The organism is Mesorhizobium sp. M0140 (assembly GCF_040322475.1).
Taxonomy (GTDB): domain Bacteria; phylum Pseudomonadota; class Alphaproteobacteria; order Rhizobiales; family Rhizobiaceae; genus Mesorhizobium.
Window position 1 is genome coordinate 1 of the sequence record NZ_JAMYTM010000023.1, and the last position, 56431, is coordinate 56431.

General features: G+C 63.1%; 51 protein-coding genes (1 of these 51 cut by a window edge). 19 read left to right on the forward strand and 32 right to left on the reverse strand.

Annotation, left to right across the window (positions count from 1 at the left end; all coding sequences use genetic code 11):
* The first annotated feature begins 102 nt into the window (after positions 1 to 102).
* Positions 103 to 2292 (forward strand): response regulator, encoded by a 2190-nt coding sequence (locus NKJ37_RS21810; protein WP_352774952.1) that lies wholly within the window; start codon positions 103 to 105, stop codon positions 2290 to 2292.
* Positions 2293 to 2472: 180 nt separating this feature from the next.
* A complete protein-coding gene (olsB, locus tag NKJ37_RS21815) occupies positions 2473 to 3348 on the forward strand; it encodes a l-ornithine N(alpha)-acyltransferase (protein WP_023812526.1) in 876 nt (291 codons plus the stop codon).
* A gap of 114 nt (positions 3349 to 3462) precedes the next feature.
* On the opposite strand, the gene NKJ37_RS21820 is transcribed toward olsB, so the two are convergent.
* Positions 3463 to 4095, reverse strand: coding sequence for a trimeric intracellular cation channel family protein (locus NKJ37_RS21820; protein ID WP_352440853.1), 633 nt, complete (start codon positions 4093 to 4095; stop codon positions 3463 to 3465).
* 113 nt (positions 4096 to 4208) lie between these two features.
* Complete coding sequence (gene grpE, locus NKJ37_RS21825) at positions 4209 to 4844, reverse strand: nucleotide exchange factor GrpE (RefSeq protein WP_127296395.1); 636 nt, start codon at positions 4842 to 4844, stop codon at positions 4209 to 4211.
* Positions 4845 to 5083: 239 nt separating this feature from the next.
* On the opposite strand from grpE, the gene NKJ37_RS21830 reads away from it, so the two are divergent.
* From NKJ37_RS21830 to NKJ37_RS21840, 3 genes are all read left to right on the forward strand, one after another.
* Positions 5084 to 5284: a hypothetical protein gene (locus NKJ37_RS21830; protein ID WP_023812523.1), complete on the forward strand. Its 201-nt coding sequence runs from the start codon at positions 5084 to 5086 to the stop codon at positions 5282 to 5284.
* Between the two features lie 97 nt (positions 5285 to 5381).
* The gene (locus NKJ37_RS21835) at positions 5382 to 5759 is read left to right on the forward strand and encodes a hypothetical protein (RefSeq protein WP_023812522.1); all 378 of its coding nucleotides are present in this window, start codon (positions 5382 to 5384) and stop codon (positions 5757 to 5759) included.
* 128 nt (positions 5760 to 5887) lie between these two features.
* Entirely contained in the window at positions 5888 to 6910 is a 1023-nt protein-coding gene (locus NKJ37_RS21840; RefSeq protein WP_023812521.1) for a fatty acid desaturase, read from the forward strand.
* Between the two features lie 117 nt (positions 6911 to 7027).
* On the opposite strand, the gene NKJ37_RS21845 is transcribed toward NKJ37_RS21840, so the two are convergent.
* The 6 genes from NKJ37_RS21845 to cysG all read right to left on the reverse strand — a co-directional run bounded on the left by NKJ37_RS21845 (position 7028) and on the right by cysG (position 13568).
* Positions 7028 to 8632, reverse strand: coding sequence for a GMC family oxidoreductase (locus NKJ37_RS21845; RefSeq protein WP_128303220.1), 1605 nt, complete (start codon positions 8630 to 8632; stop codon positions 7028 to 7030).
* Between the two features lie 96 nt (positions 8633 to 8728).
* The gene (locus tag NKJ37_RS21850; protein ID WP_352610169.1) at positions 8729 to 9262 is read right to left on the reverse strand and encodes a DUF934 domain-containing protein; all 534 of its coding nucleotides are present in this window, start codon (positions 9260 to 9262) and stop codon (positions 8729 to 8731) included.
* Positions 9263 to 9373: 111 nt separating this feature from the next.
* Positions 9374 to 10138, reverse strand: coding sequence for a phosphoadenylyl-sulfate reductase (locus NKJ37_RS21855; RefSeq protein WP_127272509.1), 765 nt, complete (start codon positions 10136 to 10138; stop codon positions 9374 to 9376).
* On the reverse strand, positions 10113 to 11783 hold the full coding sequence (locus NKJ37_RS21860; protein WP_128303223.1) for a nitrite/sulfite reductase: 1671 nt from the start codon (positions 11781 to 11783) through the stop codon (positions 10113 to 10115). Before NKJ37_RS21860 ends, NKJ37_RS21855 begins: the two co-directional genes overlap by 26 nt.
* A 43-nt stretch (positions 11784 to 11826) precedes the next feature.
* Positions 11827 to 12120, reverse strand: a complete 294-nt coding sequence (locus NKJ37_RS21865) for a DUF2849 domain-containing protein (protein ID WP_027037731.1) — start codon at positions 12118 to 12120, stop codon at positions 11827 to 11829.
* Complete coding sequence (gene cysG / locus NKJ37_RS21870; protein WP_352610166.1) at positions 12117 to 13568, reverse strand: siroheme synthase CysG; 1452 nt, start codon at positions 13566 to 13568, stop codon at positions 12117 to 12119. The genes NKJ37_RS21865 and cysG overlap by 4 nt, the downstream gene beginning before the upstream one ends.
* A gap of 419 nt (positions 13569 to 13987) precedes the next feature.
* Between cysG and NKJ37_RS21875 the strand changes: the two genes are divergently transcribed.
* Complete coding sequence (locus tag NKJ37_RS21875) at positions 13988 to 14437, forward strand: baeRF12 domain-containing protein (protein ID WP_023812513.1); 450 nt, start codon at positions 13988 to 13990, stop codon at positions 14435 to 14437.
* A 223-nt stretch (positions 14438 to 14660) separates the two neighbouring features.
* Positions 14661 to 16457 carry a cation:proton antiporter domain-containing protein gene (locus NKJ37_RS21880; protein WP_352610164.1) on the forward strand — a complete coding sequence of 599 codons (1797 nt, stop codon included), beginning with the start codon at positions 14661 to 14663 and terminating at the stop codon, positions 16455 to 16457.
* A gap of 70 nt (positions 16458 to 16527) precedes the next feature.
* Here NKJ37_RS21880 and NKJ37_RS21885 read toward each other — a convergent pair whose 3' ends face one another.
* Complete coding sequence (locus NKJ37_RS21885) at positions 16528 to 17337, reverse strand: AraC family transcriptional regulator (protein WP_352610161.1); 810 nt, start codon at positions 17335 to 17337, stop codon at positions 16528 to 16530.
* Between the two features lie 117 nt (positions 17338 to 17454).
* Between NKJ37_RS21885 and NKJ37_RS21890 the strand changes: the two genes are divergently transcribed.
* Positions 17455 to 18375, forward strand: a complete 921-nt coding sequence (locus NKJ37_RS21890; RefSeq protein WP_352610160.1) for a zinc-binding dehydrogenase — start codon at positions 17455 to 17457, stop codon at positions 18373 to 18375.
* Between the two features lie 13 nt (positions 18376 to 18388).
* Here the strand turns inward: NKJ37_RS21890 and NKJ37_RS21895 are convergent, their stop codons facing one another.
* Positions 18389 to 19141: an SDR family NAD(P)-dependent oxidoreductase gene (locus NKJ37_RS21895; RefSeq protein ID WP_023812510.1), complete on the reverse strand. Its 753-nt coding sequence runs from the start codon at positions 19139 to 19141 to the stop codon at positions 18389 to 18391.
* A gap of 164 nt (positions 19142 to 19305) precedes the next feature.
* Here NKJ37_RS21895 and NKJ37_RS21900 point away from each other — a divergent pair, with 164 nt between their 5' ends.
* A complete protein-coding gene (locus NKJ37_RS21900; RefSeq protein ID WP_352610157.1) occupies positions 19306 to 19668 on the forward strand; it encodes a nuclear transport factor 2 family protein in 363 nt (120 codons plus the stop codon).
* 9 nt (positions 19669 to 19677) lie between these two features.
* Here NKJ37_RS21900 and NKJ37_RS21905 read toward each other — a convergent pair whose 3' ends face one another.
* The 7 genes from NKJ37_RS21905 to NKJ37_RS21935 all read right to left on the reverse strand — a co-directional run bounded on the left by NKJ37_RS21905 (position 19678) and on the right by NKJ37_RS21935 (position 26012).
* Positions 19678 to 21939, reverse strand: coding sequence for a transglycosylase domain-containing protein (locus NKJ37_RS21905; RefSeq protein WP_127296407.1), 2262 nt, complete (start codon positions 21937 to 21939; stop codon positions 19678 to 19680).
* A 168-nt stretch (positions 21940 to 22107) separates the two neighbouring features.
* Entirely contained in the window at positions 22108 to 23022 is a 915-nt protein-coding gene (locus NKJ37_RS21910) for a hypothetical protein (protein ID WP_352774954.1), read from the reverse strand.
* A gap of 18 nt (positions 23023 to 23040) precedes the next feature.
* Positions 23041 to 23187: a hypothetical protein gene (locus NKJ37_RS21915; protein ID WP_013529552.1), complete on the reverse strand. Its 147-nt coding sequence runs from the start codon at positions 23185 to 23187 to the stop codon at positions 23041 to 23043.
* 25 nt (positions 23188 to 23212) lie between these two features.
* Positions 23213 to 23467 (reverse strand): GlsB/YeaQ/YmgE family stress response membrane protein, encoded by a 255-nt coding sequence (locus NKJ37_RS21920; protein ID WP_013529551.1) that lies wholly within the window; start codon positions 23465 to 23467, stop codon positions 23213 to 23215.
* A 110-nt stretch (positions 23468 to 23577) separates the two neighbouring features.
* Positions 23578 to 23781, reverse strand: coding sequence for a hypothetical protein (locus NKJ37_RS21925; RefSeq protein WP_023812506.1), 204 nt, complete (start codon positions 23779 to 23781; stop codon positions 23578 to 23580).
* 100 nt (positions 23782 to 23881) lie between these two features.
* Positions 23882 to 24502, reverse strand: coding sequence for a ribonuclease D (locus NKJ37_RS21930; RefSeq protein WP_031213535.1), 621 nt, complete (start codon positions 24500 to 24502; stop codon positions 23882 to 23884).
* Positions 24503 to 24626: 124 nt separating this feature from the next.
* Positions 24627 to 26012, reverse strand: coding sequence for a M20/M25/M40 family metallo-hydrolase (locus NKJ37_RS21935; protein ID WP_352610150.1), 1386 nt, complete (start codon positions 26010 to 26012; stop codon positions 24627 to 24629).
* Positions 26013 to 26427: 415 nt separating this feature from the next.
* Here NKJ37_RS21935 and polA point away from each other — a divergent pair, with 415 nt between their 5' ends.
* Positions 26428 to 29379 carry a DNA polymerase I gene (polA, locus tag NKJ37_RS21940; RefSeq protein ID WP_023812503.1) on the forward strand — a complete coding sequence of 984 codons (2952 nt, stop codon included), beginning with the start codon at positions 26428 to 26430 and terminating at the stop codon, positions 29377 to 29379.
* An 82-nt stretch (positions 29380 to 29461) separates the two neighbouring features.
* On the opposite strand, the gene NKJ37_RS21945 is transcribed toward polA, so the two are convergent.
* Complete coding sequence (locus NKJ37_RS21945) at positions 29462 to 29866, reverse strand: Fur family transcriptional regulator (RefSeq protein WP_013529546.1); 405 nt, start codon at positions 29864 to 29866, stop codon at positions 29462 to 29464.
* A gap of 245 nt (positions 29867 to 30111) precedes the next feature.
* On the opposite strand from NKJ37_RS21945, the gene NKJ37_RS21950 reads away from it, so the two are divergent.
* The 3 genes from NKJ37_RS21950 (at position 30112) to NKJ37_RS21960 (ending at position 33502) form a co-directional block, all read left to right on the forward strand.
* Positions 30112 to 32307, forward strand: coding sequence for a caspase family protein (locus tag NKJ37_RS21950; protein ID WP_023812502.1), 2196 nt, complete (start codon positions 30112 to 30114; stop codon positions 32305 to 32307).
* Between the two features lie 110 nt (positions 32308 to 32417).
* Positions 32418 to 32798, forward strand: coding sequence for a hypothetical protein (locus NKJ37_RS21955; RefSeq protein ID WP_031213534.1), 381 nt, complete (start codon positions 32418 to 32420; stop codon positions 32796 to 32798).
* A complete protein-coding gene (locus tag NKJ37_RS21960) occupies positions 32795 to 33502 on the forward strand; it encodes a DUF4760 domain-containing protein (RefSeq protein ID WP_023812500.1) in 708 nt (235 codons plus the stop codon). Before NKJ37_RS21955 ends, NKJ37_RS21960 begins: the two co-directional genes overlap by 4 nt.
* Before the next feature lie 60 nt (positions 33503 to 33562).
* Here NKJ37_RS21960 and NKJ37_RS21965 read toward each other — a convergent pair whose 3' ends face one another.
* Positions 33563 to 34657, reverse strand: a complete 1095-nt coding sequence (locus tag NKJ37_RS21965) for a trypsin-like serine peptidase (protein ID WP_352761591.1) — start codon at positions 34655 to 34657, stop codon at positions 33563 to 33565.
* A gap of 397 nt (positions 34658 to 35054) precedes the next feature.
* Between NKJ37_RS21965 and NKJ37_RS21970 the strand changes: the two genes are divergently transcribed.
* On the forward strand, positions 35055 to 36152 hold the full coding sequence (locus NKJ37_RS21970; RefSeq protein ID WP_023812498.1) for a S1 family serine peptidase: 1098 nt from the start codon (positions 35055 to 35057) through the stop codon (positions 36150 to 36152).
* A gap of 72 nt (positions 36153 to 36224) precedes the next feature.
* Here the strand turns inward: NKJ37_RS21970 and mgrA are convergent, their stop codons facing one another.
* The 7 genes from mgrA to NKJ37_RS22005 form a co-directional block, all read right to left on the reverse strand.
* Positions 36225 to 37271: an L-glyceraldehyde 3-phosphate reductase gene (mgrA, locus tag NKJ37_RS21975; RefSeq protein WP_023812497.1), complete on the reverse strand. Its 1047-nt coding sequence runs from the start codon at positions 37269 to 37271 to the stop codon at positions 36225 to 36227.
* A gap of 120 nt (positions 37272 to 37391) precedes the next feature.
* On the reverse strand, positions 37392 to 38534 hold the full coding sequence (locus tag NKJ37_RS21980) for a Gfo/Idh/MocA family protein (RefSeq protein ID WP_352774957.1): 1143 nt from the start codon (positions 38532 to 38534) through the stop codon (positions 37392 to 37394).
* An 11-nt stretch (positions 38535 to 38545) separates the two neighbouring features.
* Positions 38546 to 39292 carry a sugar phosphate isomerase/epimerase family protein gene (locus NKJ37_RS21985; protein ID WP_128303236.1) on the reverse strand — a complete coding sequence of 249 codons (747 nt, stop codon included), beginning with the start codon at positions 39290 to 39292 and terminating at the stop codon, positions 38546 to 38548.
* 53 nt (positions 39293 to 39345) lie between these two features.
* A complete protein-coding gene (locus NKJ37_RS21990) occupies positions 39346 to 40443 on the reverse strand; it encodes an ABC transporter ATP-binding protein (RefSeq protein WP_023812494.1) in 1098 nt (365 codons plus the stop codon).
* A gap of 5 nt (positions 40444 to 40448) precedes the next feature.
* A complete protein-coding gene (locus NKJ37_RS21995; protein ID WP_023812493.1) occupies positions 40449 to 41387 on the reverse strand; it encodes a carbohydrate ABC transporter permease in 939 nt (312 codons plus the stop codon).
* Positions 41384 to 42271 (reverse strand): carbohydrate ABC transporter permease, encoded by an 888-nt coding sequence (locus NKJ37_RS22000; RefSeq protein WP_031213532.1) that lies wholly within the window; start codon positions 42269 to 42271, stop codon positions 41384 to 41386. Before NKJ37_RS22000 ends, NKJ37_RS21995 begins: the two co-directional genes overlap by 4 nt.
* A gap of 81 nt (positions 42272 to 42352) precedes the next feature.
* Positions 42353 to 43591: an ABC transporter substrate-binding protein gene (locus NKJ37_RS22005; protein WP_023812491.1), complete on the reverse strand. Its 1239-nt coding sequence runs from the start codon at positions 43589 to 43591 to the stop codon at positions 42353 to 42355.
* 402 nt (positions 43592 to 43993) lie between these two features.
* Between NKJ37_RS22005 and NKJ37_RS22010 the strand changes: the two genes are divergently transcribed.
* On the forward strand, positions 43994 to 45049 hold the full coding sequence (locus NKJ37_RS22010; RefSeq protein WP_023812490.1) for a LacI family DNA-binding transcriptional regulator: 1056 nt from the start codon (positions 43994 to 43996) through the stop codon (positions 45047 to 45049).
* Positions 45050 to 45058: 9 nt separating this feature from the next.
* On the opposite strand, the gene gnd is transcribed toward NKJ37_RS22010, so the two are convergent.
* From gnd to NKJ37_RS22040, 6 genes are all read right to left on the reverse strand, one after another.
* Positions 45059 to 46486, reverse strand: coding sequence for an NADP-dependent phosphogluconate dehydrogenase (gene gnd / locus NKJ37_RS22015; RefSeq protein ID WP_352774960.1), 1428 nt, complete (start codon positions 46484 to 46486; stop codon positions 45059 to 45061).
* Positions 46487 to 46720: 234 nt separating this feature from the next.
* Complete coding sequence (locus NKJ37_RS22020) at positions 46721 to 48361, reverse strand: copper resistance CopC/CopD family protein (RefSeq protein ID WP_023812488.1); 1641 nt, start codon at positions 48359 to 48361, stop codon at positions 46721 to 46723.
* A gap of 53 nt (positions 48362 to 48414) precedes the next feature.
* The gene (locus NKJ37_RS22025; protein WP_023812487.1) at positions 48415 to 48933 is read right to left on the reverse strand and encodes a YcnI family copper-binding membrane protein; all 519 of its coding nucleotides are present in this window, start codon (positions 48931 to 48933) and stop codon (positions 48415 to 48417) included.
* 30 nt (positions 48934 to 48963) lie between these two features.
* Positions 48964 to 49503, reverse strand: coding sequence for a copper chaperone PCu(A)C (locus NKJ37_RS22030; protein WP_023812486.1), 540 nt, complete (start codon positions 49501 to 49503; stop codon positions 48964 to 48966).
* 97 nt (positions 49504 to 49600) lie between these two features.
* The gene (locus NKJ37_RS22035; RefSeq protein WP_352774962.1) at positions 49601 to 49957 is read right to left on the reverse strand and encodes a DUF2946 family protein; all 357 of its coding nucleotides are present in this window, start codon (positions 49955 to 49957) and stop codon (positions 49601 to 49603) included.
* Positions 49958 to 50153: 196 nt separating this feature from the next.
* A complete protein-coding gene (locus NKJ37_RS22040) occupies positions 50154 to 51056 on the reverse strand; it encodes a GntR family transcriptional regulator (RefSeq protein ID WP_352774964.1) in 903 nt (300 codons plus the stop codon).
* Between the two features lie 229 nt (positions 51057 to 51285).
* Here NKJ37_RS22040 and NKJ37_RS22045 point away from each other — a divergent pair, with 229 nt between their 5' ends.
* The 4 genes from NKJ37_RS22045 to NKJ37_RS22060 form a co-directional block, all read left to right on the forward strand.
* The gene (locus NKJ37_RS22045; protein ID WP_352774966.1) at positions 51286 to 52791 is read left to right on the forward strand and encodes a UxaA family hydrolase; all 1506 of its coding nucleotides are present in this window, start codon (positions 51286 to 51288) and stop codon (positions 52789 to 52791) included.
* A gap of 61 nt (positions 52792 to 52852) precedes the next feature.
* The gene (locus NKJ37_RS22050) at positions 52853 to 53851 is read left to right on the forward strand and encodes an aldo/keto reductase (RefSeq protein ID WP_023812482.1); all 999 of its coding nucleotides are present in this window, start codon (positions 52853 to 52855) and stop codon (positions 53849 to 53851) included.
* Positions 53852 to 54150: 299 nt separating this feature from the next.
* Entirely contained in the window at positions 54151 to 55143 is a 993-nt protein-coding gene (locus tag NKJ37_RS22055) for an ABC transporter substrate-binding protein (RefSeq protein ID WP_023812481.1), read from the forward strand.
* A 183-nt stretch (positions 55144 to 55326) separates the two neighbouring features.
* Positions 55327 to 56431: the 5' portion of a sugar ABC transporter ATP-binding protein gene (locus NKJ37_RS22060; protein WP_352774968.1), read on the forward strand. It continues 449 nt past the right edge of the window; only the first 1105 of its 1554 coding nucleotides appear in the window; its start codon is at positions 55327 to 55329; its stop codon lies beyond the right edge, outside the window.

The following is a 56431-nucleotide window of genomic DNA, read 5'->3' on the forward strand; positions in this document are numbered from 1 at the left end:
GGTGGGCCCCCCTGCGCCTAATGCCCCCGCCCTGGCCCCCGGGGCGGGGGGCGGCCGCGCCGGGGGGGGGGGCGTCGCGGGTCCGGCCCCCCCCGGCCGCTGGTGCCCGAGCCGGAATTCTCCAGGCGCGAAAGCCTGCCCTTTCTGACATTCGTCGCCATCGTGGTGGTGGCCGGGCTGGCGCATCTGACCGGGGCACCAATCTTCATTAGCGTCGCATTGCTGGCAACCGGTCTTGCCGGTCTTGCCCTGCATCTGCGCGCCAGGCGGAGCGAACATCGCACCTCTGCCCTTCTTGACGAAACCACTGCCCGCAGCCGCGCCGAGATCGAGACGCTGGCCGACCGCATGTGGGAGATGCAGGAGAGCGATGAGCGCTTTCGCGGCCTGATCGACGCGCTTGGCGATCTCGTCATCCATCGCGACCGCGATGGCTACATCGTCTATGCCAACAAGGTCTTCGCCGATCTCGTCGAGATCGACCAGCGCGACCTTGCCGGCAAGACCCTGGCAGAACTGGGCATCGAGGTCGGCATGGTTCCCGATGCCGCCTTTTCCGACCATGAGTGCCTGAGTTCCACCGATGTCTCTATCAGCACGCCGAGCGGGCAGCGCTGGTTCTCCTGGATCGAACTGTCGGTGCGCGACAAGGACAGCGGCGCGGTTTCGCACCGCGCCATCGCCCGCGACATCACCGCCCGCAAACGCGCCGAATCCTCGCTGATCACCGCACGCGAACGGGCCGAATATGCCAGCCAGGCCAAATCGCGCTTCCTCGCCACCGTCAGCCATGAAATCCGCACCCCGATGAACGGCATCATGGGGATGGCCAGGTTGCTGGCCGACACCAGCCTGTCGCCGGAGCAGCAAACCTATGTCGGCGCCGTCTCGACCTCGGCCAGCGCATTGCTTGCCCTGATCGAGGATCTTCTCGACTATTCCAAGATCGAAGCCGGGCGTTTCGACCCCGAGCCGCAGCCGATGTCGGTGCGCGAGATCGCCGACAACATCATCGAATTGCTGGCAGCGCGGGCTTTCGCCAAGGATATCGGGCTGGGTTGCCATGTCGAACCCGACGTGCCGCAATTGATCACCGCCGATCCGGGCAAGGTGAGGCAGGTGCTTCTCAACCTCATCGGCAACGCCATCAAGTTCACCGACAGCGGCGGCGTGCTGGTGAGCATAGCACGCGCACGCACCGAAACCAGCGACCGCATATGCTTCACCATCGCCGATACCGGTCCGGGCCTGCGTGATGCCGACCTGGAGCGCATTTTCGAGGAGTTCGAGCAGGCCGACGGCACGTCGACACGCACACATGGCGGGGCCGGCCTCGGCCTTGCCATCTCCAGACGCCTGGTGGCCGCCATGGGCGGCACGATCTCGGTATCCAGCCGGCTCGGCCAGGGATCCGAGTTCGTCTTCGAAATCCCTGCGATAGCGGCCACCGAAGCGCCGCAGGGCCACCAGAATGCTCTCTCGGGCAGACGCGCGGTGATCCTGTCGAAGAACGCCGTCGAGGCCGACGCCATCGCCCGCACCATCCGCGCCAATGGCGGCGCGGTCGACATCGCCACCACTGCCGCACAGGCCGCGCCTTTCGCCGCCGGCTGCGATGCGATCCTGGTCGATGCAGCGATGGAAGAAGGCGACGGAAGGCTGCTCAAGCGCCTGCGCCAAAGCGGTTTCTCCGACTGTGAGGCGATCACGCTGATCGCGCCGACCGATCGCGGCATGCTTGGCGAGTTCCGAGCCAGCGGCTACGCAACCTTCCTGGCCAGACCGGTGCGTGGCGGAACACTTCTGCGTGTGCTGTTGAGCAGCCATGCTCCGAGCCTCGGCCCGCCGCAGCCGGAAAGGCGCGGCGCGCCGACGCTGCGCGCCATCGGCAACCGCCAGCGCGGCCTGTCGGTGCTGATCGCCGAGGACAATGACATCAACGCCATGCTGGCCCGCGCCACGCTGCTGAAGGCCGGGCATCGCGTCAAGGTGGTCGGCAACGGCAAGGCCGCCGTCGAGGCTGTCACCGGCGCCGCGCACAAGGACCGCTTCGACGTGGTCTTGATGGATCTCCACATGCCGGTCATGGACGGGCTGGACGCGATTGCCGCCATCCGCCGCCATGAGGAAGAAAGTGCAGTGCGGCCGGTGCCGATCATGGTGCTGTCGGCCGACAGCCAGGAAAAGACCCGTCATGCGGTGTTGGCCCATGGCGCCAGCGGCTTTGTCACCAAGCCGCTCGACCCCGAGGCGCTGGTCAATGCCGTCGAGGGGCAGGTCGTCGCGGCCTGAGCTTTCCACCGCCATTCGGCACGGGCGATCACTTAAACGTAGCCGGTTGATCGTATTCGCCAGCCGACGAAGTATTGCCCATGACGTCGTATCACGGTACTGTCACAATCCTGTTGCACCTACACCGTATCCCCGTGCCAAGAGGGATGGCTCGAAGGAGAATCACTCGTGCATACAGTTATGCCGGAATGTGACACTCGGCCGAACGCCAGCAGCGCTTTGCTTGCCGGACGTAACGTCGATTCCGTCATAAAGGGCGCTGCGCTGGGCCGTATAGGCAATCTTGAAGTGCGGCTCGCTCGCAACGAGGCCGAGATCGCGGCCGCGCAGGAAGTGCGCTACCGGGTGTTCTACGACGAACTTGGCGCCAGGAAGGACCTGTTCCAGGCCCATGACCGCCGGGACGCCGATCGGTTCGATCCGCTCTGCGACCATCTGCTGGTTTTGGACACCACGCTTTCCGGTCCCGAACATCGCCGCATCGTCGGCACATATCGGCTGCTGCGGCAAGAAATCGCGGCCACGGCCGGTGGCTTCTATTCCGAAGGTGAATTCGAGCTGACCAAGCTCATCGCCCGCCACCCCGGCCAGCGCTTCCTTGAACTCGGCCGCTCCTGCGTGTTGCCGGAATACCGCTCGAAGCGCACCATCGAGGCGTTGTGGCAAGGCATCTGGGCTTACATCAACCATTACGAAATCGGTGTGATGACCGGCTGCGCGTCCTTTCACGGCACCGTGCCGGCGGCGCATGCCGAGGCGCTCACCTACCTAGCCCACCACTGCCGGACGAACTCGGCCTGGGACGTGCGCGCGGTGTCCGGGCGCTATTGCTCGATGGATCTGATGCCGATCGAGGCCGTCAATGCCAAGGCGGCGATCGCCGCGATGCCGCCTTTGGTCAAGGGCTATCTGCGCGTCGGTGCCCGCATCGGCGATGGTTGCGTCATCGATCGCGAATTCTCGACGGTCGATGTGTTCGTCGTGATGCCGGTCAAGGAGATCGGCGCACGCTACGTCAACTATTATGGCGGCGAAGCCCAGCGCTTCGCGGCGTGAGATTGAGTAGGCAGTAGGCAGTAGGCAGTAGGCAGTAGTGATGACGCCACGATTAAGCTCCTGTGACTACTGATTATTCCCTATTCCCTATTCCCCATTCCCTATTCCCTCTCTTCACGGAATATCTTCCGGCCGCCTGCCGGGTCGGCTCTTGTAGGACGGAAACGACCAGCCGAATTTGAGCGCACCACCGCGCACGAGGAACGCCGCCGCAAAACCGGCGAGGTCCGAGGCGAGCGGCGGCAGTCCGGCAAGTTCGCCAAGCGTGTAAAGGCCGGCACCCGCAAGGGCCGCCGTAACGTAGATTTCGGGCCTGAGCAGCACCGATGGCTCGCCGGCGAGGAGATCACGCAGAATGCCGCCGAAAGTGGCGGTGAGCACGCCGGTGATGACGGAGACGACCGGCGAACCGGTAATCGCAAGCCCCTTGGCCGCGCCCATCACCGAAAAAGCGGCGAGCCCGACGGCGTCGAGCCAGAGCAGCCATTTCCAGCGCGATTCGACACGATGCGCGCTGAAGAAGACCAGCACCGCAACCGCGGCGCAGACCAGCACATAGCCGGAGTTGGCGACCCAGAAAACCGGCAGGTTGAGGATAACGTCGCGAAGCGTGCCACCGCCTATCCCGGTGACGCTGGCCAGGAACAGGAAGCCGATAATGTCGAGTTGCTTACGCGAAGCCGCCAGCGCCCCGGTCGCCGCGAAGACGGCGACACCGGCATAGTCAAGAAGCGCGATAGGGTTCATGAGGCCAAGGCAGTAGGGATTAGGGATTAGGGATTAGGCAGTATGAATAGCACGAAGCCGCGCGATTGATACGACTGCCCTAGTTTCCTACTGCCTACTGCCTATCCCCTGCCTCACGCATCTTTCTCAGCCTGTTCGTTCACCGGCCCCGGCTCAACCGGTGCTTCAGCGGCGACGAACTTTGGCCCGCCCTTGGCGACGCCCACCATGGCCGGGCGCAGCACGCGGTCGCCGATCGAATAGCCCGGCTGCACGACCTGGACCACGGTGTTGGCCGGGACATCCGGATTGGGCACTTCGAACATCGCCTGGTGGAAATTGGGATCGAACTTCTCGCCTTCAGGCGCGAGCTTCTTGACCCCATGCCGTTCCAGCGCCGACAGCATGGCGCGCTCGGTGAGGTCGACGCCTTCGATCAGCGCCTTGAAGCCGGCGTCACCCGATGCTTTGGCCTCGGCGGGAATCGCATCCAGCGCGCGGCGCAGATTGTCCGACACCGACAACATGTCGCGGGCGAAATTCGCGACCGCGTAGGTGCGCGCATCGTGCACATCGCGCGCCGTGCGGCGCCGCAGGTTTTCCATCTCGGCCGCCACGCGCAGCGCGCGGTCCTTCAGCTCTTCATTTTCCTTCAGCAGCCGCACAAGGGCTTCATAATCACCGTCGGTGCTGCCTTCCGTGCGCTCGGCTGTGGGCTCGGTCGCCTCGACTTCATCGGGCGCGCGTTCGTCTTTTGCCTGGTCGCTCATCGCCGTTTCCCGTCAATCTCGAATGATGTGGATTTTGTGCCCGATATCGATGTTTGGCGGCCAAAAATCAAGGGGTAAGCGACTATGGAAGCCGCCGGCCAAGGCGGGACAATGACAGGCAAGACATTTCGACTTTAATTCAAATTTTACCTTAACCGCCGGCTTTGCTTGCCACACAGGCATGATGGGGGAACCATTCTCTTGCTGCAGGAGTTTCGAAGCCGAGACAGGATTTTGAGATGATGACCCGCAACATGGGCGAAAAGGCAGAGGGGCTGGCCATCGAGATCAGGCGCCAGTTCGGCGCCGAGGCGGTGACCCGCTTTCTGCGCACCTTGCCGGCCTTCCGCACCGAAGCCGACATCCCCGACCGGCTCAGAGAACTGCTCGACCGCCTCGATGGGGCGGAGCGCGGTGACATCGGCTGGCGCCGGCCGTAACGCAACAATCGATCTTGGCAGCAAACCTCCTATCGGCAATAGCCGGGGAGAGCCGAACCATCTAAGGATAGATGGGTTGGTTCAAATGGAGGACGTAATGCGCAAGGTTTCGATTACCTCATCGCTGATGGCGCTTGTCGGCCTCGGCGCCATAACTTTGGCGGCCTTTCCGGCACAAGCAGACAATCTGCAGCTGCAATTGGGCAAACATGGCCCGCGGCTGAAGCTCATGGAAGATTGCGACCCCGCCTACGACGATTGCGAAGGTCCCCGTCGCGACGATCGGCGCGACCGGCGTCAACGAGGCTGCACGGAAGACCGGGCTCTCGACAAGGCAGAGCGAATGGGCATCCGCCGCGCAAGAATTGAGTCCATCGGCCGCCGGGAGATCACGGTCCGCGGCAGACAGGGTGGCGACCGCGTGCGCGTGACTTTTGGCACCGAGCGCGGCTGTCCTATCCTCGATCGCGAATAGCGGTCGACGTCATCAGCAGGTTGAGCTGGCGGTTGGCTGGCTCGACCGCCAAGCCACGCGACAATTACGCACAGTAATTTTGCGTGATGTTGCCTTGCGGCGGCGAGGCACCGCGCCTATGCTTCCTGATGAACATGATTTCCCCTGAGGCGGTGGCCAACAGCAAGCGCGCCTGGCTGAAGATTCTCGCCCGCTACAAGAAGCCCGACAGGCGGCGCAGCGCCGTCGAACTCGCCATCACCCTCATTCCATTCGCCATACTCTGGGGACTGTCCTCGGCGGCTTATGCCTATGGCCATTGGTGGGGACTGGTCCTCATCCTTCCCGCGGCCGGGTTTCTGGTGCGCATCTTCATGATCCAGCACGACTGCGGCCACGGCTCCTTCTTCGCCAATCGCTACGCCGACGACTGGATTGGCCGCGCGCTCGGCATCCTGACGCTGACGCCCTACGATTGCTGGCGGCGTGCCCACGCGACGCACCACGCCAGCGCCGGCAATCTTGACGAACGCGGCATGGGCGACATCCGGACGCTGACCGTTGCAGAATACCGGCAGATGTCGTGGCGAGGCCGCCTCGCCTACCGTCTCTATCGCCACCCGCTGGTGATGTTCGGGCTCGGTCCGATCTGGCTGTTCATCTTCGAGCAAAGGCTCCCCGTCGGCATGATGCGCGGCGGCCTGACCCCTTGGGTGTCGTCGATGACCACCAATCTTGGCATCGCGGTCGCAGCAGCCATCCTCATCTGGTTCGTCGGCCCGGGCGCTTTCCTGGTGGTCCACCTGCCGATCGTCATCCTCGCCGGTTCGGCCGGCATCTGGCTGTTCTACGTCCAGCACCAGTTTGAGGAAACGGAATGGGCGAAGGATGCCGACTGGGAATTCCAGCACGCTGCCCTGCACGGATCGTCCTATTACGATCTACCGCCGGTGCTGAACTGGCTCACCGGCAACATCGGTGTCCATCACGTCCATCATCTCTCCGCCAAGGTGCCGTGCTACCGGTTGCAGGAAGTGCTGCGGGATTATCCCGAGTTGCGCGACATCGGCCGTGTCACGCTGCTCGAAAGCTTGCGCTGCGTCAAACTGGCATTGTGGGACGAAAACCGCCGCAAGCTGGTGTCGTTCCGCGAGGCACGGGCGGCGGCTTAAGCAATTCCAGGAGAAGTTTGAACGGTTTTCCAGGGAAAGCGCGTAACGTTTTCCCTGGGCAATTGCGTCATAACAAAAGGACCGCCGCGCTATGGGCGCCGCGGCCTGGAGCTCCGATCAGGCAGCCCTGATCATGTCGGCGGCCTTTTCGGCGATCATGATGGTTGGGGCATTGGTGTTGCCACCAATCAGTGTCGGCATCACCGAGGCGTCGACGACACGCAAGGCTTCAAGCCCGCGCACCTTGAGTTGCGGATCGACCACCGCCATCTCGTCGACTCCCATCCGACAGGAGCCGACCGGGTGATAGACCGTGTCGGCGCGGGTACGGATATGGGTCATCAGATCGGCATCGCTCGGCTCGCCGGCGATGTGCATTTCCTTGTGCCGGTAGCGCGTCAGCGCCGGCGAAGCCAGCACCTGCCGGGTGATCCTCACGCCTTTCAGCAGCAGTTCCGCATCGCGCTGGTCGCCGAGAAAGCGCGGATCGATGCGTGGCGCGGCAAATGGATCGGCGCTGGCCAGCCCAACCTCGCCACGTGAGTGCGGCCGCAATATGCAGACATGACAGGAAAAACCGAAGCCGTAGTGCAGCGTGCGCGCATGGTTTTCGACCAGGCCGATGACGAATTGCAGCTGCAGGTCAGGGCGTTCAAGCGCCGGGTCGGATTTGACGAAAGCGCCGCTCTCGGCCGCCGGCGAGGCGATCAGCCCGGTTCCATCCCGGCGCCACTGCGCGATGTGCCTGAGGAAACTCAACGCGCCGCGCGGGCTCATGCCAAGCATATCGGTGTCCTTCGATCTCCAGCCGACGATGAAATCGAGGTGATCCTGCAGGTTCTTGCCGACGCCCGGCAATTCGTGGACGACGGGAATGCCATGCACGGCAAGTTCGGCCGCCGGGCCGATACCCGACAGCAACAGAAGCTGCGGCGAACCGAAGGCACCGCCACAGAGGATCACCTCGCGCGACGCCTGTGCCACTGTCTCGCCTTTGCGTGTCCGGTAGCGGATGCCGGTGGCGCGCTTGCCGTCAAGGACGATGCCTGTGGCGTGCGCCCGCGTGACCACGGTCAGATTGGTCCGCTGCATCACCGGATGGAGATAGGCGGCGGCAGTCGAACAGCGCTCGCCATTACGGGCGCCACCGGCAAACTGGGTCACCTGGAAATAGCCGGCGCCCTCTTGTTCCGGTCCGTTGAAATCGTCCGAGGCGCGAATCTGGTTTTCGGCACAAGCCTCTATGAAGGCCTTGGCGATCGGCCTCGGCGAGCGCTGGTTCGACACTTTCAGCGGGCCGTCCCCGCCATGCAACGCATCAGTGCCGCGCTCATTGCCCTCGGCGCGCCGGAAATAGGGCAGCACCTCATCCCACGACCAGCCCTCGCAGCCTAGATTTGCCCATTCGTCATAGTCGCTGCGATGGCCCCTGACATAGAGCATTGCATTGATTGCGCTGGAGCCGCCCAGCGCCTTGCCGCGCGGCTGGTAGCCCTTGCGGCCGCCAAGACCTTGCTGCGGCACGGTCTCGAAGGCCCAGTTGTTGATTCTGGGCCGGCCGGAAAGCATGCTGATAATGCCAGCAGGAGCGCGGATCAGCATATCCCTGCCCTCGCCGCCAGCTTCGATCAGGCAGACCGTTTTCGATGGATCTTCCGAAAGCCGCGCGGCAAGCGCACAGCCGGCGGACCCACCGCCGGCTATGACATAGTCGTAACGCATGAAGACCCCTCCCCGATCGTCCACGGATTTCCATCCGGATGATCAAGAAAAGGCCTGAACACGACTGATGTAAAGACGCGCGGAATTACCGCAACGTCAGCTGCTGCGAACGCGCCGCCAAGAGTATTTCGGGCCTTTTGGTTCCGGCACGGCGGCTGGCTGGTAGTAGAGCCCCAATCCGCCGGTACGGTCCTCCGCCAGGCGCTTCAACAGCACCGGATTGGAAATCTCGAACTCGTCGAAGCCCAGCCGCAGCATATGCGGCAGCTGGTCCACCAGCACTTGGCCCGTGGCGCGAACGGCACCTTCGAAATGGTAGCGGCCGCGCAGCAGTTCTCCCTTAGAGAAGGAGCGGCCGTCGCTGAAGGCCGGGAAGGCCAACGCCACCAGCGACAGCTGGTCGAGCAGGTCGGCAATCTTCTCGAGCTGATCACCCGGCTGCAGCAGGACGCCGAGCCGTTCCTTGGCCGAGCGGCGCACCTCCGGATCCAGATCGAGGAAGACTTGCAACGGCAGGATGAAGCGGCCGTTGCCGGACAGCGCATCGGCGCTTTCGGCATGCGTCCACTCATCCTCGTGAAAACCCGCAGGGGTCCAGAGCCGGGTCTCCGGTGTCGTCGGTCCAGTCATAAAGATTCCTAAAGCCCCAAGATCCAGGTCCGCTGAAAGTCCATCCCACGCAAAGCCGGCGGCCTCCGGATGAAGGTCGCCGTTCGCAGGCCGGCTGAATTTCAGCATACCCTATAGTGATGCGTCGGTCAGCGACTTCTCCAGCCCCGACAGGTGAATGCCGCACTCGGTCTTGGCGTGACCAGCCCAGCGGCCGCTGCGCGCGTCCTCGCCCGGCTGCACCGGCTGCGTGCACGGGAAGCAGCCGATCGACAGATAGCCATAGGCGACCAGTGGATTTTCGCGCAGCGCATGCGCGCGCATGTAGTCGGCCTGATCCGATGTCGTCCAGTGTGCCAGCGGATTGATGCGGATGCGCGGACCGACGGCCTCGAACACCGGCAGCGCTGCCCGTGTCGCGGCCTGAAAGCGCTTGCGGCCGGTTAACCAGGCGCGGAAGGGTGCAACGCCACGCGCCAACGGCTCGACCTTGCGTACATCGCAGCAGGCGTCGGTGTTGCTCTGATGCAGATTGCCCGTCGGATCGATCCGTTCGAGTGCTGCTTCCTCGGGTTTGATCACCCTTATGTTGGTCAGCCCGAAATCGGCGGCGAGCGCGTCGCGATAGCCGAGCGTCTCCTCGAAATGCTTGCCGGTGTCGAGGAAGATGACCGGCAGTGTCCGGTCGATCTTGGCGATCATGTGCAGCAGCACAGCCGAGTCCGCGCCGAACGACGACACCGCAGCGATCTCGTCGAGGAACAGTTCGCGGGCCGAGCGTTCGATGATCTCGATCGGCTTCAGATGACCGTAGAGCGCGTCGAGCCCCGCCGCTTTGGCGGCGATGCCGTCATCGACGTCTCCGATACGGTCAAGCGGCCTTGGCTTCGCCAGCATAGAGCGCCTCCTTGAACGGCGCGGGACCGACTCGGCGGTAGGCGTCGATGAATTTCTCTTGTGGGTCGAGCCGAAGGCCGAGATAGGTCTCGACGATCTGTTCGATGGCGTCGGTGATCTCTTCCGACGAGAAGCCGCGGCCGATGATCTCGCCGACCGAGGTGTTCTCGTCTGCCGAGCCGCCCAGCGTCACCTGATAGAGTTCGGAGCCCTTCTTCTCGACGCCGAGGATGCCGATGTGGCCGACATGGTGATGACCGCAGGCGTTGATGCAGCCGGAGATCTTCAGCTTCAGTTCGCCGATCTCGCGCTGCCGTTCCAGCGAGGCGAAGCGTTGCGAGATTTCCTGCGCGATCGGGATCGAGCGCGCCGTGGCCAGCGCGCAATAATCGAGGCCCGGGCAAGCGATGATGTCCGATATCAGGTTGGAGTTGGCTGTCGCCAGACCGATGCCGACCAGCGCATCATAGACCGCCTTGAGGTCGGCGCGGGCCACATGCGGCAGGATCAGGTTCTGCTCATGGCTGACACGCAGCTCGTCAAAGCCATATTTCTCGGCGATGTCGGCGATCGCTTCCATCTGGCTGTCCGAAGCGTCGCCGGGCACCTCGCCGATGCCCTTCAGCGAGATCGTCACCGCCGCATAGTCGGGATGGCGGTGCGTCACGACGTTCTGGTCGAGCCACTCCGAAAACCCCTTGGAATCGAGCCGCGCCAGCTTGACCGCCTGGTCGCCTTCCGGCCGCCCAGCGAGCACCGGTGGCGCGAAATAGGCCTCGATGGCGCGGATGTCGGCTTCCGGCAGCTTCAACTCGGCGTCCTTCAACTCCTGCCACTCGGCCTCGACCTGGCGGGTGATCTCCTCGACGCCGGTCTCATGGACGAGGATCTTGATGCGCGCCTTGTATTTGTTGTCGCGGCGGCCATAGAGGTTGTAAACGCGCAGGATCGCCGTGCAGTAAGACAAAAGATCGGCTTCCGGCAGGAAGTCGCGGATTTTCCGGGCAACCATTGGCGTGCGACCCTGGCCGCCGCCGATATAGACGGCAAAACCGAGTTCGCCGGCGGCGTTCTTCTTCAGGTGCAGGCCGATGTCGTGGGTCTGAATGGCGGCGCGGTCGCGCTCGGCACCCGTCACCGCGATCTTGAATTTGCGCGGCAGGAACGAGAATTCCGGATGCACCGACGACCACTGGCGCAGGATTTCCGCGTAGGGACGCGGATCGGCGACTTCGTCGGCGGCAGCGCCAGCGAAGTGGTCTGCGGTGACGTTGCGGATGCAATTGCCGCTGGTCTGGATGGCATGCATCTCAACGCTCGCGAGATCCGCCAGGATCGCCGGAATGTCCGACAGCGCCGGCCAGTTGAACTGGATGTTCTGGCGCGTGGTGAAATGGCCATAGCCCTTATCGTATTTGCGGGCGATGTGGCCAAGCATGCGCAACTGCTTGCCGTTCAGCGTGCCGTAAGGCACCGCGATGCGCAGCATGTAGGCGTGCAGTTGGAGATAGACGCCGTTCATCAGCCTCAATGGCCGGAACTGGTCCTCGGTGATCTCGCCGGCAAGACGACGCTGCACCTGGTCGCTGAACTCCGCGACGCGGGCCTGGACAAAATCGTGGTCGAACTCATCGTAACGGTACATGCTTGGTCTTTCAGGGCGCGTCCGCCCATGCCTGGTGTCTCGGTTATGCTGCCCGCGCAGCCTGCTTGCCGAGATCGTTGCGGATTGTCGGGCCGGCGGCGCGGATCTTCTCGCGCAGCCGCACCGGTTGGACGACGCCGTTGACGACTTCAGCGTCGATCAAATTGACGTCGACCACTTCGTTGGCGGCATAGGCCTTGGCGCCGATCGCCTCGAGCCTGTCCTCGGCTGCCTTGTCATGGGCGAGGTCGGCATGGTCCACCGTCTCGGCCCAGCCGCCATCGGCGTACCAGACGGCAATACCGTCGGTGAGGCGGTTGGCGGTCAGTATCTTCATTGCTGAACTCCTTCGGCGACCGAACTGGACGCGCCTTCATGCCTGTGTGCCGCCAGCGGCTCGGACCGTTCAAAGTTGGCGCCGGCGACCGCATCGCCGATGATGGTCATGACCGGGCCGGAAAGATCGGCGCGCGTTTCCAGCGACGGCAGGTCGGCAAGCGTGCCGTGGAAGCGACGCCGGTTGGCGAGGCTGGCATTCTCGACCACGGCCACCGCCGTATCTGGCGACAGACCGGCCTCGATCAGCCGTCCGGCAACCTCGGCGGCCACCGAGCGGCCCATATAAACGGCGACGGTGGCGCCGGAAATGGCGAGCTTGGCCCAGTCGGGCAGCGAATTGCCCTTGAGATCGTGGCCGGTGGTGAACACCATCGACGAGGAGACACCGCGCAAGGTCAGCGGCAGTTCGAAATCGGCGGCGGCAGCAAAGGCCGCGGTGACACCCGGAACCACCTCATAGGCGATGCCGGCATCGCGAAGTGCCGCCATCTCTTCGCCGGCCCGGCCGAACACCAGCGGATCGCCTGACTTCAGCCGCACGACACGCTTGCCTTCACGGCCAAGCTCGACCAGCAGCGCATTGATCTCAGCCTGGCTCTTGGTGTGGCAGCCCTTGCGCTTTCCGACCGGCAGGCGCTCGGCATCGCGGCGACCCATGGCAACGACCGCCTCCGGCACCAGCGCGTCATGGACGATGACATCGGCTTCCATCAGCAGACGATGGGCCCGCAAGGTCAGTAGATCCTCGGCGCCCGGACCGGCGCCAACCAGCGCGATGTGACCGCAAGCGGGCGTGTTCGACAGCAGAATATCGACGGCAGCATCATGCGCCTGCGAAAGCTGACCGATTTCAGCCGCGCGTGCAGGAGCACCAGTGAAGAAATCATTCCAGAAGCGGCGCCGGGCATTGCCTCTCGGCAGCAGCTTCTCGGCAGCCCCGCGAAACGAAGCGGCAAGCGTTGCCAGCGGCCCGAGCGACGGCGACAGCATACGGTCGATGCGGCCGCGCAGCATCTGCGCAAGCACCGGCCCGGCGCCTTCGGTGCCGATGGCGATGGCGACTGGCGCGCGGTTGACCAGCGCCGGGGTGAAGAAATCGCAAAGCTCAGGCCGATCGACGGCATTGACCGGAATGCTTAGGCGGCGCGCATCCGCAGCCACCCGACGGTCGAGTTCCTCGTCGCCGCTGGCGGCAAACACCATGATCGCGCCTTCGAGCTGCGATGCGTCGTAAGCGGCGGCAAAATGGCTCGCGCCGGCCTGGGCGACGAAGGCGAGCAGGTCGGGCTCGGCGTGTTCCGCGATAATCCGCAGGACCGCACTCGACTGTCCGATCAGCCGCGCCTTGGCCAGCGCCTCTTCGCCGCCGCCGACGATGGCCACGGCTTCGCCCTCGACCCGCATGAACACGGGGAAGGCGTTGAGCTTGGGAGCAGTGTGCGACATGGACGCGAGCGGAATCCTGAATGAGCTTGCAGTTCTACGCGCGGGCGCGAGAAACCAGAAGGAACGCACTCGCGCATCCCTTATCGGGATGCAATTGCTTTTCTGAAAGCATCCCGGCCAAGAGAAAAATATTTCTCGTTTACAGATGGAGCGGATTCAAGCTGCTGTCGCAGGCCTTGTTTTCCGGGTCTTTTAGCGCCTGGGGAGAAAAGCCGCAAAACCGTTTTTTCTAAATTCTACCAAATTAGTAGATTAAAGCCGCGAACTCTGGATAGCCAGAATGTCCAACGCCGACGCGGCTGCCGACTGGAACATTAGTGGCTCCGGGCGCGTTCTCAAAAGGCCTGTCATATCGGATCGAAACCCGGCTGCGGAACGCCACGAAAGGCCACCACGCGGCTGAAAAGGAGCCTGTCATCATGAACACAATCATACTCAAGCACGGTATCTGGGTCATGGTGGCCGATGGCGAGAAGGCGCTTTTCCTCAGGAACGCTGGCGACAATAAATATCCGAATCTCGAGGTGGTGCAGGAAATGCAGCAGGACAACCCGCCCACCCGCGAGCAAGGCAGTGACAGCCCGGGCCGATACAATGATGGTCCCTCCGTACACCGCAGCGCGGTCGAGGATACGGATTGGCACCGCATCGGCAAGGAGCGTTTCGCCGATGAAATCGCCGCCCGGCTCTACAAGCTCGCGCATGACGGCGAATTCAGCGAGATCGTGCTGGTCGCACCGCCGGTGGTGCTTGGGACAATGCGCAAAAAGCTGCACAAGGAGGTCGGGGACAAGGTGACCGCCGAAATTCCCAAGACATTGACCAACCATGCCATACCGGAAATCGAGGCCTTGCTGCAGGCAGCCTGATCATTGTCGATCGGCCCTGACCGATCGAGACGAATAGCACCGCACAAATTCCGATTTGACCGGCAGCTTTCTCAGCTGCCGGTCAAATATTTGCGGCAGCGCCGTCGATTTCATGGCTTTGCGGGTTGCATCGCCGACATACCATCCACCATATTGCAAACAGGCGGCGGCTTTGGGCGGCGCTCATCCAACATCGCTGTTTTTGAAAGGCGCTCCATAGACAATGCCGCATGACACGCCCCTTATCGCCACCATCGTCGCCGGTCTGGGGCTGGCTTTCGTCTTCGGGGCTCTCGCCAATCGCTTCCGCATTCCGCCGCTGGTCGGCTATCTCGTAGCCGGCGTGCTGGTCGGGCCGAACACGCCTGGCTTCGTCGCCGATGCCGGCCTTGCCAACGAACTGGCCGAAATCGGCGTCATCCTCCTGATGTTCGGCGTCGGGCTGCACTTCTCGCTGAAGGATCTGCTGTCGGTGCGTGCCATCGCCGTGCCGGGCGCCATCGTCCAGATCGGCTTCGCCACCGCACTTGGCGCCGGTCTTGCCTGGATGCTTGGCTGGTCGATGGGCGCGGGGCTGGTGTTCGGCCTGGCGCTGTCGGTGGCCTCGACCGTGGTGCTGCTGCGTGCCCTGCAGGAACGGCGGATGATCGAGACCGAGCGCGGCCGCATCGCCGTCGGCTGGCTGATCGTCGAGGATCTGGCCATGGTGCTGGCGCTGGTGCTGCTGCCGGCGCTCGCTGGCGTGCTCGGCGGTCAGGAGCAGGCTGACGCCCATGCGAGCGGCCTGCTGTCGCTGCCGGCCAGCTACGGCATCTGGGGCGTCGTCGGCATCACGCTGGCCAAGGTCGCCGCTTTCGTGATCGTCATGCTGGTGGTCGGCCGCCGGGTCATTCCCTGGATCCTGCATTACGTCGCCCATACCGGCTCGCGCGAACTGTTCCGGCTGGCGGTTTTGGCCATCGCGCTCGGCGTCGCCTTCGGTGCGGCAAAACTATTCGGTGTCTCGCTGGCGCTGGGCGCCTTCTTCGCCGGCATGATCATGAGCGAGTCCGAGCTCAGCCACCGCGCCGCCGAGGAATCGCTGCCGCTGCGCGATGCCTTCTCCGTGCTGTTCTTCGTCTCGGTCGGCATGCTGTTCGACCCGTTCAGCCTGATCAGCAATGGCTGGCCGATCCTGGCGACGCTGGCCATCATCGTCATTGGCAAATCACTGGCCGCATTCGCCATCGTTGTCGCCTTCGGCTATCCCATCGCCACGGCGCTGATAATTTCGGCAAGCCTTGCCCAGATCGGCGAATTCTCCTTCATTCTGGCTGAACTCGGCGTCGGGCTGAAGCTGCTGCCGGAACAGGGCCGCGACCTCATTCTGGCCGGTGCGATCCTGTCGATTGTCCTCAACCCGCTGATGTTCCTGGCCATCGACTGGATGAAGCCGTGGCTGGAACGGCGCGCCGCCAGGACGGCACCACCGGTCGAGGCAAAACCGGTTGGTCCGGCGACGGAGCCGGGCCAGGTAGCCTCTGTCGCGGCAACGACGAAAAAGGAGGACGGCCCGCCTCCAAAGACGGCACTCACCGGCCATGCTATCCTGATCGGCTACGGCCGTGTCGGTGGCCTGGTCGGCTCGGCGCTGAAAGACGCGGCAATGCCCTTCCTGGTCATCGAGGACGCCGACAAGACGCTGGCGAAATTGAAAGCGGACAGCATCGAGACCGTCGCCGGCAATGCGGCCAATGCCGAAGTGTTCGCCGCCGCCAATCCCGAAGGCGCCAGCCGGCTGATCCTTGCCATCCCCAATGCCTTCGAAGCCGGCCAGATCGTGCTCCGAGCCCGCACCGCCAACCCTGGCATCAACGTCATCGCTCGTGCCCATTCCGACGCCGAGGTCGAACATCTCAAGGGTTTGGGCGCCGATACGGTGATCATGGGTGAACGCGAGATTGCGCGCGGGATTGTGGAAGAAGTTCTCGGTCCCAAACCGGAGTTGAGGCGCGAAACCGCCGAGCCATCGGTGGCCTGAGTTCCAAAGCCCAGGCTGCACTCTCGCACGCTGGCACCGTGATCGGCTCGACCACCCTTTCAAGCGAGCATCACGCCACGAATGCAGAGCCGCCATTTTGCGCGATGCCACTGAGGTATTTGGCCGGCGGCTTCCCAAGCGCCTTCTTGAACATGGTGATGAAGGCCGTAACGGAACCATAGCCGAGATCGCCCGAGACCTGCTGGACACTTTTGCCGGAAGCCAGTTCCCGAATTGCAACGATCAAGTGCAATTGCTGGCGCCAGCGCCCGAAACTCAGCCCTGTCTCCTTTGCCACAAGGCGGGCGAGGCTGCTTTCGCTGAGCGCCACGCGATTGGCCCATTCCGCCAGTGTGCTGCGGTCGGCGGGATCCTGCGCCAACGCCTCGGCGATCCTGTTCAAGCGCGGCTCGGACGAGATCGGCAGGTGTAGCTGCTGGACAGCCATGCGTGGCAATTCGGTGAGCAGTATCTTGATCAAGAGTTCGCCCCTCGCCTCGTCGTCCTGCAGCCGATCGGAAAGCTCGATGATCAATTCGCGCAGCAGTGGCGAGATCGAAAGCGTGCAGCACCGCTCCGGCAGATCGGCGGCTCCCGGCTCTATGTAGACGAAAAAAATCCGGGCGTTGGCGGTTGCGACATTGCTGTGCTCCATGCCGCCGGGGATCCACACCCCGCAATGCGGCGGCACCATCCATAAACCGCTTGGGACGCGGCATGTGACGCCGCCTGCAAGCGCGAAAACGAGTTGGCCCTTGCGGTGCCAATGGGAGGGTACCTCCGCTCTGGTCTCTGGGATATCGACGCGCACGGCAATCGCAGGCGCGGAAAGGTCATCCACATCGAAATCGAGCCAGGGGTAGCTGAGGGGCTGTCTCATGATTGACAGTTTTTAGCGATCAATTGCTTTCATATCTAAATTATTCAAAGGCAAAAGTCGATAAGGTACACTTGCGAATGAGCGGTGCGACCGCCGCGCAGCCAGGAGGTATCAACCATGCTCGCCCTCGTCATCTCCTCCGACAGCGCGACCGGACTGAGGATCTCAGAGCTTGCCGAGCCTCAACCGGCCTCGAACGAGGCGCTTGTCTCGGTCCACGCGACCTCGTTGAATCGCGGCGAACTGCGCCTGCTCAGCATACGTCCGAACGGCTGGATACCCGGCCAGGACATCGGTGGGATCGTCGAACGGGCAGCAGCCGATGGCTCAGGACCGGCCGTTGGCGCCCGCGTCGCGGCTTTGGTCGATGAAGCCGGATGGGCGCAACGTGTCGCCGTTCCGACCGACCGTCTCGCCGTCCTGCCCGATGACGTCAGCTTTGCCGCCGCCGCCACGTTGCCAGTCGCGGGCACGACGGCGCTGAGGACTCTACGCCATGGCGGCGACCTGACCGGCCAGCAGGTGCTGATTACCGGTGCAAGCGGCGCGGTCGGCCGTTTCCAGGTCCAGCTTGCCCGCGAGCAGGGCGCCTCGGTGACGGCAATCGCCGCCGCCCGGCACGCCGAGGATCTCCGCGGCCTTGGAGCCGAGCAGGTTGTCGAAGCGATCGATCTGGCCGAGGGACCGTTCTCGCTGATCACGGAGTCGGTGGGCGGCAAAAGCCTCGCTCACGCGATCGAGCGCATCGCACCTGGCGGGACCATCGTCATGTTCGGTTCGAGCAGCGGCGAACTGACGCCCGTCGGATTCCGCCAGTTCGTTCCGGATCGTGAAGGAGCGAGGCTTCAGACTTTCGCGTACTACACGTCTGGTCCAGGCATTGGCGAGGACATCGCCTCGCTGCTCGCTCTGGTCGCAGCCGGCCGGCTCGAAACGCGCGTGGCCTTGACCGTGCCGTGGACAGACATCGCCCAAGTGCTGGACGCACTGCGACAGCGCAGCTTCAGCGGCAAGGCCGTTCTCACAATAACCGGATGAGCACCCTGATTTGTCACACATGCTGACCGCCATTGATGTGGATTTCCGAGCCGGTCACGTAGGACGCCTGCTGCGAACACAGGAAGAAGATGATGTCGGCGACTTCCGCCGTGGTGCCAAGGCGCCTGAGAGGGATGGTCTCGACGATCTTGTCAGTGCCCGGCGACAGGATCGCGGTGTCGATCTCGCCGGGCGCAATGGCATTGACGCGGATGCCGTGCGGGCCGAAATCATGTGCCATCTCGCGCGTCAGCGAGCCGAGTGCCGCTTTCGATGTGGCGTAGGCCGTGCCGGCGAAGGGATGCACGCGGGTTCCGGCGATCGAGGTTACGTTGACGATCGAGCCCTTGGCCGCCGCCAGTTCCTTGAACAGGCCGCGCGCCAGCATGATCGGCGCGAAGAAATTGACCTGGAACACGTCGCGCCAGACATGCATCGGCGTGTCGATCGAATCCATGCGGCTGTTGCCGTCCTTGAGCTTCGGCGAAATGCCGGCATTGTTGACCAGTGCATGCAGCTGGCCGCCATGCGCTTCCAGCCGGTGGCGGATTTCGGAGACGGCGATGCCGACATCCTCCTGATCGGCGAGATCGACCTTGATGTGGTCTTCCGGCCCGGCCGGCCACGGGCAATCCTCGGCGAAAGCCTGCCTGGAGCAGGTGATGACGCGCCAGCCCTCGCGCGAAAAACGCTTGACGGTGGCGTGGCCGATGCCGCGGCTGGCGCCGGTCAGCACGATGGTCTTTCTGGTGTCGAGTTCAGTCATTTCAAGGTCTCCGGCCGGCAGATGTAGCCGAACGCCGCCGAGGTGGCGAGAGGCCGAAATGTCACCATTCACGTCAAAGGAGGAACCGGGAAGCCAACTCGCCGTTGGTTCGGGAGTGCAGGACAAGGGTGCGGGGTTTCACATCAAATCAATCGGACAGAGCCATGACACAGACAGCACCCCTCGACATCGCCACGGCCTTCACCAAGGCGTGGACAGGCCACGACCTCGAAAAGCCAGCATCCTATGTCGCCGACGACGTCGTTTTTGATGGGCCGATGCAGCAATCGACCGGCAAGGCCCCCTACCTGAAGGGCCTGACCAAACTTTCACAGGATGTGACCGGTGTGCGCATGATCGCTGCTTTCGGCGACGATCACCAGGCGCTGCTGATGTATGACTTGATGACAAAGTCGTCCGGCGCGCTTTCCTGCGCCAAGCACCTTACCGTCCGCGATGGCAAGATTCACAGCGACAACCTGACCTTTGACAGCAAGAAATTGGGCAACGCCAAACCACGGAATTAGCGGATCGGATCAGCCGCCAAGGAGGTCGAGGATGGAGGTCTGCCGCTTTTTGCGCGGACCGCCGACGTCGCCTGGCGGCACCGGGTGCTTGATCGATGCGGTGGCGCCGTCATCCTCTGGCATGGAAAGGCCATCGGCATCTACGGTTTGGGCGGGACGGGCCGCGCGGGACGGCGCTTGGGCAACCGGCGCTGCTGGCCGCGCCGGAGCCTGCTGGCCGACCGACGTTGACGGAACCGGCGCCGTGTTGTTCGCCGAGGGTATCTCGTCGGGGACGAATGTGTCGGCCGGCGTCGATTTCCAGGTGCCGGGCAGTGGCCGCACCGGCACACCCTCGTGGGCCGCAACCATGAACTCGTGCCAGGCCTGCGCCGGCAGTGCGCCGCCGGTGACCTTCTTCATCGGGCTGCCATCGTCATTGCCGAACCACACACCGGTGGTGAGGTTGGCGGTGTAGCCCACGAACCAGGCGTCGCGCGAATTCTGACTGGTGCCGGTCTTGCCGGCCGATGGCCAGGCGAAAGCCGCTTTCCGGGCAGTGCCGATCTCAACCGTGCCCGTCATCATCGAGTTCATCATGCCCACGATCTCAGGCTTGACGACGCGCGGCGCGCTGCCGCCGCCGCTGTCGTAAAGCACCTTGCCCTCGGTGGTCGTCACGCGCCGGATGAAATGGATGTCGGGCTTGTAGCCGCCATTGGCAAAGGGGACATAGGCCGAGGTCAGCTCCAGCGGCGTCACTTCCGAAGTGCCGAGCGCGATCGAGGTGTTGGACTGCAGATCGGACTGGATGCCCATGCGGTGCGCCGCCTCGACGACCGCGTTCGGCCCGACCTCCATGGTCAGTTGCGCCGCCACCGAGTTCAGCGACTTGGCCAGCGCGGTGGCCAGCGTCACCTTGCCGAAATACTTGCCGCCGTAATTGTCGGGCGTCCAATTGCCGATCTTGATCGGCGCATCGTTGCGGATGCTGTCGGGCGTGCGACCGGCTTCGAGCGCGGCCATATAGACGAACGGCTTGAACGCCGAGCCCGGCTGGCGACGTGCCTCCGAAGCACGGTCGAACTGGCTCGTCGAATAGTCGTAGCCGCCGACCATGGCGCGCACCGCGCCGGAATCGTCGATCGACACCAGGGCGCCCTGGCTGACGTTGAGCTTCTTGCCGCTGTCGTCGATCAGCCTGCGGATCGATTGTTCGGCGAGCTTCTGCAGGTTCAGGTCGACGGTGCTGTCGATGACGATGTCGCCGCGTACGTCGCCGATCAGGTCGGGCAGTTCCTCCATGATGGTATCGGCGACGTAATTCTCCGAGCCGGTCCAGTAGGACGGCGCACGCGTTGCCGGCGCGCTCATTGCCGAGGTCAGTTCCTTGGCGCTGATCTTTCCCTCGTCGCGCATGGCGGCAAGCACCAGTTGCGAGCGTTCCTCGGCGGCCTTCGGATCGCGTGCCGGCGACAGCCGCGACGGCGCCTTCAACAGGCCGGCAAGCAATGCGGCTTCCGACAGGGTGACGTCACGCGCGCTCTTGCCGAAATAGCGGCGCGAGGCGGCCTCGACGCCATAGGCGCCGGAACCGAAATAAACCCGGTTGAGGTACATTTCGAGGATCTGGTCCTTGGTGTGCTTGTGCTCCAGCCACAGCGCCAGCAGCACTTCCTGCACCTTGCGCTCCAGCGTGCGGTCGGGTGTCAGGAACAGGTTCTTGGCCAATTGCTGGGTCAGCGTCGAACCGCCCTGCGAGAAATGCCCGCCAAGCACATTGGTGACCATGGCGCGAGAAAGCCCGATCGGGTCGATACCGAAATGCGAGTAGAAGCGCCGATCTTCAATAGCGATGACGGCTTCCGGGATATAGGGCGACATTTCATGCAGGCCGACGGCCTCGCCACCGCTCATGCCGCGATTGGCGAGCAATTGGCCATCTGCCGAAACGATCTTGATGTTGGGGGCGCGGTCGGGAATCGACCAGGTCGTCGCCGCCGGCATCTTGGCGCCATAGTAGACGACGATGCCGGCCACGCCGATGCCGCCCCAGATGGCCAGCACGAAGCACCAGTAGAACAGCCGGCCGAGCACACCGAACAGGCCGCGCCGGCTTCTGCCGCGCTTGGCCCGCGACGATTTCCCTTTGGCCGGCTTGCGTTTTGCGGAGGCTTTGCGATTGCTCGGCACGACGCGATCCTCCTCGTTCACCGAAAGACCCGCCGAGGACCGCGCCTGCGGCGGCCCCTCGAAACTGGGTTCGATGCGACTGTCCCTGCGGTTCGCCATGCGCTGTGCTTGATATCCCCGATGCCTATGGCGTTCGGGTTGAAGAGTAGATGCGGCGATTTAAGGGCGGGTTAAGTCGTGTCCGAATGCCGGCCTTGGCATTGGGCAGCGAAAAGGCCAGCGTCTGCTCTTTGCAGGCCACTGCCACCACGCTGTTCGATGTCTCGTTCAGATAGGCTCGAACTTCACATCCGGCTGGTCGGGACCGCCGGCTTGCCGCAACAGCGCGAGAATGTGTTCGCTCCTGTCAACCTGCTGTCGCCTCCAGTTCGAGGCGTTCGTTACATGCAGCCAGCCATCGACCACCATGAAAAAATCCTCGGATTGATCATGTCCAGCGCCGAAGCGAAGCGATTTGTTTTCAGCGAACCGAACCATCGCCGGGTCGATCGACCTGTAGAGCACCGGCCAGTTGCCGCCGCCGGAATCCATATGAAACTTGTAGCTCGGGGCGAAATCCAGCCGCCGTCGCAACAGGCTTCCATCGAAAAAACAGAAGCCGGGCCACAAAAACCAGCCGCCTGGTGTCGGCGTATCGCGCCGCACGCTGCCGTAGAGGCTCTTGCCCTCCATCCGGTCGCGGATCGAAAATGGTTCAGTTGGAAAGATGTCATGATCGATGAAGCCGAACAGCTTCGGCCCGAACCCAGGCAAGAAATTCCGCACGATCCAGTTGAGCGCTTGACCGTGCGATCTGCTGACGACCAGCCTGTTCTTCGGCAATGCCACATAGGGAACATGCTGGCGACGGCAGAGATCGCGGATCGCTTGCCTCGCCTCGTCCTTCTTGCTGTTGTCGAAGACGATGTAGCTCTCGTGCTCGGCAAGGTATCGGCGCACCAGGTGGATCTGCCATTCGATCATTTCGGGCCGGTTGAAGGCCACGGTGGCGACGACCGCACCGCGGAATACCTGCTCTTGCCCTTGCAATTCGCTGACCGGCGCGGATGTCCTCAGAAAGCGAAACACCCGCCAATGATAGCGCAACAGCGCCTCGCGCCTTGGCGGCCTGTTCAGCCTCTCCCATTCCGCGACGGTAATTCTGGGCGGATCGTCGTCTTCCGGCGCGTCAGAAGCAACCATGTCGCGCTCCCGCATGGCTTAGTTCTGCTGGATCGAAATGCCCTTGTCGTCGATCTTGAGTTCGACGCCTTTGGGTTTGGTCTGCTCGCGATAGACGTAGATGCCGAGCGCAATGACCACGACGACGAGCGCGCCAATGACGAGATAGAGCGTATTCTGTTTCATGGCGCGCTCTTTGCGTTGTCGAGCTTCAGGCTCGTTTCAGGACCTTGACCAGCACCAGCAGGATGATGGCGCCGATTGTGGCATGGATGATCGCGGCGAGAGTGCCGCCGCCGATGGAAAATCCGATCCTCGGGAACAGCCAGCCAGCGATGAACGCGCCGACGATACCGACAATGATGTTGCCGATCAGACCGAAGCCGAAGCCGGAAACGATAAGACCGGCGAGCCAGCCGGCGATGGCACCGATGATGATGAAGACGAGCAGGCTTTCGACACCCATAGAGAGTTCCTCCGAGCAAGAGGACGACGGCGGAACGGAAAGCTCCGAATCGGCCTCGATATCAACAGCTTCAGGCTATTCGAAAGCGGCCGGCCTCACCAGCGGCGCCATCATTGATCGTCATCGTCGCTTGCGGCAGGGCGCCAACTGGTCGGCTCGACCTTCTTTCGCGTGTGACTGTCGATATAGACCCACCAGCCGTCGTCGCGATATTGCGCGATGGATTCGTTGATGACGCCGTCGCTGTCCTTCCAGGTCACGGAGACCTTGGAGCCATCTGTCGGTGCGGTCGCAATCGGCTTTCTGTCCGCCATGTCATCATCCCCCAATTGCACCGACAAACTGAGCCGACAGAACGCGGCGGCCTGCATCCGGTTCCAAACGCTCACCGGCCGCGGAGCGCGCTGACGACCGTCAGCTATGGGCGAAGATATCCTCTTCGTCCCAGCCCATCAGGTCAAGCTTGGCACGCGTCGGCAGGAAGCGGAAGCAGGCATCGGCTTCCTTGATCCGCCCATCGCGCGCCAGCCGTCCGGCAAGCACATCGCGCAACCGGTGCAGATAGAGCACATCGGAAGCTGCATATTCGAGCTGTTCGGGCGACAGCGTCTCGGCCGCCCAGTCCGACGATTGCTGCGCCTTGGAGAGGCCGACGCCAAGAAGCTCGAAGCAGATGTCCTTCAGCCCGTGGCGGTCGGTGTAGGTGCGGGTCAGCCGCGAGGCGATCTTGGTGCAGAACACCGGCTCGGGCATGACGCCGAACGCATTGTAGAGCACGGCAAGGTCGAAGCGTCCGTAGTGGAACAGCTTGGTTACGCCGCGGTTCCGCAGCAGGCTGACGAGGTTCGGCGCCTTCTTCTGGCCGGGCGCGATCTGGATCACATCGGCCGTGCCGTCGCCAGGCGAAATCTGCACCACGCACAGCCGGTCGCGATGCGGATTGAGCCCCAGCGTTTCGGTGTCGATGGCCACTGCCCCGACATTGTAGTGCGAGAGGTCGGGCAGATCATGCTTGTGGAAACGGATATCGGCCATTGTCTTCTCCGGTCGAGCCTTGCGCGTCCCTTGACCCGCAAGGGACGCTGTAGCGCTTTGTCTTGTGGCCCGTCCTCGCCGCGTTCCGCTGAAAAATCAACTGAAAGTTGATTTTCACGCCGCGTCAGCGGGTCAGCGCATCGAGAATCCGCGCCCAGGAGCGCTGGCCCTTGTGGAAGGAGCTGAGCTCGTATTTCTCGTTGGGCGAGTGGATGCGGTCGTCGTCGAGGCCGAACCCGACCAGCAGCGATTCCATGCCGAGATAGGTCTGGAAGTCGCCGACCACCGGGATCGACCCGCCGCTGCCCGTCGTCACCGCCGGCTTCGGCCATTCGTCGGACAGCGCATCCTTGGCCTTGGCCAGGAAGGGCGAGTCGTAGGAAAGCTGGATTGCCGGCGAGCCGCCATGCGGATGGAATTCGACCGAGCAGTCGGCCGGAATCCGCTCCTTGACGAACTTCTGGAACGCGGCGCGGATTTTCTTGGGATCCTGCTTGTGGACGAGGCGAAACGACACCTTCGCCGAGGCTTCCGCCGCGATCACCGTTTTGAAGCCCTTGCCGGTGTAGCCGCCGATGATGCCGTTGAACTCGGCCGTCGGCCGCGCCCAGGTCAACTCCAGCACGGAGCGGCCCTTTTCGCCCGACGGGATCGACAGGCCGACCGGTCCCAGGAACGTCTCGGCGGTCTCGCCCAGCGTCTCCCAAGATTTCAGGATCTGCGACGGCGTTTCCTCGACGCCGTCATAGAAGCCGGGAATGGTGATGTGACCGTCCTTGTCGTGGATATCGGCCAGCACCTTGGCCAGGATGCGGATCGGGTTGGCGGCGGCACCCCCATAGAGGCCCGAATGCAGGTCGCGATCGGCCGCCTTCACCGTGATCTCCTCACCGACCAGCCCGCGCAGCCCGACGCAGATCGACGGCGTGTCGCGGTCCCACATGCCAGTATCGCAGACCAGCGCGAAATCGGCCTTGAGTTCGTCGGCATTGGCTTCGAGGAACGGCTTCAACGAGGGCGAGCCGGATTCCTCTTCGCCCTCGAACAGGATGGTGATGCGGCAAGGCAGATTGCCGTGCACCTGTTTCCAGGCGCGGCAAGCCTCGACGAAGGTCATCAACTGGCCCTTATCGTCGGCCGATCCCCGACCAGTGATCACCTTGTGGTCCGGCCCGACCTCCTTGACAGCAGGCGCGAACGGGTCGCTTTCCCACAATTCGATCGGATCGACCGGCTGCACGTCATAATGGCCGTAAAACAGCACATGCGGCGAACCGGCCGGGCCATCGTGATGGGCGACCACCATCGGGTGTCCGGGCGTGTCGCGCACACTGGCATCGAAGCCGATCAGCTTGAGCTCCGCCACGAGCCATTCCGCCGCCTTGCGGCAGTCGGCGGCATAGGCCGGATCGGTGGAGATCGACTTGATCCTGAGCAGGCCGAACAGGCGTTCGAGGCTCTGGTCGAGATTCTTGTCGAGACGGTCGAGGACGGGGGAAACTGCGGACATATGTGAAGCCTTTCGATTCAGAACCCGAACCGTAAAGGCAGGACAGCAAAACGAAAAGCCCGCGATCATTGGACCACGGGCTGCAAACGTCTGTCTGGGATAAAAAAGACCGCCGTGGTGGAGGGGGAACCACGGCGGCCTTCTACTCGAAACGATGCGGCAGCCCGGAGAGGGGGGATAGGCTGCCGCAGGTGTCCGGGATAGGCGGGGGACGGGCCTTGCTCCGGACTCGGCGAAAACTGCCGATGACGTGTATTTGGGTCTCTGAACGTGGCGATTCAAGGGCACGAAAATTACAGTTTTGTAACATAGGCGTGAGCGGGGTGACGGCGATCTGTCAGGGTGTTGCCGGAACCGATAGTCGAGGCTGCCTTTGGCATGGACCAAGCCGCCGCGCCGCGCTATCCCTGCCGACATGAAAAAAGGCGATCATCTCTTCCTTGTCGACGGCTCCGGCTACATCTTCCGTGCCTATCACGCGCTGCCGCCGCTGACCCGCAAATCCGACGGCCTGCCGGTGGGCGCCGTTTCCGGCTTCTGCAACATGCTGTGGAAGCTGATGCTCGACGCCCGCAACACCGATGTAGGCATTGTGCCAACGCATTTCGCCGTCATTTTCGACTATTCGTCGAAAACCTTCCGCAACGACCTCTACCCCGAATACAAGGCCAACCGCTCGGCACCGCCGGAAGATTTGATCCCGCAATTCGGCCTGATCCGCCAGGCGACCAGGGCGTTCAACCTGCCCTGCGTCGAGATCGAAGGCTACGAGGCCGACGATCTGATCGCCACCTATGCGAGGCTGGCCTGCGAAGCTGGCGGCGACACCACCATCATCTCCTCCGACAAGGATCTGATGCAGCTGGTCGGCGACACGGTCGCCATGTACGACCCGATGAAGGACCGCCAGATCGGCATTCCGGAAGTCATCGAAAAATGGGGCGTGCCGCCGGAGAAGATGGTCGATCTGCAGGCACTGACCGGCGATTCGGTCGACAATGTGCCTGGTGTGCCCGGCATAGGGCCGAAGACGGCGGCGCAACTGCTCGAACAGTTCGGTGACCTCGACACGCTGCTGGCCCGGGCCGGCGAGATCAAGCAGGACAAGAGGCGCGAATCGATCATCGCCAACGCCGACAAGGCGCGCATTTCGCGTCAGCTGGTGACGCTGATGAACGATGTGCCGGTCGCCGAGGGACTGGACGATTTCGTCCTGCACGCGCCGGACGGCCCGAAGCTGATCGGTTTCTTGAAGACCATGGAATTCACGTCACTGACCCGCCGTGTCGCGGAGGCGACCAGCACCGAGGCCGGCGATGTCCAGGCCGTCGCGGTCACCGTCGAACGCGCCGACCATGCCCATGGCCCGGATGTTGGGGCCGGTTTGCCGCCGGTTGCCCGAAACGCGTCCGGCACTGGATCGGACGAAGCCGGCGGGACGGCGGAGACGTCAAAACAAGGCGATACCCCTTCCCTGCTCGCGGCACTAAGGCTGGAGCGCGCGGCCACCGGCAAGATCGACACTTCGGCCTATCACTGCATCCGCGATATCTCGGCCCTGAAAGCCTGGGTCGCCGAGGCGCGAGAGGCCGGCATCACCGCCTTCGATGTCAGGGCAACATCGGCTGATCCGATGCAGGCCGAACTGATCGGCATGGCCATCGCCACGGCGCCCGGGCGCGCCGCCTATATCCCCTTTGCCCACATGAGCGGCAATGGCGACCTGCTCGGTGGTGGCGCGCTCGAAAACCAGATACCGCTTCGCGAGGCGCTGGCTGTGCTGAAACCGCTGCTCGAAGACAGATCGGTTCTCAAGATCGCGCAGAACCTGAAATACGATCTTGTCATCATGAGCCGCTACGGCATCGATGTCGCACCGTTCGACGACACCATGCTGATCTCCTACGTGCTCGATGCCGGCACGCCCCATGGTCACGGCCTGGACTCGCTAGCCGAGAAATGGCTGGGTCATACCCCTCTCCTGCTCAAGGACGTCACCGGCTCCGGCAAAAGCTCCGTCGGTTTCGATCAGGTCGACATCGACAAGGCGACCGCTCATGCCGCCGAAGACGCCGATATGACGCTGCGGCTCTGGCTGGTGCTGAAACCGCGGCTTGCCGCCAAAGGCCTAGTGTCGGTCTATGAGCGGCTGGAGCGGCCGCTGGTGCCGGTGCTGGCGCGCATGGAACAGCGCGGCATCTCGGTCGACCGGCAGATCCTGTCGCGGCTCTCGGGCGAACTGGCCCAGGGCGCCGCTCGCCTCGAAGAGGAAATCTACCAGCTCATCGGCGAGCGCATCAACATCGGCTCGCCAAAACAGCTTGGCGACATCCTGTTCGGACGCATGGGCCTGCCCGGCGGTTCCAAGACCAAGACCGGCCAGTGGTCGACCTCGGCGCAGCTTCTCGAAGATCTCGCCGCCGAAGGTCACGAACTGCCGCGCAAGATCGTCGACTGGCGCCAGCTGACCAAGCTGAAATCGACCTATACCGATGCGCTGCCGGGCTTCATCCACCCCGACACCAAGCGCGTTCACACCTCCTACGCGCTGGCCGCGACGACGACGGGACGCCTGTCGTCCTCCGATCCGAACCTGCAGAACATCCCGGTGCGCACCGCCGAAGGCCGCAAGATCAGGACCGCCTTCATCACCGACAAGAGCCATCGGCTGGTCTCGGCCGACTACAGCCAGATCGAACTGCGGGTGCTCGCCCATGTCGCCGAGATCCCGCAATTGCGGCAGGCTTTCGCCGACGGCGCCGATATCCACGCCATCACCGCGTCTGAGATGTTCAACGTGCCGGTCGAGGGCATGCCTTCGGAAGTCCGTCGCCGCGCCAAGGCGATCAATTTCGGCATCATCTACGGCATTTCGGCCTTTGGTCTCGCCAACCAGCTGTCGATCCCGCGCGAGGAGGCCGGCAACTACATCAAGAAATATTTCGAGCGCTTCCCCGGCATCCGCGATTACATCGAGGAGACCAAGGCCTATGCCCGCGAGCATGGCTTTGTCGAAACGATCTTCGGCCGTCGCATCCATTACCCCGACATAAGATCGTCCAACCCCTCGCTTCGCGCCTTCAACGAACGCGCCTCGATCAACGCCCGCCTGCAAGGCACCGCCGCCGATATCATCCGCCGTGCCATGATCCGCATGGAGGAGGCGCTGGAAAAAGCAGGGCTTTCCGCACGCATGCTGCTGCAGGTGCATGACGAACTGATTTTCGAGACCGTCGAGGCGGAAGTCGAGGCGACGATCCCGGTCGTGCGTCACGTCATGGAAAACGCGGCGATGCCAGCGGTATCGATGTCGGTGCCGCTGCATGTCGATGCGCGCGCCGCCAACAACTGGGACGAGGCGCATTGACGCTCCGCCTCTTCGTCATCCTAGGGCGAAGCAAGGAGCGAAGCGACGCGGCGTAGACCCTAGGATGACGAAGCGATGGGCCTCAAGCCGCTTCGGCCAGGCACTTGGCACACGTCCCGCGAAACTCGATCACCGCCTTCTTGGCGGCGAAGCCTGTCGAGCGCACCCATTCGTCCAAGCTGTGGCCGACATCGTGGTCGGACATTTCGGTCACCTGCCCACATGTGTCGCATATCGCGAAGGCGGTCATCGAATGGCTGTGGTCGTGCGGCTCGGCGCAGGCGACGAAAGAATTGATGCTTTCGAGCCGGTGCACGAAACCTGACTTCACCAGCGTGTCGAGCGCTCGATAGACCTGCAGAGGCGCGCGAAAACCGCGCTCGCGCAGTTGGTCGAGCAAGGTATAGGCACTGAGCGGTCCGCTGGCGGTCTCGAGTTTCTCGAGCACGCACAGCTGGTTCTTCGTCAGCACATCCCTTGCCGCCATGATCCTGTTTCCAACTCGCCTTCCGTCGCTTGCGCCGCGCACAAACTATCCATGTACCCATCCAGATAGCGACGAACAGGCATTTTTGCTACTGTTTCCAGCATTCTGCCCGCAAGGCGGTCGAGAACATCGATCGGAGCGGGGCAACAGGCAGGTTGCTCTGCGATGTAACGTTCAAAATACTGACAATATCTTCAGCGAGGATTGCCGCGCTTGGAATTTCGGTCGGGCTTGGGGAAGCAATCATGATCAAATTGACGCGGCGGACGCTGCTGGTCGGCACGTCCGCTTTGACCATGGCCGGCATGGTGTCGTTCCGGACCATGGCCGCATCGCGCACCTATCATGCGCTGCTGGTCGCCTGCACCGAATATCCCAACCTTCCGCAGAGGAATTGGCTGGTCGGGCCGAAGAACGACGCAGCCCTCGTCCGCGACTATCTCCTGAAGAATGTGCCCGACCCGGTGCGGTTCGCGCCGGAGAACGTCACGCTGCTCGCCAAGGATGTCCCCGGCGCCAGTGGCCTGCCGACCCATGCGGCCATCAAGGCCGCATTGGCCGACCTTGCCGCCAAGGTTCAGCGCGACGATTTCGTCTATCTGCATCTGTCCGGTCACGGCGCCCAGCAGCCGCAGATGGTCAAGGGCGACGAAACCGACGGGCTCGACGAGATCTTCCTGCCCGTCGATATCGGCAAATGGATCAACCGCGATGCCGGCGTGCCCAATGCGCTGATCGACAACGAGATCGGCGCGGCACTCGACGCCATTCGCGACAAGGGCGCTTTCGTCTGGGTCGTGTTCGACTGCTGCCATTCCGGCACCGCGACACGCGCCGTCGAGGTCGATGACGAGTTGGAGCGCAAGGTCGAGTTCGCCGACCTGGTCGGCGGCAACGAGGCCGAGCGGGCTGCCGCGATCAAGGCCTATGACGAGGTGATTTCGGTCGCCGGCTCGCGCGGCGTCGACGACAATGGCACGCGCAAGCCCGCCTTCACCCTGACGCCGACCGGTGGCGAACCGATCACCAAGGGCAAACTGGTCGCCTTCTATGCCGCGCAGACGGTGGAGACGACACCGGAAATGCCGCTGCCTAAGGGCATCGCGGATGCGCCGCGGTTCGGCCTGTTCACCTTCACCATCCTGTCGAAACTGGCCGAGAATCCCAACGTCACCTATCGCCAGCTCGGCCAGGCCGTGCTGCAGCAATATTCGGCCGACAGCCGCACCCGGCCGACACCGCTGTTCGAGGGCGAACTGGATGCGCGGGTGTTCGGCACCGACAAGACCGACGCGGTCATGCAGTGGCCTGTCGTCATCAAGGACGGCGAAGCGACGATCGGCGCCGGCCTGCTGCACCGCCTCACCCCCGGCAGCAAGCTCGCCATCCTGCCGTCGGCGCTATCGCCGCTGTCCGACGCTGTCGGATTTTTGGAAGTGCAGTCGGCAAAAAACCTGGAAAGCCGCGTCAAGCCGGTCGAGTTCGACAAGAAGCCGGCGCTCAAAGTCGTCGACATTCCCGCCAATTCCTATGCGCGGGTGGCGGAGATCGCCGTCGACTACAAGCTCGTCTTGGCGCGGCCGGCCGCGGCCAAGGGACTTGAGAAGGAAACCGCTCTGGTCAATGCGGTTCTCGACGAACTGGCCATAGCCAGGGAGACCGGCTTCAACATCGAGCTGGTCGAGCCCGGCAAGAGCGCCGACCTCCGCCTCGCGGTGATGCGCGAGAATGCCGTTCCCGGCGCCGCCAAGGATGCGACCGCTAAGCCGGCGCTGTGGTTCCTGCCGGCGTCGGGCGACGTGACCTTGAAGGAGGGCGGCAAACCGCCGCTGATCATCATTCACGACCGCCAGAAACTGGCCGATGCAACGACCAGGAACCTGCGCACCATCTTCCGTGCCACCGGGCTTTCGCGGCTGGCGGCGGCCTCAGACTACAAGCCCGAGGTCGACGTCCAGTTCCAGGTCAAACGCCGCGACAAGAATGGCCTCGAACCGCTGCAGGCCTCGGTGGTGCCGCGCGTCTCGCCGGGCGACGAAGTGCATGTGCTGGCCAAGAACGGTTCGGATCTGCTGGTCGACATCAATGTGCTCTATGTCGGCAGCGATTATTCGATCACCCATATCGTTGCCGAACGCCTCGCCCCGCAAGCCATGCTCGAAGAGGGGCTGCTGGCTTTCACCGACACCAGTTTCGGCATGGAGCGGATGATCGCGGTTTTGACCGAGGCGCCGCCGGAGAGCGAGAAGCAGGATCTGAGCTTCCTGGCACAGGACGGCGTCGCCTCGGCGACACGCGGAATGGACTCTGCCGGCTTCTCCGACATGCTGACCGATCTCGGCATGGCGCCGGCAACCCGCTCGGTGATGCGGCTTGCCGACAAGAGCGGCCCGAAGGGCGCGGTGATGATCTTCCCGATGGAGACGGTGCCGCGCGCCTGAGCGGATGCCGGCGCGCAGGGCTCTGCGGCGGCTCTTGCGCGATCGGCGCGATATGAGAACATTCCCGGCCGCTGACGCATGACGGCCGGATGAAACGGATAGGATCGATTGTGAAGAATTCTGTGTTTTCCTGGCGTGGAACGGTAGCCGGCCTTGCCGGCGGCCTGCTGCTGATCGCCAACGCTTCGGCGGACGATGCCTGCGGCCTGTGCGTCAAGCAGATCGTCACCAACTCGGAACTGGCGACGTGTTTTCTCGATCAGTACGACCAGTTCGCCAAAAGCGGCAGCGACGCGGTTGTCGTCGATCTCAGCAACTGCGCCTCGCGCGGCGTCGTCGAAGCCTTGCCGTCACCGAACAAGGGTGCGGCGGACCCTGATGTCCAGTTCATGATTTCGCGCCTGCAGCTGGAATGCCTGAAAAAGAAGCTGGAGGCGCCAGGCATCGTATTGGATCCCTCCGCCACCATCGAACTGGACACCTGCGGATGAAGAAGCCGGCGGGCAACACCAGGCAAACAGCGGCTGCCGCGCCTGCAAAGGCGCCAACGGCGAAACAGACCTTGCCGGAAACCACGGAAGGCTTTCCGTGGCCGAGCAGCCACGAGATCAAGAAGGAGGGCAACCCGTTCACCGACCGCGACTGGCGCATGCTGGTTTATGCCTGGTCGGGCATGGCCGTGCGCCTCGCCATCATCTTCACCCTGATGTTCTCGGTCTACCAGTTCCTGGCCAACCAGGAGCAGAAGCGCGTCGAGCAGACCATGTCGCTTGTCGAGCTCTGGGAAAACAAAGACTACCAGCAGGCGCAGCGTGCGCTGAAAGATCGTCTGACGGCGCTCAACGCCAAATATGACAATCTGCTCAGCGCCAACCCATCGCCGACCGAGGAGCAGGTGTTCCGGCAACGCATCGGCATCGAGGCGATGACTGCCTCCGGCGGCGACATGCCGCTCGCCGATTTCAGCGAGAATTTCGATCGCATCGTCTATTTCCTCAACCGGCTGTCCTTCTGCATCGACGGCGATTTGTGTTCGCGCAAAGTGACCGATGCTTATTTCCGTGACTATGCCGTCTCTTTCTGGAGCTATTTTGCCGGCTACATAGACAAGCAGCGCAAGGCGGGTTCTCCCACTTTCGCTTCGGCAATCGAGAACTATGTGCGCAACGGCCCGCCTGCATCCGCAGCCAAATAGCGGCGAAAAAGGCGGCGGGATTGCGCCGCCGCCTTTGTCTCCATCGCGAATGCGCAGCGATTACTTATACAGGCTGTTGATCCACTGGACGTTGGCAGCGTTCAGGCGCACGGCGGTGTTCGCGTCGGGGCTTTCCGCCACGTTGACACCGGTGACGATGCGCTGCTTGGCCTTGTTGTCGTAAGCATAGACCGAGCTCCCGCTCGACCCTGGGAACGTATCGCAGTCATACTGGAAATATTCCGGCGCGATGTTTTCGGCGTGCACTTCGCAGTTTGCCTTCCACATCGTGCCCATCGGCTTGTCGCCGGGATAGCCGACGAGATTGGCGGTGAAATCGCCGAGATCCTCATAGTTGGCATAGCCCAGCCAGCCGAGATTGGTGCCGACATCCTGCTTCAGCGTGACGATGCCGAGATCCCACAGCAGGACCGACCCGTAATAGCCCTGGTAGTTGTCGATGAAGCCTTGCAGCACATAGGCGCTTTCGAAGGCGAAGGCGCCGAACGGTGCGTCGTCGGCCGTGCTGCCGTTAAGGCCCGGCACGAACAGGTAGTCGGAGAGCCAATCCTTGTCCTCATGACTGTAGAGGCAGTGCGCGGCGGTGAGTACGGTTCGCGGACCGATCAGCGTTGCCGAACAGCTGCCGAAGCTGCCCGTCTTCGGCGATTTGGCTTCGAGATAGCCTATTGCCGAGAACGGATAGGTCTTGGTGTTCTTGACCTGCTCGCGATCGTCGGTGCCGAAAACCTGGCGGCCGGCTTCGCCTTCGCCGAGGTCCGGATCCTCGGTCTTGCGCTCAGCCCCGTCTTTTCCAGTGGCCGGAGCGTTCAGTTCCTTGATGATAAGCTCCCGCAGCGCTTCGCTCGGCTCGATCTTGATCTCCTTGCCATCGGCGGACCGTCCGACGATGCCGTAGGATTTGACAGCCGTTGCCTCGTCGGCAAGCGGCGCGGCGCGGCTGTCTTCGTCGGTCAGCTTCGGTGGCGCGATTGGCTTTGCCCGCCCGGGCTTGTAGTCGCCTGAAGTCGCGTCGCGCGCGCTTTCGCCATTGCCGGCACTGGCGGAGCCAGGATCGGCGGCGAAAGCTGGAACCGCCCACATTGCGGTGGAAAGCAATGTGGACGCAACAAGTGCGTTTGTCAGTTTTGTCATGGTGAGACTCTCCCAAAAGTCAGCAAGGACTGGATCAAGATACAGAAATATTGTCGAGATCGTGGTGAGGCCAAAAAAGGAGTTTTTGATTACCGGTGCCTGACCTGATCATTACCCCTACAGTCTGTCGAGGTCCCGCCAGAGGCACTCGCGCGGATATATTGCCTAAATTAATACAACATTGGAATGACAAATCGCTTCCACATAGCCCGTGGGGGGCTATAGGATTTTGAGCGAGGTCTGCACAGGAACGCGATCCGCGAAGCGGTGCCCGACTTGGTGTTCCTGCCGTGCCGCAACAACTGTGCTGCGCGGTCTGATCCCCAGGCTGAGGCTTGTTTCGTTGATCATGTGCCGGGGCTGGTCCGCTCGGGTACATGTCTCAGGAGGGCTTCAGGTGAACATCATCCATCGGTTCAGGCCGATCGCCGCCGCATCGCTGCTCGGCATCGCGGCCGTCCTTGCGGCAGCCAATTTCACCCAGGCCGACGAAGCGGTCGCCCGACCGGAGGCAGCGGTCTCGCCAATGAAGCGCGTGACGGAAGCCAGGGCGATTGCAGCGGCGGAGAACCCCGACGCGGCCGACCGCGTCTATGGCGGCAACCAGGCCGAAAAGGGAGTCTACCCGTTCCAGGTCGCGCTGCTCACCACCGACAGGCTGGACGAGAATCCGGCATCGCAGGCCAACGCCCAATTCTGCGGCGGCAGCCTGATCGCGCCGCAATGGGTGCTGACGGCAGCACACTGCCTCAACGACAAGGGCCAGCCGGTTTCGCCCGAGAGCGTCACCGTGCTGACCGGTGCAACCGATCTCAGCGAAGGCAAGCGCCACAAGGTGGTGGAGGTCATCGTCAACGAAGGCTACAGCGAGCAGACCCTCGACAACGACCTCGGGCTGCTTCGGCTTGCCGAACCGGCCGACGCGCCGACCATCAAGGTCGCCCATGAGGCAACGCCCGACACCGGCAAGACGACCGTCACCGGCTGGGGCAAGATGCAGGACGGCACCTTTCCGACCACGCTGATGGTCGCCGATCTCGACCTGCAGCCGAACCAGGCCTGCAACAGCGGCATCAAGGCCATCTATGCGCGTGATCTGAAGGCAGCACTTGGCGATCTGTCGCGCCGTATGCGCTATTCGGAAAAAGGCATCGACGCGGCCGCCAATGCGATCGCCGCCGACATGACCGACCCGCTGACCGGCAACATGATCTGCGCCGGCACCACCAGCGGCGTGCGCGATGCCTGCAACGGCGACAGTGGCGGCCCGCTGTTCATGACCGGTGCCGAAGGCCCGGTCCAAATCGGCGTCGTCAGCTGGGGCGAAGGCCCGGCTGACGGCAGTGCGGCCTGCGGCCACAAGGACGCCTACGGCATCTACACGCGGCTGGCCAACTACACCGGCTGGATCGAGGCGAAGATGAAAAGCTCTGCTCCGGCGCCTGCCAAACCCAAGGCGGGACTCGGCACGGCGCAGAAACCGAAAACGCCCTGAACCGCGGCCATTTGGCTTCCCATGAAAAACGGCGGGAGTGCCCGCCGCTCTTATTTTGCCGGCTTGAGTGGTTTATTTTCGCGGCGGGCCTTTGCGCTCGGCCGAAGCTGCCCACAGATTGATATCGGACTCCCGGGCGTAGGTATCGATCTCGGCGAGTTCGGCATCGCTGAAGTCGAGCACCTTGAGCGCGCCGACGCAGTCCTCGACCTGCTCCGGCCGGCTGGCGCCGATCAGCGCCGAGGTCACCCTGCCCTTGCGCAGCACCCAGGCCAGCGCCATCTGCGCCAGCGTCTGCCCACGCTTGCTGGCGATGGCGTCGAGCGCCTTGATGTTGGCGATGGTCTTGTCGTTGATGAAGGCTGTCTTCAGCGACTTGCCCTGGGAAGCACGGCTGCCGTCCGGAATGCCGCCGAGATACTTGTTGGTCAGCATGCCTTGCGCCAGCGGCGAGAACACGATGGAGCCGACGCCGAGCCCTTCGAGCGTGTCGAGCAGGCCGTCTTCCTCCACCCAGCGGTTCAGCATCGAATAGCTCGGCTGGTGGATGACGCAAGGCGTGCCAAGCTGCTTCAATATATCGGCGGCCTCGCGCGTGCGCTGCGAATTGTAGGACGAGATGCCGGCATAGAGCGCCTTGCCCGAGCGCACCGCATGGTCGAGCGCACCCATCGTTTCTTCCAGCGGCGTGTCGGGGTCGAAACGGTGCGAATAGAAGATATCGACATAGTCGAGCCCCATGCGCTTCAGGCTCTGGTCGAGGCTGGCCAGAATGTATTTGCGCCCGCCCCATTCGCCGTAGGGGCCGGCCCACATTTCGTAGCCGGCCTTCGTCGAGATGATCAGTTCGTCGCGGTAGGCGGCGAAGTCGGTGCGCAGGATTTCGCCGAAAGCGGTCTCGGCAGAACCGGGCGGCGGACCGTAATTGTTGGCGAGGTCGAAATGCGTGATGCCGAGGTCGAAGGCCTTGCGCGCGATCGCCTGCTTGGTCTTGTGCGGCGTGTCGTTGCCGAAATTATGCCACAACCCCAGCGAGATTGCCGGCAGCTTCAGGCCGGAGCGGCCACAGCGGTTGTAGATCATCTTTTCATAGCGGTTTTCGGCAGGCGTGTAGGGCATCGGAAAATCCTCAAATGGAAACGAGCCGGTCGGCTGCATCGCGACAACGCGGCGAGTTGGCTCTGCCCCTCACCCTTACCCTCTCTCCGTCGAAACGGGGAGAGGGTTGAGGTGTGCTGCCTATTTCTTCTTCGCCAAAAGCGCCTTGGCTTCCTTGACGCCAAGTGCCGCCGGCCGTTCGCAGGTGGTCTGCATGGCGACGAACTTGCCGGTTTCGCCGGAACGCAACAGCCCGGTCATCACGTCGACGGCGTGCAGCGCCAGCTCCATCGAACAGCGGTGCGGCCGGCCTTCCGCGATTGCCACCGCCATATCGGCGAGGCCTGATGTGCGGTAGTTGGCCATCATGCCTTGCGAATGCATCTCGTTGGGCACGCCGAACGGATGCGGCCAGTTCGGCAGCTTCTTGACCGGCTTGGCCGCGTCGGTGAAGCGAACGTCACCGCCGAAGAAATTCGGATCCGGCACGAACACCGTGCCTGTCTCGCCATAGAGTTCCATCGGCGCGTGGCCGTGAGCCCAGACGTCCCAGCTGGTGTTGAGCGTGATAACGGCGCCGTTCTCGAACTCCAGCAGCCCATGGATGGTCGTCGGCGTGTTGACCGGTATCTTTTCACCCGCGCGCGGCTTTGAACTGATCGTCCGCTCCTTGGCCGGCGTCGTCGCGAAGGCCGCGACCTGCTTCACCGGCCCGATCAGCTGGATCAGATTGGTGATGTAATACGGTCCGATATCGAGCACGGGACCGGCGCCCGGCTGGAAGAAGAAATCCGGATTGGGGTGCCAATGCTCCATGCCGTGGCCCATGACATGACAGGTACCACTCGTGACCTTGCCAAGCTTGCCGGTGTCGATCAGCTTGCGCACCAGCTGGTGCGCGCCGCCGAGGAAAGTGTCTGGCGCCGAGCCGATCCGAAGACCCTTTTTCTGCGCCCGCTTCTTAAGGTCGAGCCCTTCCTTGACCGACAGCACGAACGGTTTTTCCGAATAAACGTGCTTGCCGGCGTCGAGTATCTGCTTCGACACCTCATAATGCACCGCCGGGATGGTCAGGTTGACGATGATGTCGATGTCGTCGGCCCTGAGCAGGTCTTCGACGGTCTCGGCGCGCAGCTTGAACTCCTTCGCCCGAGCCCTGGCCGCCTCCATGTTGATGTCGGCGCAGGCACGCATCTCGATGCCGCGAAACAGCGGCGCCAGCGAAAAATACGCTTTCGAGATGTTGCCGCAGCCGATGACGCCGATGCCAAGTTTCTTTGCCATGCTGATTGCTCCTAATAGGTTTTGGCGGCTGCGATGGAGCGGCGGGCGAAACGCTCGATGTCGTTGGGGTTGTCCTGTTCCATGACGTAGTATTGGGCAGCACTCTTGGCACGCAGCACCTTGATCAGACCGGCCCAGTCGATGGTGCCATGGCCGACATCCGACCAGCCATCCTCATCCAGCCCCTCGCCCGGCTTGGCCATGTCCTTGACGTGGACGGCACTGATGCGCTTGCCGTGTTTCTCGATCCACGGCAACGGATCATCGCCGCCGCGCACCACCCAGGCCACGTCCATCTCCCAGCTGACATCGGGCGCGGATGACAGGATGTGGTCCTGCGGCACCGATCCGTCGGCAAGTTTCTTGAACTCGAAATCATGGTTGTGCCAGGCAAAGCCGTAGCCGGCCTTTTTCGCGGCGTCGCCGACCTTTGCCAGACGCTCACCAAAGCCGCTCCAGCCGGCGGCGTCGGATGGCCGCTGGTCGGGCATCAGGAAAGGGCAGATGAGCAGCGTGATACCGAGTGCGTCGGCGGTTCTGCGCACGCCGTCGAAATCGTTCTCGAGAGCGTCGATCGAGAAATGCCCAGTCGGCATGGCAAGCCCGTTCTTGTCGAGCTCGGCACGGAATGCCTCGGGATCATCATAGACGCCGCCAAAACCTTCGACCTGAGCGTAGCCGAGCTTGCCGAGCGTGGCGAGCACACCGTCCCAGGGTTGGAAATTGCGGGCGCTGTAAAGTTGGAATGACCAATTCATCGTCTCTGTCCGTTTCGCTTGGGGATTGTCGTTGGAAGGTTGGTTCTCGGAAGCTAGATGCGTGTGCCGGTTGCCGTGTCGAAAAGCGAGGCGCGCATCGGATCGAAGCCAAGCGTCACCGCCTCGTCGTTCTTGGGCGTGCGTTCCGAGGTCACCCGGACGCTGAAATTCTGCTGGGCAAGCTTCAGCCAGACCAGCGTGTCGGAGCCCATGGGCTCGACCACCTCGACATTGGCGGCTATCGAGAACGGCCAGCCGGTGCCACTGTTCAGGCTGACATGCTCGGGCCTGATACCGAATGTGACGGGGCCTGGAGCCGGAGGCTTGGCAAAGTCGTAAGTGCCGAGCGGGATCTTGATATCCTCGGCCGCGAACCGCCAGCCGCCGTCCGCGTCTTCCAGACGGCCATCGACGAAGTTCATTGCGGGCGAGCCGAGGAAGCCGGCGACGAAGCGGTTGACCGGACGGTTGTAGATGGTCTGCGGCGCATCGAGCTGCTGGATGACGCCGCCCTTCATCACCGCGATACGGTCGGCCAGCGTCATCGCCTCGATCTGGTCGTGGGTGACGTAGATCATGGTGTTCTGCAGCTTGCGATGCAGCAGCTTGATCTCGACGCGCAGTTCGGCGCGCAGCTTGGCATCGAGATTGGACAGCGGCTCGTCGAACAGGAACACGTCGACATCGCGCACCAGCGCCCGTCCGATGGCGACGCGCTGGCGCTGGCCGCCGGAAAGTGCGGCCGGCTTACGCTGCAGCAGCGGCTCGATCTGCAGGATTTCAGCCGCCCGCGCGATCCGCTTGGCGATCTCTTCTCTTGGCGTGCCGGCGACACGCAGCCCGAAGGACAGGTTCTTCTCCACCGTCATTTGCGGATAGAGCGCATAGGACTGGAACACCATGCCGATGCCGCGGTCCTTGGGCTCTTCCCAGGTGACGTTCTTGCCCTTGATGAAGATGCGGCCTTCGGAGACATCGAGCAGGCCGGCAATGCAGTTGAGCAAGGTCGACTTGCCGCAGCCGGACGGCCCGAGCAGCACGATGAACTCGCCATCGGCGACATCGAGATTGAGCGTCTCCAGGACGGTCACCGCGCCGAAATTCAGCGACAGGTCCTGGATCGAAACGCTGGTATCGTTGGCTGCCGTCATCGCCATCACCCCTTCACCGCGCCGGCGGCGATGCCGCGTACGAAAAGCTTGCCGGAAATGAAGTAGACGATCAGCGGCACAAGCCCGGTCAGGATGGTTGCGGCCATGTTGACGTTGTACTCCTTCACGCCTTGCACCGAATTGACGATGTTGTTGAGCTGCACCGTCATCGGATAGGTGTCGGGGCGGGTGTAGACGACGCCGAACAGGAAGTCGTTCCAGATGCCGGTCACCTGCAGGATGATGGCGACGACGAAGATCGGCAGCGACATCGGCAGCATGATGCGCAGGAAGATGCCCCAGAAGCCGGCGCCGTCGACGCGTGCCGCCCGGAACAGCTCTTCCGGCATCGATGCGAAATAATTGCGGAACAGCAGCGTCAGGATCGGCATGCCGAAAATGGAATGGACGATCACCAGCCCGCTGAGGCTGCCGTAGAGGCCGATTTCGCGCAGGATGATGACGATCGGATAGATCATCACCTGGTAGGGAATGAAGGCGCCGACGATCAGGATGATGAAGAACGTGTCGGCGCCCTTGAAGCGCCAATTGGCCAGTGCATAACCATTCACCGAGGCGATGGCGATCGACAGCAGCACCGACGGCACGGTGATCCGCACCGAATTCCAGAAACCGCGCGAGAGCCCGTCGCAGTTAAGGCCGGTGCAGGCCGTTGACCACGCCTTGACCCACGGCTCGAAGGTGATCTCGAGCGGCGGTGAGAAGATGTTGCCGAGCCGGATCTCCGGCATGCCCTTGAGTGAGGTGACGACCATGACATAGAGCGGCAAGAGGTAGTAGACCGCCATGACGAACAATGTGCCGTAGAGGAAGACGTTGCGGCGCGAAATCACGCGGCGCGGCTTTGGACCGTAGGGCCCGGCGATGTCCTGGCGCGCGCCGGCGGCAGTGCTTGCTTGAGCGGTGATGTCTGCAATGCTCATTTGCGTCGCCCGAACTCGAGATAGGCCCAAGGCACGATGACGGTCACCACCGAGAGCAGCATCATGGTCGAGGCGGCAAAACCCTGGCCGAGGTTCTGGGCGAAGAACATATAGTCGTAGACGTATTTGGCCGGCACTTCGGATGCGATGCCCGGGCCGCCGCTGGTCTGGGCCACGACCAGGTCATAGACCTTGACGATGCCGGAAGCGATGATGACGAGCGTGGTGATGAAGACCGGCCGCATCATCGGGATGACGATGAACAGATAGGTCTTCCACATCGGGATCCCATCCACGCGCGCCGCCTTCCAGATGTCTTCGTCGATACCGCGCAGGCCGGCCAGCATCAGGCACATGATGAGCCCGGTGCCTTGCCACAGCGCAGCGATCGATATGCCGTAGATGACGATGCTGGAATTGTAGAGCGGGTCGAAGCTGAAGCTCGTCCAGCCCAAGTCCCGCACGACATGCTGGATGCCGAAATCCGGATTGAGCAACCACTGCCAGACCAGGCCGGTGACGATGAAGGAGAGCGCGAAAGGATAGAGGAAGATCGTGCGGAACGTGTCCTCGAAGCGGATCTTCTGATCGAGCAGCGCGGCAAGCAGAAAACCGATGACCAGCGAGAACACCAGGGAGATCGCGCCGTAGATCAACAGGTTCTCGATCGAGATCAGCCAGCGCGGCGCCGCCCACAGGCGGTAATACTGGTCGAGCCCGACGAAATTCAGGCGCGGCAGGAGCTTCGAATTGGTGAAGGAATAGAGCACCGTCCAAACGGTGCCGCCGACGAAAACCACCATGGCGGTGAGGATCATCGGGATCGAGGCGACCTTCGCATTGAGGTTGCGGAACAGAAGGTTGGGGCGTTCGCTCTTGCTCATCTCGTCAGCCGGCTGGGTAAGGGCGGTGCATTCCCGGCCCTGCATTCGCAAGGCCGGGAATGAGGCGGGTTGCCTCCAGCGTCAGTCCGCCGAAGCGATGAGGTCGGCGAAGCGCTTCTGCGCGTCTTCGATGGTCAGTTCCGGCTTGGCGAAGAATTCGGCGAAAAGGTCTTCCTTCTGTTTCTGGGTGTCCTGTGAAAGCAGTTGGTCCGTCCACGGCATGACGGCGCCCTTGGCAAGAATGGCGAGGCCCTTCTTCATGCAGTCGTTGGCCGCATTGAGATCGACGTCGCCGCGCACCGGCAGGGATCCCTTCTTTAGATTGAAGGCAACCTGCGTCTTGGGATCGAGCAGCGTCTCGGCCAGCACCTCCTGCGCCTTGCTCTTGTCGGCATCCTTGAGCAGCGGGAAATAGAAGGCGTCACCGCCCGTGGCTATGACCTCGTTCAGCCCAAGGCCCGGCAGGCAGGTATAATCCTTGCCGGCGGTCTTGCCGGCAACCTGGAACTCGCCCTGCGCCCAGTCGCCCATGATCTGGCCAGCGGCCTTGCCGGTGATGACCAGGTTGGTCGCCTGGTTCCAGTCCTGCACATTGGTGTTCTTCGCCATCTTGCGGGCATCGTCCGCGGCCTTGAAGACCTTGGCGACTTCGGGCCCGGCGGCGAACTTGGCATCCTTGTCCTTGTAGACCTTGAGGAATGTGTCCGTACCGCCCACAGCCGCAAGCAGGACGTCGAAGGCACCGGAGGATTGCCAGGCCTGACCGCCGACGGCGAGCGGGATGATGCCGGCCTTTTCCAGCGCCGGCGCTGCCGCCACGAATTCATTCCAGTCCTTCGGCAACGGCACGCCGGCCTTCGCGAAGGCTTCGTTGGACAGCCACAGCCACTGCCAGGAATGGATGTTGACGGGCACGCAGTAGATCTTGCCGTCGATGGTGCAGCCGTCGAGCAGGCTCTTCGGCCGGACGACATCAGTCCACTTGCCCTTGGTGGCGACGTCGGTGAGGTCGCGCATCAGGCCGGCCTGCACCAGTTCCTCCGCCTGCCGGCCATGGTTGAACTGCGTGGCGCCCATCGGATCGCCACCGGTGATGCGGCTGATCATGATTGGCCGCGCCGTGCCGCCGGAGCCGGCAATGGCGCCATCCACCCAGTGGTTGCCGGTTGCATCGAATGCCTTGGCAAGTTCCGCAACCGCCGCCGCCTCGCCGCCCGACGTCCACCAATGGGTGACTTCCAGGTCCGTCGCGGCCGCCTGGCCGGCAAACTGCAACGCGGCCGTCGCTGCCAGCGCAGCGGTCAAAAGTTTGTATCGCATTTCGGCTCCTCCCAGAATCTGAAACGTTACAGATTTTCGATACGGCAATTGCGCGGGCTGTGCAACCCATCAACGAAGCGCCCTCGATATTTTTTCGGACCGCGAACAAATTCGCATGAATGATCGCGCTTCCCATGCACTGCAGCATGGTTTGCTGCGGCGCAAACACCGAAATGCCGCCTGATACGGACAAAAGGCGGCGGCAGAGGCGATTTCTCCTGGAATCCCAATGCGTTTCGCAAAAGAACCATCCACCTCGTGGCGATGGACATGTAACTCGATATGGCAATCTGTAACGTTTCAGTATATTGAGCTTTGCCGGGGCTGGAACGCATATCGTACCGCTATGGCGGCGATTGCCGACATGGCTCGCGGCTGCTATGCGCCTGACGGGCGGGACGAATGGACAGACAGCGTACGGACAAGAACGGGGAGACCTCGGCACAGGGACGGCCGACGTTGAAGACGCTTGCCTTCATGACCGGGCTCGGCGTCACCACTGTGTCACGCGCCTTGAAGGATGCCCCGGAAATCGGCGCCGAAACCAGGCGTCGCGTCCAGCTCGTCGCCAAGCAGATCGGCTACCGGCCGAACCGCGCCGGCGTGCGTCTGCGCACCGGCAGGACCAATGTCATCAGCCTCGTGCTCAACACCGACCGCGAGATCATGAGCTTCGTCTCGGACATCATCTACGGCGTTTCGGAAGTGCTCGCCGAAACGCCCTATCACCTGATCGTCACGCCCTATTCCCGCTCGCAGGATCCGATGGAGCCGATCCGCTATCTCGTCGAGACCGGCTCGGCCGACGGAGTCATCATTTCGCGCACCCAACCGAACGATCCGCGCGCCCGCTACATGCTCGAGCACGGCATGCCCTTTGCCACGCATGGGCGCACCGACATGGGCCTCGTCCATCCCTACCATGACTTCGACAACCATGTTTTCGCGATGGAAGCCGTGCGCCGCCTGGCGAGCATGGGCAGGCACAAGCTGGCGCTTCTGTCGCCGCCGCCCGGGCTGACCTATTATGGCCACACGCTGAACGGCTTTGCCGATGCGCTAAGCGAGGTCGGAGCCAGCGAAATTCCGTTCAACACCGTTTCCATCGATCACACGATCGAGCAGATCAGGACCAGAACCGCGCAGGTGATGCGCCGCGAGAACAGGCCGGACGGCTTCGTCAGCAGCGCTGCCGCCGCGACACTGGCGATCGTCGCCGGCATCGAGGATGCCGGCCTCAAGCTTGGCCGCGACGTCGATGTCGTGTCCAAGCAGTCGTCGGACCTGTTGCACCTGTTCCGGCCGGAATTGCTCGTCGTCAACGAGAACTTCCGCCTGGCCGGCTCCGATCTCGCCCGCTCCGTGCTCGGCTGGATCGGCGGCGCCGCACCCGGCTCGTTGCAGCGCCTGGTCGCCACCAGCGAGGTTCGGGCGTTCAGCCCGCCGGTTTCCGTTTAGGCCCTTGGGCTAACCAGCCGCACCGCTTCCCCACGGCCCATGGAACGCGCCTTTGTCGTCGATACGCTCGAAGCCGTGCGCGCCGAAAAAGTCGCGCTGCGCCTGGATCAGGTTCGACGTGCCGCGGCCCTGGCGGTAGCTGTCGAAATAGGCAAGTGCGGAAGACAGCGCCGGAACCGGCGAGCCGGCCTCCGAAGCCCTCGCCACGATGCGCCGCAGCGACGGATGCGCTTCCTGCATCAGCGCAATGAAGGCCGGGGCCATCAGCAGGTTGGTCGAGGCGCCGCCCTTGCTGAAGGCCTCCGCCATGGTGTCGAGCATCTGCGAGCGGATGATGCAGCCGGCGCGCCAGATCCTGGCGATGGTCGGCATTGGCAGGTTCCAGTTGAATTCCTTGGAGGCGCCGCTCATCACCGCAAAACCTTGGGCGTAGGCGGCGATCTTGCCGGCGAACAGCGCCAGTTCCAGATCTTTCAGCAAGGCGTCCTTGTCACCGGAAATCTTCGTCACGCCGATGTTGCCATAGGCCTTTTCCGCCGCCAGCCGCTCGTCCTTGATCGACGATAGAACGCGCGCCGCCACCGCCGCCTCGATCGCGGTGGCCGGGATGCCGAGCTGCTGCGCCTCGATGACAGACCATTTGCCGGTGCCCTTCTGGCCGGCGCGATCAAGGATGATGTCGACCACCGGCTTGCCGGTCTTCGGATCGTCTGATGCCAGCACCTTGGCGGTGATCTCGATCAGGTAGGAATTGAGCCGGCCCTTGTTCCAGTTGGCGAACACCGTGCCGATCTCCTTCGGGTGCATGCCCAGGCCGTCGCGCAGGATGCCGTAGATCTCCGCGATCATCTGCATGTCGGCATATTCGATGCCGTTATGGATGGTCTTGACGAAATGTCCGGCGCCGTCGGTGCCGAGCCATGCCGCGCAGGGTTCGTCCTTGAACTTGGCGGAGATCGCCGTCAGCACCTTCTCGACGCGTTTCCATGAGTCCTCCGTGCCGCCGACCATGATCGACGGTCCGTGGCGCGCACCCTCCTCGCCGCCGGACACGCCCATGCCGATGAAGGTGAGACCCGAGCCGGAAAGCTCGGAGAAGCGCCGCATCGTGTCGCGGAAATTGGCGTTGCCGGCGTCGATGACGATGTCGTTGGCCGACAGCACGCCGCGCAGAGCCGCGATCTGTTCGTCGACCGGCTTGCCGGCCAGCACCATGATGATGATCGGGCGCGGCGGCCGGATCGCGGCGGCAAGCTCTTCCAGGCTGTAGCAGGGCACGACCATGTCCCTGAGCGCGCCGGCATTCTCGATGAAAGCGTCCGTGCGCGCCCTGGTGCGGTTGAAGACGGCGATGCGATGCCCGTGCTCGGCGATGTTGAGCGCCAGGTTGGAGCCCATCGTGCCAAGGCCGATCAGGCCGATTTCGGCTTTTTCCATCGTTTTTTTCCTGCCTTCGGATTTTGTTGAGATCGCGTTTTGCCGCGATGATTGACGGGCCTTTCGGGCTGCGTCAACCGCCCCGCCGAATTGTGTTGATGCCGCGGCGTGTGAGATTCAGGTCAGGCCGAGTCGAGAATGGTGGTTTCCGAGAACCGGAGCGGAGCGTACTTAAAGTACGTGAGCACCGGAAGCGCAGGAAGCCGCCGTTCGCAGGCCGGCATCACCTGAATATCACTCGGCGCGGATGTCGACGGGCGCCTCGATCTTCACCATCTCGAAGTCCGAGACCAGTATGTCGATGCGCACCGTCCACCGGCCGGCCACCGGGATGACGAGGTTGTCGACACGCCAACTGCCGTCGCCGGGCTTGGCCGCCGCGCGCTTCAAGGGCTCGATGCCCGAATCGGGTTTCGACAGCACAAGCGTCACCTCCTTGGCGTCGAGCGGGCCGAAATCGCCGCTCATGATGATCATCGAGGCGACGACCGGTCCGGCATGGCCCGGCGTGATGCTGAGATCGGCCATCGCTTTCAGCGCGTGGATATGGACCGACACCGGTTGCGCTGCCGCAATCGCGAGGGCTCGTGGCGGCGGCGTGAAGCGCCAGCCCGCGGCAACGCCGAAAATCGCCAACACGATCAACATCTCGACGCCGATCGAGCGGACCAGCCTGCGTTGAACTTCCGTCGATCCCGCCTCGGCCGATGCCGTGAGTTTCCAGCGGTTGACGGCGGCGAGCGTGAACAGAAAGACCAACAGCCCGAGTTTGATCAGCAGCAGCCTTCCATAGGCGGTGTCGACCAATGCCGCGGGTGTTTGCACCTGGATGACGGCAAGCACGATGCCGGCAGAGGCAAGCACGGCCACCACCGGCAGGATCGCCCAAGAAAACCGCCGCAGGAATGGCGTGGCCCCCGCCGATTGCCCCTTCAGCGCCAGCCCGAGTGGGACCAATGCGCCGGCCCACAACGCGATGCCTACGCCGTGCAGGAACACCATCGGCCGCGTCAGCCATTGCGGTTCGGCGGCACTGGCATGGCCGCTGGCGGCAAGGGCAACCCCCACCCCGGCCAGACCTGCCAGCGCAAGTGGTTTGGCGGTGGCGCGGGGGCCGGCCAGCGACAGCAGGCCAAGCCCCAGCGCAATCAGCGCGACCAGCACCGTCCAGCCGAAACTGGTGCCGAGTCCGGTCCGCCAGATAACCGCCTGTGCCAGATGGGAGAGCGGTGCCCCGAGCGCATCAAGCCCCTGCAAGCCGAGCGACAAGGGCGCCGCGACAAGTCCGCCCAGGATTGCGGCTGCAACGAAGCGCTGTCCGGCGCGGCCACCTTGGGACAGCCAGGCGAGGGCGAAAGCGCCGCCGACGCCGAGAAAAAGGCCGAGGTAGAGAAAAACCTTGCCGAGCCAGATCGCCGACCGCAACGGCCAGTCGACGGCTTCGGACACGGCGGGCGGCTCGCTGGGCGCGCCGATGGAAAACAGCAGCGATCCGCCGACGGGATGACCGTCTGCGGAGATGACGCGCCAGCTCAAGACATGCGTACCGGATTTGAGCGGTTGCGGATTGTCGATCTCGAGCGTCTGGTCGCTGAGCCGGAATGACGTCAGAGCAACCGGCGTGCCGTCGGGCTTCACCAAGGTCAGCACCAGCGGCGAGACCGGCTCACTGAAGGTCAGCGAGAACTGTGCCGGCCCCTGTTCCAGCACCGCGCCGTCGGCCGGATCGGTCTTGATCAGCGCGGCATGGGCAAAGGCCTGATCTGACACGGCAAGGCTGGCAAGAAACACGATCACGGCCAACAGGCCGGCGGCAAGCCGGCCGGCAGGTTTGCAGGCCATGGAAGCCGTTTGCAGGAGGGGGGTCGTGCTCATGTCACCGCCACGAAAAAGAGCGGCGCGCTCGAATGAGCGCGCCGCCTTGGAGATCATTTCTTCGGCAACAGCTTGATGCCGGGTGCCGGGTTTTCCAGCGCGTCCTCATCCTGGCCGGCTGCCGGGATTTCGATCCAGCGGTCGGCGGCCCCATCGCATTCCTGCACAACCGGGAAGTAAAGCTTCTGGCCGACAGGGAGATCCGCCGTCAGCGTCGCGCGGAAGACGAACTCGTCGTAGAATTCATCTGGCAGGCTGCCGCCGCTCCAGTCGACCTCCTTGACCCCGTCGGCAACCGCCTGACCATAGAGCTGGTAGGATTTGTCGTACTTGCCCTTCTTGGTCTGCAGCGTCCAGCCAGGCTTCGGCATCGGCTTCACCGCGATCACCCCTTCCGGAATCTGCACGCGCACGGCGATCGTCGCCTTGCCCTCGCAACCATGCGGCACGCGCAAAACGGCCTTGTAGGTCGACCCAACGGCCGCTTCCTGCGTTTCGAACGTGATATGCGCGAAGGCGGCACTGGTTCCGAGCACGAGAAGTACTGCGGCCGACAAAAGATACTTGTTCATGATGGTCCCTCAAATTTCAAACTGGCCGGGTCAATTGGCGTGATCGTCCATGGCGCCACCGCCCATGCCTTCGACAGCGAAATCGACGCTGACGGCGCCGGCCTTTTCGAAGGTCAGGACGGCTGAGAACTTTTCACCCTGTTTGGGTTGTCGCTTCAGGCCGATGAACATCAAATGATAGCCGCCAGGCGCAAGGGCTACCTTGCCGCCGGCCGGAATTTCCAGGCCACCGGCAACCGGACGCATGGTCATGACGCCGTCCTTGACGCCCATCTCATGCAGCTCGGCCTTTTCAGAGACATCGGAGGAAATCGACACCAGCCGGTCCGGCGCACTGCCGTTGTTGGTGATGGTGAAATAGCCGCCGGCGACCTTGGCGCCGGCCGGCGTGGCGCGCGACCAGGGGTGGCCGATCTCGAGATCGCCAACCTTGAACTCATGCGCGAGGACGGACTGGGCGCCTGTGAACAGCAGCGCAAGAGCCAGCACGGCAATGCCGACACGCTCTTCGATGCCGCGTAGAATGCCGCCGGGCATAAGACGCGCCGCGTCGGGGAAAAAATAGGACATGGTTGCTCCATGAAGTGAAGGTCGCGCCGTTGCCGGTCGCGAGCAGTTTGATCTTTGGATGGGTACGCCCACGAAAGGTTCCGCCGGGCAAACAGGCTCAGGCCGTCAGCGGCGGCGCGCGCGGGTTCGACGGCGAGCGCTCACGCGCAAAGTCGAGATGGATGGCCGCCGGAAAAACAAAGGCGACCGTTTTGAAGGAAAGGCTGCCCAGCGCCAGGCCAGCACCGGGCGGCGGCGCAAAGGCCGCCGAAACCATGCTGCAGCCGAGCACGCAGCATGCCGGAAGATGGGACGGCGGCTGGTTGTCGCCGGGAAGCTGGGTTTCGCCCTCATGGGTGCAGATGACGTTGCCGAAGGCGTCGAGCTGCGATGCATTGGGACCGGCGCCGAAGGCGAATGCACCAAGCGTCGACTGGAGCAACAGCAGATAGGCCGCGACAAGCGCGACCGGCATGCTCCATCGTCTCCTCGATACGCCCAAAGCCCTGCCTCTCGCAGCAACGAACCATATCTAGCACGGGGCTGGCGGGTGGAAAATCGCCAAATCGCCGCGGCGCCGACGCGGCAGGCTCAACGCATGCCGCCCAAAAGCGTATAGCGGTTTTGGGACAACGACATGCATGAAACAAGGCTCCAAGCCGCGATGCGGCTCAGGATTTTTGCAGCGACCGGCTCTCCGGGATCGAGGTCAGCAATGTCTGGCGCGCCGATTTCAGGTGCTTGCGGCAAGCGGCGTCGACCTTGCCGAGATCGCGTGATTTCAGCGCCTCTATGTAGACCAGATGCTCACCGATGGCGACTTCGTTGCGCTCGCGTTCCTGCGCCTTGTTCCACTGGTAATGATAGTGGAAGATCATGGCGATGACATCGTAGAAATCGACGATGAAGCGGTTGCGCGACGCCCGGTGGATCAGCCGGTGGAAGCGCTCGTCGAGTTCGGAGAACTCGGTGAAGCGGGTGGCGATGTCGTTTGCCAACTGGCGATGCTCGTCTTCCAGGCGGTCGAGATCGGTCCAGACCGCGCTGTCCTGCGGTAAAACGGCAAAGGCGGCCGCCGAGCGCAGTTCGAACATTTCGCGGATTTCGGTCAGCTCCAGCGCGAAGGCACGCGTAAAGCCCTTCAGCACCCAGTGACTGTTGCGGCGCTTCTCGATCAGGCCGAAGCGGGAGAAGCGGATCAGGAACTCGCGCACGCTGGTGGTGCCGACGCCGATCTCACGCGCCAGTTCGAGCTCGTTGATCTGCATGCCGGCTTCGGCGCCGCCGGCGAGCAACCGACGCATGAACGACCGTTCGATGATCTCGGCCAGCGTGTCGGTCTCTTCCTCGGGGAAGAAATCATCGGGACGCGTCTCGCGCAGCACCGTCTTGGCGCGCTTGTTCCAGGCGATCAGCCCAGTCTCTTCCATGCGCGCGAGAATGGTGCGCACCGTGGTACGGCTGACGCCAAGCAAGGTACCCAGTTCCGGCTCCGAAGGCAGGCTGCGCGTTTCGTCGAGCTGCCGCAGGCAGCGGTTGTAGGCATCCTTGTAGACGTTGTTGCTCTTCGACATCCCTGACCCGTTGCACGCCGTCGCTTGCGGCGGACGGTTTGAAGCGCAATATGACGTTCGCATGGCTCTGAGAAGCGAAATTGCTTCCCGGAACAACCCGGAGACATGCGGAACTCCCCAGTGAAAAAACCATTGACGCAAAACTGTTTTTTCACGATAAAAGACAATATCTCTAAACAGACGCGTGTCAATCCGTCCGCGCAACCCAGGATCACCCAGGAAACCGCCCGTGAACGCCTCCAACTGCATTCTTCTATCCCCCGCCGACAATGTCGCCGTCGCCAACGGCCGCATCGAGATCGGCACCGCGCTGCCGGGCGGTGCCGTCGCCAGTGTGTTGATCGAGCCCGGCCACAAGGTGGCGATCAAGCCGATCGCCGCCGGCGAGGCCGTGGTGAAATACGCCCAGGCGATCGGTCGCGCGACACAGGACATCGCGCCGGGCGAGCACGTGCATTCGCACAATCTGGTGTTCGAATCCGGCCGCTTGCCGGTCGTGCCGCCGAGCGAGGCCGAGCACGCGACGGAGGCCGACCGCACCCGCACCTTCATGGGCTATCGCCGCGCCGATGGCCGCGCCGGCACGCGCAACTTCATCGGCATCGTCGCCAGCGTCAATTGCTCGGCCACCGTCTGCCATTCCATCGCCGACACCGCCAACCGCACGCTTTTGCCGAAATATCCCGGCATCGACGGCTTCGTGCCGATCGTGCACGGCCAGGGCTGCGGCATGAGCGGCACCGGCGACGGCATGATGGTGCTGCACCGTACACTCGCCGGCTACGCCCGCCACCCGAATTTCGGCGGCGTGCTGATGGTCGGTCTCGGCTGCGAGGTCAACCAGCTCACCCTCTACGGCCAAAAGGGCGTCGCTGCCGGCAAGCGCCATTTCAACATCCAGGACGCCGGCGGATCGCGCAAATCGGTGGAAAAGGCGATGGGCGTGCTGGCCGAGATCGCCGAGGAAGTCGGCCAGCTGAAGCGTGAGCCGATCCCGGTCAGCGAGATCATCGTCGGCCTGCAATGCGGCGGCTCCGACGGCATGTCGGGCATTACAGCCAATCCGGCGCTGGGCGCGGCTGTCGACATCCTGGCCGGCGTCGGCGGCATCGGCATCCTCTCCGAGACGACGGAGATCTATGGCGCCGAACATCTGCTTGCCTACCGCGCGGCAACGCCGGAGATCGCGCAGAAGCTCGACGGCTTCGTGAAATGGTGGGAGGACCATGTCGCCAAGCACGGCGCCTCGATCGACAACAATCCCTCGCCCGGCAACAAGCGCGGCGGCCTCACCACCATCCTGGAGAAGTCGCTCGGCGCGGTCGCCAAGGGCGGCCAGACGCCGCTCAACGGCGTCTTCGGCTACGCCGAAAAAGTCACTGGCAGCGGCCTGGTGTTCATGGACACGCCCGGCTACGACCCGGTTTCGGCGACCGGCCAGGTGGCGGGCGGGGCCAACGTCATCGTCTTCACCACCGGCCGTGGCTCCTGCTTCGGCTGCCGTCCGACGCCGTCGATCAAGGTCGCCACCAACTCGACGATGTACCACCAGATGGAGGAGGACATGGACGTCAATTGCGGCGTCATCGCCTCGGGTGAAAAGACCATCGCCGGCATGGGCCGCGAGATCTTCGAACTGATCGTCGAAACGGCTTCCGGCCGCAAGACCAAGAGCGAGGACTTCGGCTACGGCGACAACGAGTTCGTGCCCTGGCATCTGGGCGCAACACTTTAGATTTTACTGATATAAAGTAGACTGCGCGCCGGCCAGTTGGCTGGCCACGGGGAGGTTGTGCATGGAAAGACGCCGCATCGGCCAGACAGCGCTGGAAGTCACCGAGGTCAGCTTTGGCGGCGCTGCACTTGGCGGCCTTTACCGCGCCTGTTCGCGCGAAGCGGCGATGGAGACGCTGCAGGGCGCCTGGGATGCCGGCCTGCGCTATTTCGACACCGCACCCTTTTACGGTTTCGGACTGTCGGAGCGCCGCTTCGGCGACTTCCTGCGCTACAAGCCGCGCGATTCCTATGTGCTGTCGACCAAGGTCGGCCGGCTGTTCCGCCCGGTGTCGGAGGATCAGGTTCCCGATCACTCCTATGTCGATCCGCTGCCCTTCGCGCTCGACTACGACTATTCCTATGACGGCATCATGCGGTCGGTCGAGTTCAGCTATGCGCGGCTTGGCCTAAACAGGATAGACATCCTGTTTGTCCACGACATCGGCGCCTACACCCATGGTGTCGAGAAGACCAAGCTGCACTTTCGCGACCTGATGGACGGCGGCCTCAAGGCACTCGAAGAGCTGAAACGGTCCGGCGTCATTTCCGCCTATGGGCTTGGCGTCAACGAGGTGCAGATCTGTCTGGACGTGATGCGCGAGGCGCCGCTCGACTGCATCCTGCTCGCCAGCCGCTATTCCCTGCTCGACCGCAGTGCCGAAGCGGAGTTGCTGCCCCTATGCCGGGCGCGGCAGACCTCCTTGGTCATTGGCGGCGTGTTCAACTCCGGCATCCTGGCGACCGGGCCGGTGCAAGGCGCGCATTTCGACTACCGCCCTGCCAGCCATGACGTGCTCGACCGCGTCGGCGCAATGGAAAGGATCGCCGCCGAGGGTGGCTATCCGCTCGCCGCCGCCGCGTTCCAATTCCCCTTGCATGAACCTGCCGTCGCCACCGTGCTGACCGGCACCGCCAAGCTGGCGAACCTGACGCGCAACCTCCAACTGCTCGACATCGACGTGCCGGAGACGGAATACGCCAGATATCGTCCCCACACACTGGTGCAGGAGCTGGCGTGAAACTTCATATTCTTGCGGTCACACGAAGGAATGGATATTCCATATTGACGAAATGGTGGAATTAATATTCCATACATTCCCGGAACGGAACGGAAGCGTGACGGCGTCAATGGGGAGCAGCGCGGTGGATTTGCTTCTGCCAGACCTCGCAAGGACTGATCAAACACCGCTTGCATCGATCTGTTCGATGCATTATCAAAACATGGCAATTGTTTTTTATTGATAAAGTTCTGTTCGGGCCGCGCCTATCCGGACGGAGCTTCCGTAACGTTCACCGGGCGACTTAGGGAGGAAACCTCATGAAATTCGCGACCAGCATTCTCAACCGCCGCGCCGTCATGGCGCTGGCAGCAGCTTCGATGCTCGCCGGCGTCATGCATTCGGCGCCGGTTTCGGCGGCGGACGTCACCATTCCGATCATCGTCAAGGACACCACGTCCTTCTACTGGCAGATCGTTCTGGCCGGCGCCCGCAAGGCCGGCAAGGATCTCGGCGTCAATGTGCCGGAACTCGGTGCCCAGGCTGAAACCGACGTCAACGGCCAGGTCTCGATCCTCGAGAACGCCGTTGCCAGCAACCCGGCGGCCATCGTCATTGCGCCGACCGAGTTCAAGGCGCTTGGCAAGCCGATCGATGAAGCCGCTGCCAAGGTCAAGGTCATCGGCATCGACTCCGGCGCCGACTCCAAGGCCTTCACCTCGTTCCTGACCACCGACAACGTCCAGGGCGGCCGCGTCGCTGCCGACGGCCTCGCAGCCGCCATCGGCGCCGCCAACGGCGGCAAGATCGAGGGCGACGTCGCCCTGATCACCAACGCACCGGGCGCCGGCTCGCTCGAACAGCGCAAGCAGGGCTTCACCGAACAGCTGGCCGCCAAATATCCGGGCCTCAAGCTGGTCGCCGATAAATACGCCGACGGCCAGGCCACCACCGGCCTCAACATCGCCACCGACCTGATCACCGCCAACCCGAACCTCAAGGGCATCTTCGCTTCCAACCTGATCATGGCGCAGGGCGTCGGCCAGGCTGTCGCGGAAAACAGCCTTGGCGGCAAACTGGCGCTGGTCGGTTTCGACAGCGACGAGAAGCTGATCAAGTTCCTCAACGACGGCGTCATTTCCGCCCTCGTCGTCCAGGATCCGTACCGGATGGGCTATGACGGCATCAAGACCGCACTCGCCGCCTCCAAAGGCGAGAAGGTCGAAGCCAATGTCGACACCGGCGCCAATCTGGTGACCAAGGACAACATGAAAGACCCCAAGATCGACGCGCTGCTCAATCCGAAGCTCTGAGCCGTCGCATCCGCAATCGTCTCCGGGGCACCTCGCCCCGGAGACACAAGCTGCCGCACAAACGGCTTGGCAATCCGCACGCCTGAGCTAGGCTGTTTTCGAGGCATATCCTTGCCTCGCCGCGTGCCAATCGTGAGGCCAGCCTGGGAAGCCAATCCGGGAGGCCAATCTGGGAGGATTGTCATGATTTCGACGGCGCAGGAACTGCATCCCACACCCGTTCTGGAACCGGGGCGGACCATCCTCGAATTGCGCGGGCTGGAGAAGCGCTATCCCGGCACCCACGCGCTGAAGCCGGTCGACCTCGCCTTCAAGTCCGGTGAGATCCACGCCATCGTCGGTGAGAACGGCGCCGGCAAATCCACGCTCATCAAGCTTCTGACCGGCGTCATGCCGCGCACCTCCGGAGAGATTGCCTGGGAGGGCCAGCCGGCCGCCCTGGCCACACCGCACGAGGCGATGGCGCTCGGCATCAATGCCGTGCACCAGGAAGTCGTGCTGTGCCGTCACCTGACGGTCGCCGCCAACATGTTCCTCGGCGAGGAGAATTCACGCTTCGGCATCCTGCAGCAGCGCGCCATGGTCAGGCAAGCACAGACGATCATCGACGACCTCGGCTTCGACCTGCCGGCGCATGTCACGCTTGGCGACCTGACCATCGGCCAGCAGCAGCTGATTGCCGCCGCCCGCGCCACCGTGCGCGGCACCAAATTCCTGATCTTCGACGAGCCGACCGCCTACCTCACCCGCAAGGAGGCCGACCAGCTTTTCACCCTAATCCGTCGGCTGAAGGGCGAAGGCGTGACGATCATCTACATCAGCCACCGCATGGAGGAAGTGTTCGAGCTCGCCGACCGTGTTTCCGTGCTGCGCGACGGCACGCTGGTCGGCACCCGCAACATCGCCGAGACCAACGATGCCGAGCTGGTCAAGATGATGATCAACCGCTCGATCGAGCAGGTCTATCACAAGGAGCATTTCACGCCGGGCGCCGCCATTATCGAGGCGAGGAACCTGTCCGGCAAGGGCTTCGAAAATGTCTCGATGACGGTTCGCGCCGGCGAGATCGTCGGGCTTTATGGCCTGATCGGTGCCGGACGCAGCGAGTTCGTCACCACGCTTTACGGCCGCCACCGCAAATCCGCCGGCCAGATCCTCTGGGAAGGCAAGGAGGTGCAGGTCAATTCCGAACATGACGCGATCAAGCTCGGCATGGCGCTGGCGCCGGAGAGCCGCCGCGACCAGGGCCTCTGCCTCAACCTGCCGGTCGGCTTCAACCTGAACCTGC

What these genes read in the sequence shown, in the direction of transcription:
- olsB (WP_023812526.1), top strand. Translation starts at nt 2,473, where the DNA reads ATGCCGGAATGTGACACTCGGCCGAACGCCAGCAGCGCTTTGCTTGCC.
- NKJ37_RS21820 (WP_352440853.1), bottom strand. Translation starts at nt 4,095, where the DNA reads ATGAACCCTATCGCGCTTCTTGACTATGCCGGTGTCGCCGTCTTCGCG.
- grpE (WP_127296395.1), bottom strand. Translation starts at nt 4,844, where the DNA reads ATGAGCGACCAGGCAAAAGACGAACGCGCGCCCGATGAAGTCGAGGCG.
- NKJ37_RS21830 (WP_023812523.1), top strand. Translation starts at nt 5,084, where the DNA reads ATGATGACCCGCAACATGGGCGAAAAGGCAGAGGGGCTGGCCATCGAG.
- NKJ37_RS21835 (WP_023812522.1), top strand. Translation starts at nt 5,382, where the DNA reads ATGCGCAAGGTTTCGATTACCTCATCGCTGATGGCGCTTGTCGGCCTC.
- NKJ37_RS21840 (WP_023812521.1), top strand. Translation starts at nt 5,888, where the DNA reads ATGAACATGATTTCCCCTGAGGCGGTGGCCAACAGCAAGCGCGCCTGG.
- NKJ37_RS21845 (WP_128303220.1), bottom strand. Translation starts at nt 8,632, where the DNA reads ATGCGTTACGACTATGTCATAGCCGGCGGTGGGTCCGCCGGCTGTGCG.
- NKJ37_RS21850 (WP_352610169.1), bottom strand. Translation starts at nt 9,262, where the DNA reads ATGACTGGACCGACGACACCGGAGACCCGGCTCTGGACCCCTGCGGGT.
- NKJ37_RS21855 (WP_127272509.1), bottom strand. Translation starts at nt 10,138, where the DNA reads ATGCTGGCGAAGCCAAGGCCGCTTGACCGTATCGGAGACGTCGATGAC.
- NKJ37_RS21860 (WP_128303223.1), bottom strand. Translation starts at nt 11,783, where the DNA reads ATGTACCGTTACGATGAGTTCGACCACGATTTTGTCCAGGCCCGCGTC.
- NKJ37_RS21865 (WP_027037731.1), bottom strand. Translation starts at nt 12,120, where the DNA reads ATGAAGATACTGACCGCCAACCGCCTCACCGACGGTATTGCCGTCTGG.
- cysG (WP_352610166.1), bottom strand. Translation starts at nt 13,568, where the DNA reads ATGTCGCACACTGCTCCCAAGCTCAACGCCTTCCCCGTGTTCATGCGG.
- NKJ37_RS21875 (WP_023812513.1), top strand. Translation starts at nt 13,988, where the DNA reads ATGAACACAATCATACTCAAGCACGGTATCTGGGTCATGGTGGCCGAT.
- NKJ37_RS21880 (WP_352610164.1), top strand. Translation starts at nt 14,661, where the DNA reads ATGCCGCATGACACGCCCCTTATCGCCACCATCGTCGCCGGTCTGGGG.
- NKJ37_RS21885 (WP_352610161.1), bottom strand. Translation starts at nt 17,337, where the DNA reads ATGAGACAGCCCCTCAGCTACCCCTGGCTCGATTTCGATGTGGATGAC.
- NKJ37_RS21890 (WP_352610160.1), top strand. Translation starts at nt 17,455, where the DNA reads ATGCTCGCCCTCGTCATCTCCTCCGACAGCGCGACCGGACTGAGGATC.
- NKJ37_RS21895 (WP_023812510.1), bottom strand. Translation starts at nt 19,141, where the DNA reads ATGACTGAACTCGACACCAGAAAGACCATCGTGCTGACCGGCGCCAGC.
- NKJ37_RS21900 (WP_352610157.1), top strand. Translation starts at nt 19,306, where the DNA reads ATGACACAGACAGCACCCCTCGACATCGCCACGGCCTTCACCAAGGCG.
- NKJ37_RS21905 (WP_127296407.1), bottom strand. Translation starts at nt 21,939, where the DNA reads ATGGCGAACCGCAGGGACAGTCGCATCGAACCCAGTTTCGAGGGGCCG.
- NKJ37_RS21910 (WP_352774954.1), bottom strand. Translation starts at nt 23,022, where the DNA reads ATGGTTGCTTCTGACGCGCCGGAAGACGACGATCCGCCCAGAATTACC.
- NKJ37_RS21915 (WP_013529552.1), bottom strand. Translation starts at nt 23,187, where the DNA reads ATGAAACAGAATACGCTCTATCTCGTCATTGGCGCGCTCGTCGTCGTG.
- NKJ37_RS21920 (WP_013529551.1), bottom strand. Translation starts at nt 23,467, where the DNA reads ATGGGTGTCGAAAGCCTGCTCGTCTTCATCATCATCGGTGCCATCGCC.
- NKJ37_RS21925 (WP_023812506.1), bottom strand. Translation starts at nt 23,781, where the DNA reads ATGGCGGACAGAAAGCCGATTGCGACCGCACCGACAGATGGCTCCAAG.
- NKJ37_RS21930 (WP_031213535.1), bottom strand. Translation starts at nt 24,502, where the DNA reads ATGGCCGATATCCGTTTCCACAAGCATGATCTGCCCGACCTCTCGCAC.
- NKJ37_RS21935 (WP_352610150.1), bottom strand. Translation starts at nt 26,012, where the DNA reads ATGTCCGCAGTTTCCCCCGTCCTCGACCGTCTCGACAAGAATCTCGAC.
- polA (WP_023812503.1), top strand. Translation starts at nt 26,428, where the DNA reads ATGAAAAAAGGCGATCATCTCTTCCTTGTCGACGGCTCCGGCTACATC.
- NKJ37_RS21945 (WP_013529546.1), bottom strand. Translation starts at nt 29,866, where the DNA reads ATGGCGGCAAGGGATGTGCTGACGAAGAACCAGCTGTGCGTGCTCGAG.
- NKJ37_RS21950 (WP_023812502.1), top strand. Translation starts at nt 30,112, where the DNA reads ATGATCAAATTGACGCGGCGGACGCTGCTGGTCGGCACGTCCGCTTTG.
- NKJ37_RS21960 (WP_023812500.1), top strand. Translation starts at nt 32,795, where the DNA reads ATGAAGAAGCCGGCGGGCAACACCAGGCAAACAGCGGCTGCCGCGCCT.
- NKJ37_RS21965 (WP_352761591.1), bottom strand. Translation starts at nt 34,657, where the DNA reads ATGACAAAACTGACAAACGCACTTGTTGCGTCCACATTGCTTTCCACC.
- mgrA (WP_023812497.1), bottom strand. Translation starts at nt 37,271, where the DNA reads ATGCCCTACACGCCTGCCGAAAACCGCTATGAAAAGATGATCTACAAC.
- NKJ37_RS21980 (WP_352774957.1), bottom strand. Translation starts at nt 38,534, where the DNA reads ATGGCAAAGAAACTTGGCATCGGCGTCATCGGCTGCGGCAACATCTCG.
- NKJ37_RS21985 (WP_128303236.1), bottom strand. Translation starts at nt 39,292, where the DNA reads ATGAATTGGTCATTCCAACTTTACAGCGCCCGCAATTTCCAACCCTGG.
- NKJ37_RS21990 (WP_023812494.1), bottom strand. Translation starts at nt 40,443, where the DNA reads ATGACGGCAGCCAACGATACCAGCGTTTCGATCCAGGACCTGTCGCTG.
- NKJ37_RS21995 (WP_023812493.1), bottom strand. Translation starts at nt 41,387, where the DNA reads ATGAGCATTGCAGACATCACCGCTCAAGCAAGCACTGCCGCCGGCGCG.
- NKJ37_RS22000 (WP_031213532.1), bottom strand. Translation starts at nt 42,271, where the DNA reads ATGAGCAAGAGCGAACGCCCCAACCTTCTGTTCCGCAACCTCAATGCG.
- NKJ37_RS22005 (WP_023812491.1), bottom strand. Translation starts at nt 43,591, where the DNA reads ATGCGATACAAACTTTTGACCGCTGCGCTGGCAGCGACGGCCGCGTTG.
- NKJ37_RS22010 (WP_023812490.1), top strand. Translation starts at nt 43,994, where the DNA reads ATGGACAGACAGCGTACGGACAAGAACGGGGAGACCTCGGCACAGGGA.
- gnd (WP_352774960.1), bottom strand. Translation starts at nt 46,486, where the DNA reads ATGGAAAAAGCCGAAATCGGCCTGATCGGCCTTGGCACGATGGGCTCC.
- NKJ37_RS22020 (WP_023812488.1), bottom strand. Translation starts at nt 48,361, where the DNA reads ATGAGCACGACCCCCCTCCTGCAAACGGCTTCCATGGCCTGCAAACCT.
- NKJ37_RS22025 (WP_023812487.1), bottom strand. Translation starts at nt 48,933, where the DNA reads ATGAACAAGTATCTTTTGTCGGCCGCAGTACTTCTCGTGCTCGGAACC.
- NKJ37_RS22030 (WP_023812486.1), bottom strand. Translation starts at nt 49,503, where the DNA reads ATGTCCTATTTTTTCCCCGACGCGGCGCGTCTTATGCCCGGCGGCATT.
- NKJ37_RS22035 (WP_352774962.1), bottom strand. Translation starts at nt 49,957, where the DNA reads ATGCCGGTCGCGCTTGTCGCGGCCTATCTGCTGTTGCTCCAGTCGACG.
- NKJ37_RS22040 (WP_352774964.1), bottom strand. Translation starts at nt 51,056, where the DNA reads ATGTCGAAGAGCAACAACGTCTACAAGGATGCCTACAACCGCTGCCTG.
- NKJ37_RS22050 (WP_023812482.1), top strand. Translation starts at nt 52,853, where the DNA reads ATGGAAAGACGCCGCATCGGCCAGACAGCGCTGGAAGTCACCGAGGTC.
- NKJ37_RS22055 (WP_023812481.1), top strand. Translation starts at nt 54,151, where the DNA reads ATGAAATTCGCGACCAGCATTCTCAACCGCCGCGCCGTCATGGCGCTG.